Source organism: Pseudonocardia terrae, assembly GCF_021343995.1.
Taxonomy (GTDB): domain Bacteria; phylum Actinomycetota; class Actinomycetes; order Mycobacteriales; family Pseudonocardiaceae; genus Pseudonocardia; species Pseudonocardia terrae.
In genome coordinates this window covers 56,781-112,894 of record NZ_JAJTTE010000004.1, presented here as the reverse complement: position 1 = coordinate 112,894, position 56,114 = coordinate 56,781, and the positions used below count along the sequence as shown (strand labels likewise).

Below are 56,114 nucleotides of genomic sequence, written 5' to 3'. Positions count from 1 at the left end.
ACCGCCCGCTCCCGCACGCGCTCACCGATCCGCCGGTAGAAGCGGAGCTGGCTGCGCCGGCCGAACACTCCCCAGCCGAGCCCGAACACCGGACCGAGCCGCGGATCGGGCCTCCAGCGCACGCTCGCCCGGAACTCCACCCGGCCCGACGCCCGGTGCTTCGCCACCCGGTACAGCACCCGCCCGCGCTGCAGGTGGCCGTCGAGCGTGCTGTACGCCCAGCCCCAGATCCGCCAGCCGTCCTCGTCGGCGTGGTCGACGACCTCGGTGATCCGCACGCCCATCAGGAAGCGCAGCGGGCCGAAGCGCCCGTCGAGCAGGATGTCCCGGCCGAGCAGCGCCGAGTCGCGCAGGTAGGCCGCGCGCAGCAGCTCCGGCGGGGTGAAGTCGTAGTCCCGCACGAGCGCCGTCGCCCGCTCCCAGATCCCGTTCGGCAGGGGCCCCCCCGGCAGCTCGGTGCCCAGCTCGTGCACGTGCTCGTCGACGGTCCAGCCCGCCTCCACCTCCGGCTCGTCGGTGACCGCGCGCTCGCGCAGCCCCTCGACGACGGCGCGCAGCCCGCTCATCCGACCGCGAGCGCGGGGCTCGGCGTGGTCGCGTCGTCGACCACGCCCTCGAGCAGGATCCGCAGCGCCTCGGCGGTGCCGGTCTTCGGCGCCCAGCCCAGCTCCAGCCTGGCCCGTCCGGTGTCCATGACCGGCGTGCGCACCGCGACGTCGAACCACCCGGCCGACATCGCCAGCGCGTGCAGCCGGAACAGCAGCTCGACGACGGCCCGCGCCAGGTCGTGCGGCACCGGGACCGGCCGCGCGCCGATCAGCGCCGTGAGCTGGTGCGCGTCGAGGGCGTCGGCCGCGATGTTGAACGCGCCCCGGGACCGCCGCTCGAGGATCGCGGCGAACGCCCGGCCGAGGTCGTCGGCGTGCACGAACTGCAGGACCGTCCCGGTCGGCATCGGGAACAGCGGTATCCGGCCGTCGCGCAGCCGGGCGAGCAGCGGACGCGGCACGGCCGGGCCGAGGAAGAGCCGGGCCATCTCGCGCGCGGCCTCGCGCTGCACGACCAGCGTCGGCCGGACCCGTGCGACGGCGACGCCCGGGTTGTCCCGCTCGAACGCGTCGAGCATCCGCTCCGCGATGATCTTGTCCCGGCTGTAGGCCGAGCGCGGCTGTCCCGTGACCGGCCAGCTCTCGTCGACGGGCCGGGCCGGGTCCCGCGGTGCCGAGGCGTAGGCCCCGAGCGACGAGGCGAAGACGAGGTGGCCGACGCCGGACCGGCGGACCGCCCGCAGCAGCGCCGCGGTGCCGTCGACGTTCGTGCGCCGCATAGCCGCCTCGTCGCGCACCGGCTGGATGGCCCACGCGAGGTCGACCACGGCGTCCGCCCCGGTGAACACCTCCACGAGCCGCCGCTCGGCGTCGGCCCTGGTGAGGTCGATCGCGTGCCACTCGGCGGCGTCGTAGGGCGGCACGGGCGGCGGCGGACGCCGGCACACGGCGTGCACCCGCATGTCGGGCACCTCCCTCAGCACCCGCAACAGCCCGGTCCCGACGTTCCCCGAGGCGCCGACCACCACCACCGTGCGCCCGGGGGTGCCTCGCAGCTCCGGCATCCTGCTCCCTCCGTCGTCCGGAAAGGGCATTACCGGTACGGGGCGACTCAACCCCCCACACGCGGAAGGGCCTCCGACACGCGGTCGGAGGCCCTTCCCCGTGCTGTTCCCGACGGTCCTTCCTCAGCTCGCCGCGGCGACCTTCTTCCGGGTCCGCCGCTTCGGCTTCGGCTCCGATTCCGCCTGCGGTTCCGCAGCGGCTTCCGAGGAGACATCCGGGGTGGGTTCCGGCGCCGCTTCCCGGGGGGCATCCGGCGCGGCTTCCGGCTCCCGTGTCGAGGCGCCGCGATTCGCGTACGCCTCGAGCACGTTCGACGGGATCCGCCCCCGTTCGGAGACCTGGAACCCGGCCGAGAGCGCCCACTCACGAATGGCGGCATTCTCCTCCCGCGTCTTGCCCGCGGAGGAGGCGACCCGCGCGTAGTTCCTGCGCCCCGATCCGGAAGGAGCGCGGCGGGCGGCGCCGACGAACGGCGCGAACACCTCCCGCAGTTCCGACGCGTGCTGCGCGCTGAGGTCGATCTCGAATTCCTTGCCGTCCACAGTGAACGTGACCGTTTCGTCCGCCCGTCCGCCGTCGAGGTCGTCCACCAGCGTGATATTCGTAATCTTCGCCATCATCCACGTCCGATCGCCGTACTCGCGGGTTGCCCCGATTCTCCACGAATTCCGCAGAAAGTCGAGGATGGTCACGCGAGAGTGGTGATTCGAGCACCGGGAGTGCCATTCGGCGCCCGTTCTCCGGGGGGCGACCCATGAGTGGGAGGAGTCAGGCGGCGCGGAACTCCGTCGGCCGCTCCGGGGTGGCCTCGGCGAGGGCCTTCAGGGTGCGCTCGACGTCGTAATCCTTGCCGTACACCGGGGTGCCGGGCTGCTGACGCCAGGACTCCTCCAGCGGGCCGGCGTCGACCGGGTCGAAGCCCAGCTCGTCGACCAGGGCGGAGACGGTGTCCCGGCCCGGGCCGTCGGCGCCCGCGATCGGCAGCGCGATCCGGCCCTCGGCGCCGCGCGGCTTCCCGCGCTCCAGCAGGTGCTTCCAGTAGATCCCGTTGAAGACCTTGTAGACCGGCGTGCCGAGGAGCCCGGCCACCCACACGCTCTCCGGGGTGCCGTTCTCGAGCGCCTCGATCCGGCCGTCGCGCTGCTGCGGGTAGTAGTTGTTCGTCTCGATCACCGGAGCTCCCGGCTTCGCCGCCGACACGATGCCGGGTTCGAGGTCCGGGGTGTTCTTCTGCGGGATGCTCACGATCACGACGTCCGCGTCGACCGCCGCCTCGCGGGCCCACACCGGGGTCGCGCCGGTCTCCGCGGCCAGCTCCGCCAGCGTCTCCGGGGCCCGGGAGTTCGCCACCCGGACCTCGTGACCCAGGGCGGCGAGCCGCCGGGTCAGCGTGCCGCCGATGTATCCCGCACCGATGATTCCGATCCTCATGTCCGCGGCAACCGGCGTCGCCCTGACGAGCATTCCCGAGACGTGGGCTACAGCACTCCGGGGTACGCGCCGCCGTCGATCAGCAGGCTCTGGCCCGTGATGAAGCCCGCCTGCGCGGAGCAGAGGAAGGCACAGGCGGCGCCGAACTCGGCGGGCTCGCCGAACCGCCGCGCCGGGATCGTGGCCCGCCCGTTCGCCGCGACCTCATCCACGCTCACGCCCTGCCGCTCCGCGGTCCGGCGCTGGAGCGAGGCGAGCCGGTCCGTCGCGAAGGACCCCGGGAGCAGGAAGTTGATCGTGACGTTGGCGTGGGCCACCGACCGCGCGACGCCGGCGAGGAACCCGGTCAGCCCGGCGCGGGCGCCGCTGGACAGGTCGAGCCCGGACAGGGGCATCTTCACCGAGCCCGAGGTGATGTTGACGATCCGACCGAACCGGCGCTCCACCATCCCGTCGACGACCGCCTGGACGAGCCGGATCGGGGTGGCCATGTTGGACCGCACGCCCGCCAGGAGGGCCTCCTCGTCGACCTGCCGGAAGTCGCGGGCGGGCGGGCCGGCGTTGTTGTTCACCAGCACGTCCACGTGCGGCACCGCGGCCAGCAGCCGCTCGGGGCCGCCCGGGGTGTTCAGGTCCACCCCGACCGGGACCACCTCGGCCCCGGTCGCCGCGGCGATCTCTGCGGCCGCCTCCTCGGCGGCCGCCTGCTCCCGCCCGTTGACGACGACGGTGCAGCCCGCGCGGGCCAGCTCCTCGGCGCACGCCCGCCCGAGCCCCCGGGTGGAGGCGCAGACGACCGCGGTGCGGCCGGCGATCCCCAGGTCCATCAGACGGGCCGCCGCGTCGGGGTGGAGCGGGCGACGAGCGCGGGGTCGCGGGTGACGGCCTCGCCGAGCACGTCGTCGATCGCCGCCATCGCGTCGGCCGGGATGCGCACGCCCGCGGCCTTCACGTTCTCCTCCACCTGCTCGGGCCGGGAGGCGCCGACCAGGGCGGCGCAGACGTTGCGGTTCTGCAGCACCCACGCCACGGCGAGCTGGGCCATCGTCAGCCCGAGGTCGCCGGCGATCGGGCGCAGCTTCTGCACGCGGGCCAGGGTGTCGTCGGTGAGGAACCGCTTGATCGCGTCGCCGCCGCCCTTCTCGTCCGTCGCGCGCGACCCCTCGGGCCAGGCCTCGCCGGGCTGGTACTTGCCGGTGAGCACGCCCTGCGCGATCGGCGACCAGACGATCTGGCCGATCCCCAGCTCCTCGGAGGTGGGCACCACCTCGTCCTCGACGATCCGCCAGAGCATCGAGTACTGCGGCTGGCTGGAGACCAGCGGGACCCCGAGGTCGACGGCCAGGGCGTGGGCCCGGCGGATCTGGTCGGCCGTCCACTCGCTCACTCCGATGTAGAGCGCCTTGCCCGCCCGCACCACGTCGGCGAACGCCTGCATCGTCTCCTCGAGCGGGGTGAACCGGTCGTAGCGGTGCGCCTGGTAGAGGTCGACGTAGTCGGTCCCGAGCCGGCGCAGGCTCCCGTCGATGCCCTCCAGGATGTGCTTGCGCGACAGGCCCTGGTCGTTCTTCCCGCGCGGCCCCACCGGCCAGTAGACCTTCGTGAGGATCTCCAGCGACTCGCGCCGCTCCCCCTTGAGCGCGGCGCCGAGCACCTCCTCGGCGCGCCCGTTGGCGTAGACGTCGGCGGTGTCGAAGCTGGTGATCCCGTGCTCCAGGGCGGCGTGCACGCACTGCGTCGCGACGTCGTTCTCCACCTGCGACCCGTGCGTCAGCCAGTTGCCGTAGGTGATCTCGGAGATCTGCATGCCGGAGCGGCCGAGGTAGCGGAAGTCCATGACCCCCATCGTGCACCCGTCGAGGTTCGCCCCCGGCGGGTGAGGCCCGTCGCCGCGGGGGCCACGACAGTCGCCCTTCCGACACATCTCGAGGAGAGGCGGATCCATGACGACGCTGACCGTCTGGAAGTTCGACGAGCCGGGCGGCGCCCGCAGCGCGCTGGACCTGGTGGAACGACTGCAGAAGCAGGAGTTGCTGACGCTCGAGGACGCGGCCGTGGTGACGTGGCCCGAGAACCGCAAGAAGCCGAAGACCGAGCAGTTGCACAGCATGTCCGGGGCCGGGGCGCTCGGCGGCAGCTTCTGGGGTCTGTTGTTCGGGCTGCTGTTCTTCGTCCCGCTGCTGGGCATGGCGGTCGGGGCGGCGATGGGCGCGCTGGCGGGCTCCATGTCGGACGTCGGCATCGACGACCGCTTCATCAAGGAGGTCCGCGAGAAGGTCACGCCCGGCACGTCGGCGCTGTTCCTCATGACCTCGCGCGTCGTGCAGGACAAGGTGCTCGACGAGTTCCGCGGCACCAACGCCGAGCTCATCTCGACGAACCTCTCCAACGAGCAGGAGCAGAAGCTGCGGGAGGTCTTCGTCGAGGAGCACGAGACCGCCTGAGGCGAGGTGCTCGGCGTGGCCTCCCCACCACGGGCCCGGGCGTGGGCGTTCGAGGCCGTCCTGGCCGTGCTGTCGGACGACGTCAACGCCGAGCAGGGCACCGAACGGGCCCGCGCCGTCGCCGCGGCGGTGCTGGCCGAGGCCGGCGAACCCGGTCTCACGGAGACGGTGGTGGTCCTCTCCTCGACGCTCGCCGAGGCGCTGGAGCGGATCGCCGCCGAGCGCGGCCTGGTCGCGGCCGACCTGGCCGAGATCTGGTTCGTGGACTGACGGGAGGCCGGCCATGGTCGGGACGGCGGAGGGCGTGCGACCGGGCGTGCGACCGGGCATGGGGCGACGGGTCGCGGCGGCGGCCGCGCTGCTGGCCGCAATCGGCGCGATCGCCCTGGTGGTCGTGGCGCTGCTGCAGGAGCCGCTCCGGCTCGTCGCGGCCCCGGTGCTGGTCGGCGTTGCGGTCGCCGCCGGGTGGACCGCGCTCGTCCGGCGGGGGATCTGGCGGATCGCGGCCTGCGCGATCGCGCTGCTGGCGCTCGTCGGCGTGATCATGCTCGTGGTGACGGCCTCGGTGCTGCGTACCGCGGGCGTGGTCGTGCTCGTCCTGGTCGCGGCGAGCCTCGCCCGGGCCGCCCTCGGCCGCGATCTCGTGCCGGCGCCGTCGGGACTGAAGTCCGTCCCGGCGGCCGGGCACGGGGTGCTGCTGATGAACCCGCGCTCGGGCGGCGGGAAGGTCGGGAGGTTCGCGCTCGAGGAGGAGGCGCTGCGCCGCGGCGTCACCCCCGTCGTGCTGGAGCCGGGCGACGATCTGCGGGCGCTCGCCGAGGCGGCCGTCGCCGAGGGCGCCGACGTCCTCGGGATGGCCGGCGGCGACGGTTCCCAGGCCCTGGTCGCCGACGTCGCCCGGCACCACGATGTGCCGCTCGTCGTGGTGCCGGCCGGCACCCGCAACCACTTCGCGCTCGACCTCGGCCTGGACCGCGACGACGTCGTCGCCGCGCTCGACGCGTTCGGCCCGGCCCTGGAGCGGCGCATCGATCTGGCCGTGCTGGGCGACCGGGTGTTCGTCAACAACGCCTCGCTCGGCGTGTACGCCGGCGTCGTCCAGTCCGAGGGCTACCGCGACGCGAAGCTCGCGACCACCGCCCGGATGGCCCCCGACCTGCTCGGCCCCGGAGCGGAGGGCTCCCACCTGCGCTTCCGTGGTCCGGACGGCGACGACGGCGGCCCGACCGCCATGGTGCTGGTGTCCAACGGCGACTACCGGTTGGACCGGCTCGACGGCTTCGGCACCCGCGCGCGGCTCGACGGCGGGGTGCTCGGCGTCGTCACCGTGCGGGTGGAGAAGGGGCGTGACGTCACCGAGATGCTGGCGGCCCAGGCGACCGGCCGGCTGCGGTCCTTCCACGGCTACCGGCAGTGGAACGCGCCCGAGTTCGAGGTCGACTCCGACAAGCCCCTGGTCGAGGTGGGGGTCGACGGCGAGGCGCTGCGCCTGCCGCCCCCTCTGCGGTTCCGGGTGCTCCCCGGGGCGCTGCGGGTCCGGGTGCCCGTCGCGTCGCCGGGAGCCGCGCCGGCGGCGGTCGCGTCGGCCGGGCCAGGCGAGGCGATCGCGGGCCTGGTCCGGGTGCTGTGCGGGCAGCCGGCAGTGCGTCGGCAGGCATGAGCGAGCTAACCGGACGAAGCGCGCGGAACTGCGCCGTTCGGACCTGTTCTGCTCCTCCGCCGCAGGTCCCGACGGGGGACCTTCGGCCCGCCCGGCCAGGCCACACGCTCGACGCCGCGGCGGATGGGCTCGTCCAGCATGGACCGTTGTTGCCGGTCCAGCAGAGTGCCGGCGTGCGGGGGTGACTTCATGCAGCCTGTGCCCAGGTCGAAGATCCGTGTTCCCGTCCGTCCGGTGCAGCTGGTGCCACGGGTTGCCGTGTGCGCGGCGCTCGACCGGATCGTCGACGTGGGCCTGGTCCGCGGCCCGGCGGGTTTCGGCAAGACCTCGGCCGTGGCGGAGTGGGTGCGCACGAGCCCCGGCCCCGGGACGGCGTGGGTCCGGGTCGACGCCGAGGACGAGGACCCCGGCCGGCTCTGGTCGGCCGTCCTGGCCGCCCTGGCCCGGTGCCCCACGATCCCGCCGTCGAGCCGGCTCCGGGACCGGCACGGCTGGCCCGCGGCCGGTGGGCCGGAGTTCCTGGCCGCGCTGGCGGCCGCGCTCGACGTCCTGCCGCGGCCACCCCGCCTGGTGCTCGACGACGTCGGCGAGCTGACCGGCGCCGCGAGCCTGCACGGGCTGCGCACCTTCCTCCGGGACCGCCGGCCCGACCTGGTCGTGGTGCTGTGCGGCCGGGGTGAGCCCCCGCTCGGCCTCGCCCGGCTGCGGGTGGCCCGCCGGGTGCGCGAGATCGGCCCGGACCTGCTGCGCTTCACCCCGGGTGAGGCCGAGGAGCTGCTGCGTGCCGCCGCGCCCTCGCTCGGTCCGGCCGAGGTCACCGTGCTGCACGCCCGCACGGCGGGCTGGCCGGCCGCCCTCGGGTTGGCCGCCGCGGCGTGCTCCGACCTGGCGGACCCCCGCGCCGCGCTGGGCTTCTCCGGCGAGCACCCGCTGGTCGCCGACTACCTGGAGGGGGAGGCGCTCGCCGAGCTCGACGAGGCCGAGCTCGACGTGCTTCGCCGGGTCGGCGTGGTCAACCCGGTGCCGACCGCGCTCGCCGCCGTGCTCTCCGGGCGGGCCGACGCCGGCGGCGTGCTCGACGCCGTCGAGCAGCGGACGGGCCTGGTCCGCGCGGAGGGTCTGGGCCGGGAGGTCCACCAGGTGGAGCCGCTGCTGCGCGACCACCTGTTCGGGGAGCTGCGCCGGCAAGCGGCGGGAGCACCGGCGCGGCTCGAGGCGGCGACGGCGCGCTGGTACGCGGCCGCCGGGCGGCCCGACGTCGCGGCCGAGCACGCCGCCCGCAGCGGGGACGCGCTCGTCGCCGCGGAGATCCTGCGCGACGCCGGCCCCGCGCTGCTGCTCTCGGGGCGGCACCGCCCGCTGCGCCGGGCCCTGGACACCGTCGGCGAGGTCGCGCTCGCCCGCGAACCGGGGCTCGCCGCGCTCGCCGCGCTCGCCCGCACGGCCGCGGGAGGGCCGCCCGCCACGCACCCGCCCCGGTGGCCCGAGGACCCCCCTCCCGAGCTGGCGGTGCTGCGCGCCGCCGCGGAGGAGTTCGGCGCGGTGCCCACCGGTCCGCACCGGCGCGACCCGGAGGACCTGCCGCACCAGCCGGGGCCGCGGGCGCTGGGCCTGCTCGCCCGGGCCCTCGGAGCGGTCCGGGTGGGCGCCCCGGGCGCTGCGCGGCCGCTGCTGGTCGAGGCGCTCGAGCTCGCCGACCGGCACGCGTTCGTGCACCTCGCGGTGCAGACCCTGGCCCTACGGGCGGTCGCGGCCGCCCTCGAGGGCGACGCGGCCGAGGTGCGGCACACGGGGGAGGCTGCGCTGGCCCGTGCGGAGCGCACGGGGCTGCGGCACTCGGCCTGGGCGGCCGCCGCCGCGGCCGTCCTCGCCCACGCGGCGCTGTTGCGCGTCGAGCCCGGCGACGCCGTGCGGTTGGCCGAGGCCGGGCTGGGCGGTCTCGACCAGCAGGGCCACGCCCCCGCCGAACTGCGGTTCGGCCTGGCCGTGATCCGCGCGGCGGCCGACGTCGACGGCGCGGGCGAGGCCCGCGGGGACCGCGCCCGCGGCCTGGACCGGCTGCAGCACGCCCGCGCGGAGCTGGGCGACGTGCCGGTGGATCCGCACGTCGTGGCCGTCGCGGCGGTGCTGGAGCACCGGGCGGCCCTCGACCTCGGGCACCCGACGGCGGCACGCAGTGTGCACGGCTGGCTGGTCCAGCGCGTCGGGGAGACCGCGGAGAGTGCCCTGCTGCGGGCGTGGACCGACCTCGCCGCGGGCCGCGACGACCGCGCCCGAGCCGCTGTGCACCGGGCGCTCGTGGAGTGCGGCACGCCGCTGCTCGGGGTGACCGAGGTGGAGGCGTGGCTGGTCGAGGCGACCCTCGCGGCCCAGGCGGGGCAACGGGCCGCGGCCCGCGAGGCGCTGGAACATGCCCTGGCGCTGGCCGAGCCACTCGGGGCGCTGCGCCCGTTCGCGGGTGCGGGGGCCGAGGTGCGGCGGCTGCTGGTGCAGCTGCACGGCGGCCCCGGCGCGGCCGGCTCGTTCGCCGGCGCCGCGCTGGCGGTCTCCGCGACCACCGGGTCCCCGGCGGCGGCGCTCAGCGAGCGGGAGCGGGCGGTCCTGGCGCTGCTGCCCTCCCTGTTGTCGCTGGAGGAGATCGGCGCGGACCTGTCGGTCTCGGTGAACACCGTCAAGACCCACGTCCGCTCCATCTACGGGAAGCTCGGCGTGAGCAGCCGCCGGACCGCGGTGCTCGCCGGCTACGAGCGCGGGCTGATCGCGTCGGGCGCCGCGCTCGCCCCCCGGAACTGAGGCCCGCGCGGGACCACGAAGTCACACGCGGCGGGCGAGGTGCACCGTGTGCGTGGACCCGATCGTGGTCGGACACAGCGCTCGAGGGAGGAGCAACACCATGAGCGACACGACCCATCCGCCCACGACGGGAACCACCAGGAGCACCGCCGCGGCCTGGTCGACCGGATTCGCGATGTTCGCGGGTGCGGTACTGATCGTGGTCGGCATCTGCCAGGCGTTGAGCGGTATCTCGGCGCTGTTCCGCGACCAGGTCTACGTGGCCACGCCGAACTACATCTACTCGTTCGACGTCACGACCTGGGGCTGGGTCCACCTCATCCTCGGTGTCGCGCTGGCGCTCACGGGTCTCGGCGTGATCCAGGGACAGACCTGGGCCCGCGTCGTCGGCATCGTGCTGGCCGCGCTGAGCATCATCGCCAACTTCATGTTCATCCCGCACTACCCGATCTGGTCGATCGTCATCATCGCCCTCGACGTCGCCGTGATCTGGGCCCTGGTCCGGGAGCAGCGCGAGCTGGCCTGACCGGGATGACGACGCAGCGGCCCACGGGCCGCGGCCGCCGCCGGATCACCGCACGAGCGGTCGTCGCCCTGGTGGTGGCGGTCCTCGCCCTGGTGTTCGTGCTGCAGAACCGCGATCCGGTGGGCGTGTACCTGCTCACCCTGACCCTCAGCGCACCGTTGTGGTTGCTGTTGGTCGTCATGATCGCGGTCGGGTTGCTCATCGGCGTCGTCCTGACCCGTCGGAAGTGAGGGGGAGATGACCACGACCGCGGCGCCGGCGACCCCGCGTCCGCCCGTGCTCGACCCGGCCGAGAGCACCGAGCTCGGCCGGGCGGCGCGGACGACCGCGCCCCGCGCGTCCCATGCGGAGCTGCCGGCGCGCAGCGGCCCGGGGGCGCTGAAGATCCTGGCCGCCCAGGACGTCGGCCGGGTGCAGGACCTGTTGCCGATCCGGTACGCCCGGATGGCCCTGTCGCCCTTCACGTTCCTGCGCGGCTCGGCGGCGGTGATGACCGCCGACCTCGCCGGCGGTCCGGTCAGCGGCATCGACGTGCAGCTCTGCGGCGACGCCCACCTGGCCAACTTCGGATTCTTCGCCTCGCCGGAGCGCCGGCTGATCTTCGACGTCAACGACTTCGACGAGACCCTGCCGGGCCCGTGGGAGTGGGACGTCAAGCGGCTGGCGGCCAGCGTCGAGGTCGCCGGGCGGGACCGCGGCTTCCGCCCCCGCGAGCGGCGGGCGCCGTGGAGGCGGGCGTGCGCGCCTACCGGCAGGAGATGCGCCGCTACGCCGCGATGACGCACCTGGAGGTCTGGTACTCGCTCCTCGAGACGGAAGATCTGTGGCAGCAGTACGAGCACCGCGTCGCCCCACGTCGCCGGGCACGCATGGAACGGGACCTCGCCAAGGCGCGCTCCCGGGACAACCTGGGCGCGCTGACCCGGTTCACGACCATGGTCGACGGGAGGCCGCAGATCGTCCCGGCGCCCCCGATCGTGACGCCGGTCCGCGATCTCTACCCGGAGGAGGTGGAGCGCCGGGGCATCGAGGACGGCATCAGCGAGATCCTCGCCGGCTACCGGGAGACCCTCCCGCCGGACCGGAGGGTGCTGTTCGACCGGTACCGGCCCGTCGACATCGCCCAGAAGGTGGTCGGTGTCGGGAGCGTCGGCACCCGCTGCTGGATGATCCTCTTCCTCGGCCGCGACGACCGTGATCCCCTGTTCCTGCAGGCCAAGGAGGCCGGGCCGTCGGCACTGGAGTCGGTGCTGCGGCCGGCGACGCAGGCGACCGCGGGCCAGCGGGTCGTCGAGGGGCAGCGGTTGATGCAGGCCGCCGGCGACATCTTCCTCGGCTGGCAGCGCACGACCGGGCTCGACGGCCAGGTGCGGGACTTCTACCTGCGCCAGCTGCGCGACTGGAAGGGGTCGGTCGAGGTCGACGAGCTGCGCCCGGAGGGCATGGCGCTCTACTCCGAGATCTGCGGACGCACCCTCGCCCGCGCCCACGCCCGCAGCGGCGACCGGATCGCGATCGCCGCCTACCTCGGCTCGTCGGCCGCCTTCGACCGTGCGGTCGGGGACTTCGCCCGTGCCTACGCCGACCGCAGCGAGTCCGACCACGCGGCGCTGCAGGAGGCGATCGACGCGGGCCGGGTGGTCGCCGACGACCCGAGCGCGGAGGGCGGGTGAGCACGACTGGGCCGAGCACGCCCGGCCGTCACGGCAGGAGCAGGCAGGAGTCGCCGAACTCGTGCCAGCGGTAGCCCTCGTCGAGCGCGGCCGCGTAGGCCCGCTCGACGAGCCGCCGCCCGGCCACCGCGCGGAGCAGGAGCAGGTGCGAGGCCTCCGGCTCGTGCCAGCCGGTGACCAGCCCGTCGACGACGCGGGCCGGTCGGTCCGGGCCGAGGACCAGCTCGGTCGTGCCCTCGCCGGCCCGGACGGTGCCGTCGGGCGCCGCCACCGTCTCGAGCGCCCGGGTGACCGTGGTCCCCACCGCGACGACCCGGTGCCCGGCCGCGCGGGTCGCCGTCACGGCCTCCGCCGTGGCGGGCGGGACGCGGTAGCGCTCGGGCAGCGGGGTCTCGCCGGCCTCGAGCGACGACACCCCGGTGTGCAGCACCAGCTCGGCGACGCCGACCCCGCGCGTCCGCAGCCCGTCGAGCACCGCGGGGGTGAACGGGCGGCCCGCGCTCGGCATCTCGGCGCTGCCGAACCGCCCGTCCGGGCGGGCGAAGACGGTGCGGTACTCGGCGAGGGAGGGCCGTCCGTGCAGGTAGGAGTAGGTGATCGGGCGCCCGGCGGCGGCGAGGTACCGGCGCAGCCCGCCCTCCACCGCGATCCGTACCCGCCAGATGCGCGGGCCGCCGGAGATCAGCGTCGCGCCGACCCCGCACGGCAGCCGGACGGTCTCGCCGGCCCGGCCGTCGATGATCCGGTGCCCGTCCGGCGTCCGCAGCTCGACCACCCAGGTGTCGGCCGCGGCCGGCCCGGACACGTGCAGGACGACCGGCCGGCCGGCGTGGGTGCCGTCGAGGGCCGCCGGTTCGGTGTCGGAGGTGTTCACGACGAGCAGGTCCCCGGGCTCCAGCGCCGAAGGCAGGTCGGTGAACCGGCGGTGCCGCAGCGGCCGCCGCGCGCGGGCCACCATGAGCCGCACCCCGTCGCGGACCGGCGGGGGCGCGGTGGCCACCAGCCCCGGTGGCACCGGCCTCACGGGGTGACCGCCAGGCCGGCCGCGGTGTAGCGGCCCGAGGCCGGCCGGTCGGCGAGCAGCCGCAGCAGCGCCGGCACGACGGTCCCCGGCTCGGGCCGGTCCGAGATGTCCTCGCCGGGGAAGGCCCGCTGGTGCATCGCGGTGCGCATGTCCCCGGGATCGAAGGCGTACACGCGCAGGCCCGGCTCCTCCACCCCGAGCACCGCGGCCAGGTGGTCGAGCGCGGCCTTCGCCGCCCCGTAGCCGCCCCAGCCCTCGTAGGCCTCGACGGCGGCGTCGGAGCTGAGCGTGACGACGGTGCCGGCCGCCGCGCGCAGTGCCGGCAGGGTCTCCCGGGTGAGGCCCAGCGGCGCCAGGACGGTGGTCTCCAGGACGCCGCGCAGGGCGTCGAGCGGGTAGTCGGCCAGCCGGGGCAGGGGTGAGGGCCCGAGCTCGCCGGCGTTGTGCACCAGCAGGTCCAGCCGGTCCCCGGCCGCCGCCGCGAGCTCGGCGCGGAAGGCGGGGTCGGTGACGTCGCCGGGAAGCGCGACGACGCCGGGCACCCCGGCGAGCGCGCTCCGCAGGCGTCCGGCATCCCGGCCGCAGGCCACCACGGTGGTCCCGCGCCGGGCGAGGGCGACGGTGAGGGCGAGCCCGAAGCCCTGCCCCGCACCGGTGACGATCGCGGTCGATGTCATGCCGACCACCGTGCGACCTGAAGCTCGGTTCAGGTCAAGAACTCGTCGTCGGCCCAGTTCCGCCAGGTGTCCCGGGCCTCGACGATGTCGGCACGCCGGCGCGACACGAGGTAGTCCGGCGAACCGAGCTTCGGCCCCGCCCCGGGACGCGGTTCGAGCCCGAGTGCGCGGAGGTAGACCCGGCCCCGCTGCGAGAAGCTGCCGCCCGGGGCGCCGAAGTGCGCGGCCAGGTCCTTGACCATCAGCACGCCGCGGCCGCCGACGAGGTCGTTGGCCCGGCCCACGAGCCAACAGACGGTCCCGGCCGAGATGTCCGACCGGGACGTCCGGCGGAACACCACGGGATCGGCAGCCGCGATCCTGCTGAGCAGTCGCCGGCACGCCGTCCGCATCTCGACGGCGTCGGCGCCGTCGAACAGGACCTGGCAGCCGGAGTCGACCAGCGCGAGCACCTCGCCCACCCGCGGCCGGACGTCCTCGGGGACCCCGGTCCAGTCGAACGGCTCGTCGGGCAACGGATCGCTGGAGAGGGCGTCCAGCACGTCACGCCCGCCGACGGCACGCGCGAGGTCGTCCAGCCCCCACTCCGGGTCCGGCGGGTCGAGCAGCCCGACCGCCTCCAGCAGTGCCTCCGGTCCCTGCCTGCGCTCGGAGCGGATCAGCCGCCGGTACTCGGGCTCGAGGTCGTCGACCACCTCCAGGGTGTCCGTCGTGTGCACGGACCTGATCCCGCGCTCCGCGTGGCAGTAGCGGACGAAGGCGCGCAGCAGGTCGGGCAGCAGGTCGAGGAACGGCACGTCGGCGACGATCTTCCGGGGCACCCAGTCGAGCAGCAGGATCTCGACGTTGACGGGGCTCCACCGCAGCGGGTCGGCCGTGCCGTAGCCGGACCCGAACCACAGCAGCGACTCCAGGAGGTCCCGGTGCTCGGGATCGTCGAACCCCGTGCCGTGTGGTGACCGCAAGAAGCGTTCGGTCAGGTCCGCGAGCTCGGCCTCGGTCCACTCGGGGAACTCGTGGGCGCGCCCGCCCGACGGCAGCATCCCGGTGACCCAGCTGACCAGTGCGCGACAGGCCGGCCAGGTCTCGCTCTCGAACGGCGGATAGGTGATCGCGGCGTGCTCCGCCGCCTCGGTGATCCGGGCGCGCGCGTCGGCGGGGTCGAGGTCGCGCACCTCGGTGTCGGGGTCGTCGGCGATCGCGCTCAGCGTCCCGAGGACCTCGTCGGCCGGGGCCGGCAGCACGAAGGCGTCCTTGACCAGCGTGCCGACGTTGTGGTCGACGTAGACCACGGTGGTGAACGCGGTGCCGTCGGGGAGCAGCACGCCCAGCACGATGTTCTCGCCGTCGCCGAGCACGTGGGCCACCTCGTGGACCGAGGTCACGGCGGTCCGGCCGAGGTCGGCCAGCCAGTTCGGCAGCGCGTCGGCCCGCGTCCCGATCACGTGGTGGGCCCGGCGCCGGAACAGCTCGTCGTCGGAGAAGGCGGCGAGCACGGCGAGCAGGGCCGACGTCTCCCGCAGGTCGGCGGCGAGGAAGGACTCGACGAGGTCGTCGAGCCCGACGAGGTCGGCCGGCGGCTCGGGCCCGAAGGGGTGGCGGGGCGGCTCGAGCACCGCCAGCATCCCGCTGACCAGCTCGAGCAGCGAGAGCGGGTGCTCCCCGAGCGCCGTGGCCACGCGGTCGACGAGGTCGGGTTCGCGGGCCCGCTCCCGGCGCCGTTCCCGGCGACGGGTCCGGGTGTGCCCGGCCTTCTTCGGGGGCCTGCGTCCGCGGGGGCGCTTGGACATGCCCCGCAGCGTAGGGGTCAGTCCACGCGGCGCACCCCCGCCGCGCGGAGCCGGGCGAGGTCGGGATAGCCGTCGACGGCCATCAGCAGGTCCGCCTCGGCGAGGAAGGAGCGCAGGTGGTGAACCACGCCCTCCTCGCCGCCGACCGCCAGGGCGTAGACGTGCGGGCGGCCGGTGCCGACGGCCGCCGCCCCCATCGCGAGCGCCGTGACCATGTCGGAGCCGCTGCGCACCCCGGAGTCGAAGAGGACCGGGGTGTCCCCGGCCGCCTCGACGACCTCGGGCAGGCTCTGCAAAGCGGGCAGGCCGCCGTTGGCCTGCCGGCCGCCGTGGTTCGAGCAGTAGATGCCGTCGACGCCGTGGTCCTTGGCCTTGCGCACGTCCTCGGGGTGGCAGATGCCCTTGAGGACGATCGGCAGCGACGTCGCCTCCCGCATCCAGGCCAGGTCCTCCCAGCGCATCGAGAAGCCGAACGTTTGCGCGAACAGCCCGACGACCTCGGCAGGGTCGGAGCTCGTGAGGCGCTTCCGGAAGTGCTCGTCGGAGGTGTAGTTGGCCAGGCAGTAGCCCCGCAGCTGCGGGAAGTTCGCGGTGTTGAGATCCCGCGGGCGCCAGCCCGTGACCCAGGTGTCGAGGGTGACGACGAGGGCCGTGAACCCGGCCCGCTCGGCCCGCTGGATGAAGCTCACGGCCAGGTCGCGGTCGTTGGGCGGGTAGAGCTGGAAGAAGCCCGGGGTGTCGCCGAGCGCCGCCGCGACCTCCTCCATCGGGTCCTGCGAGAGCGTCGAGGCGATCATCGGGACGCCCGTGCGTGCGGCGGCGCGGGCCGTCGCCAGGTCGCCGTGCAGGTCCTGCGCACAGAGGCCGAGCACGCCGATCGGGCAGAGGAAGAGCGGGTGCGGCAGGTCGATGCCGAACAAGCGGGTGGAGAGGTCGCGCTCGTGTGCGCCCTCCATCATCCGCGGCACCAGGCCCCACTTCTCGAAGGCGCCGACGTTGGCCCGCTGCGTCCGTTCGTCGCCTGCCCCGCCCGCGACGTAGGAGAGCACCCACGGCGGCAGCGCCTCGGCGGCCCGCCGCTCCATCCCCGCGAAGTCGACCGGGAAGCGGGGCAGCAGCCCCTTCGTGCCGGCCAGGTAGATCTCCAGCTGGTAGTCGCCGTAGCGCGGTGACATCCGTGTCCCTCCTGATCACGCGGGGTCCCGTCGGGACACTAGCCCCGGCCGGCGCCCAAACGATCGGTCGAACATTGCCAACCGAACGATTGACCAGGAGCGGATCCCCAGCTAGCGTCGTCGTTCGTCGGACCGCCGAGTCGCAGGAGACGCTGGTGCCGGAGAGTGGGATCGCGCGGTCCGTGCCGCCGCACCGTCGGGCGGTGGCGCCCAAGGCGCGCGAGCGCGACCTCGGCCCGTCGCGCTACGAGCAGATCGTCGACGCCGCGGCGGAGCTGTTCCGGCGCAAGGGCTACGCGGGCACCAGCATCAGCGAGATCGCCGAGGCCGCCGGCATGCTCAAGGGCAGCCTCTACCACTACATCCACACCAAGGAGGACCTCCTCCACGCGATCGTCGAGGAGGCACACCTCAACACCGCCGCGCTCGGCGAGGAGCTGCTCGCCTCGGGCGAACCGGCCGTCGACAAGCTGCGGCTGGCGATCGAGCGGCACCTGCGCGGCACCGAGAAGAACCTGATCAAGATCAGGGTGTTCAACGCCGAGTTCTCCGGGCTGCCCGCCGAGCGGTTCGCCGAGATCATCGCGCGCCGGGACACCTACGAGCGCTCGATCCGCGAGATCGTGCGGCAGGGGCAGCGGGAGGGCGCCTTCGCCGCGCACCTCGACCCGCGCCTCACCGCGGCGTCGATCCTCGCGACCCTCAACTCCGTCCAGGCGTGGTTCCGCCCCGACGGCGACCTGTCCATGACCGAGATCATCGACGGCTTCACCGACCTGCTGCTGCGCAGCGTCGGTGTGGAGACGCACCCCGAGAGGACCGCGCATGAAGACCGGTGAGCAGTACCTGGCCTCCCTCGACGACGGCCGCAAGGTCTGGTTCGAGGGCGAGCTGGTCGAGAGCATCGCCGACCACCCGATCCTCGGGCAGAGCGTGAAGCTCATCGCCGAGGGCTACGACAAGGTCTACGACCCGACCGGCGACCACAGCCCGTTCTCCGACGTCCCGACGGACGCGCAGGGCCTGCGCGAGCACATCGACTTCGTGCACGACATGGGCATGCTCGCGCACGTCACCTACACCTCGATCATGACGCTGCTGACCGCCGCGGGCCGGATCATGGACTCCTGCCCGGAGGAGGTCGAGCGGATCAACGCGTTCGTCGAGCGCGCCCGGGCCGAGGACATCCGGATCACGCAGTGCATCACGGACGCGAAGGGGCACCGCAAGGTCCGCCCGGGTCAGCAGGAGGACCCCGACTCGTACGTGCACGTGGTCGAGCGCCGGGACGACGGCGTGGTCGTCCGCGGGGCCAAGCTGCACATCACCGCCGCCTCGCTCGGCCACGAGCTCATGGTCATCCCGACCAAGGGCATGAAGCCGGGGGAGGAGGACTACGCGATCGCCTGCATGATCCCGGTCAACGCGCCGGGCGTGAAGATCGTCGACGTCAGCTACGCCCCGCGGCACGCCGACAGCGGCACCTTCCCGGTCTCGGGCCCGGTGTCCTACCCCGAGTCGTTCGTGATCCTGGACGACGTGTTCGTCCCCACCGAGCGCATCTTCCTCGACGGACAGACCAAGTACGCCACCGTGTTCGCGCACTCGCTCGGCCTGTGGGAGCGGCTGGGCGGACTGTCCTCGATGGCGGACGGCGCGGACGTGCTGGTCGGGCTGGCCCAGCTGATCGCGCAGGCGAACGGCACCGAGTCGGTGGCGCACGTCCGGGACAAGATCGACGACATGATCATCCAGGCGACGCTGATCCGGGCCTCGCTCGAGGCGGCGATCACCCACTGCCACGTGGGCGACAACGGCGCGGCGTTCCCCGACGAGCTGTACACCAACGCGGGCAAGTACTACGCGGCGTCGCACTACGACCGGCTCGTGCAGAGCCTGCACGACATCGCCGGCGGCTCGATCGTCACCGCGCCCTCGCTCGCGGACCTGCAGAACCCCGAGATCGGGCCCGCGGTGCGCAAGTACATGCAGGGCAACCCGGAGTTCGACGGCGAGACGCGGCTGCGGCTGTTCCACGTGATCCGCGACCTCACCGCCGACACCTACGGCGGCTGGCGGCTGGTCACCAACATCCAGGCCGGCGGGGGGCTCTACGCGCAGAAGATCGTGACGCGGAAGTGGTACCCGATGGAGTCCGCCGTCGCGAAGGCGAAGGAGCTGGTCGGGGTGCCGTTCGCGCCCTGACCGCGACCGGTCGGCCCTACCGCGGCGACGGGGGGGCGCCCTAACCTGCGCGGATGCTGGCAGACGCCGATGCTCGGCCGTGGGCGCCTGGACCACGTCGGGCTGCAGGCGGCGTCGCTCGAGGCGTTCGAGGAGATCCGGCGCCGCCTGCTCGCCCGCGGGGCCTGCGCGAGTTCGTCACCGACTTCGGCCCCGTGCTCAGCCTGTTCTTCCGGGACCCGGACGGGCTGGAGGCCGAGGTCCTGGTGCCGAACCCCGGCGCGGAGCAGGGCCGGCACAACCCGCCCGGCACCCCGGCCGCCCGTTACGTGCGCCGACGTCCGTGCCCGTGCGCGGCACAGGGTGCTCGGAGCACCACGTGCCGCGCACGAGCGGCGCAGTCAGAGCTGGTAGGTGGAGTTGATGATCGCGCCCTTGCGGGCGTAGTGGATCAGCGCGTCCTGCACGTCGAGCGGGTGCGTCGGGATCACGCCCTCGATCAGGTCCTCCTCGCGGGCGCCGTGCAGCGAGAGCCCGAACCGGCAGCAGTAGACCTTGCCGCCCTCCTGGATGAAGGTCCGGAGCGAGTTGTTGATGTTGTGCTCGCCCGGGAACGCCGAGTTGCCGGTGGTCGGGAACCCGCGCGTGGCCAGGCAGTTCAGTGAGCCGGGCCCGTAGAAGTAGATCGCGGACTCGAAGCCCTTCCGCAGCGCCCGGGTGGCCTGCAGGATCGCCACGAAGCTCACCGAGGACTCGTGCGCGATGCCGTGGACCAGGGTGAAGTAGGTCTCGCCGTTCTCCGCCTGGTAGTCGGGGAAGACCTTGGTGCCGCCGTAGATCGACGACCCCTCCGGCATCGACGGGTGCGGGATCTCCTCGAGGCTCTGCTTCTCGAGGTCGGTCAGGTCGGCCATGTCATCTCTACTGTGGACGAGTGCTGTGGGCGGGTGGGGAGTGGTGGTGCTCAGACCGGCTGCAGCGCCGGCCTCGTCAGGGCCCCGTAGAGGTCGGGGCGGCGGTCGCGCAGGTTGTTCATGCCGGCGCGGTGGGCGTCGAGGTCGGCCTCGAGGTCGAAGTCCGCGGCCACCATCGCCGCGGACTGCCCGGTGGCGGCCACGACCTCGCCGCCGGGGTCGACGATCTTGGCGTTCGCGGCGAAGCGCAGCGAGCCGAACGTGCCGAACTGGTTCGACGCCACCCACACGACCTGGTTCTCCAGCGCGCGGGCGCGGTCGAACAGGTCGAAGCGCCGGGTCCAACGGTCCCGGGCGGGGTCGGGGTGCGGGTTCGTCGCGCTGACCGGCCAGGCGGACATCGAGACGATCACCCGGGCGCCGTCGAGCGCCAGGGCCCGGGCCGCCTCGGGGAAGCCCTTGTCCCAGCAGATCTGCATGCCGATCCGGCCGATCGGGGTGTCGAAGGCCTCGAGTCCGTCGCCGGCCGTGTAGGTCGCGTCTTCGCGCAGCGGCTGGTGGACCTTCCGGTAGGTGCCGAGCACCCCGTCGCCGGTCACGCAGACCGCCGCGTTGTACCGGCGGCCGTCCGCCGCCTCGCAGTAGCCGGCGGTGACGACGAGGTCCCCGGCCAGTGCGGCCAGGCGGGCGATCTCCGGGCCGTCGGCCGCGAAGGCCGGCGGCGGGGATGCCGATCCGCCCAGGTCGGACACGTAGCCGCCGAGCGCTGCCTCGGGCAGGGCGAGCAGCTGGGCACCCCGCTGCGTCGCCTCGTCGATCAGGCGGGCGATGCGGGCGAACCCGGCCTCGAGGTCCCGGTCGAAGGGGGCCGCTACGGTCGCGACGCGGGTCGTGGGCATGGCGGGGCTCCTCAGCTGGCCGACCGGGGGGCGACCCGGTCGGGATCGTCGGCGGGGTCGGACGGGAACGTGCTGGTGGGAGTGCCGGCGAGCCAGTGCAGGCCGTCGGCGGCGCGGCCGGCGCGACGGGTCTCGAGGATCCGGCCGACGACGTGCTCGGCGTCGTCGGCGACGCCCGAGAAGCGGCCCGATCCCCAGGTGTACTGCCAGGGCAGACCGATGAAGTAGAGGCCGGGCCGGCTGGTCACCCCGCGCCGATGCGTGGGGTGGCCGCGGCCGTCGAAGACCGGCAGCTCGATCCAGCGGTCGTCGCGACCGTAGCCGGTCGACCAGATGACGGTCGTGATGCCGGCGGCGGCGAGCGCGACCTCCTGTGGCTCGTCGGACTCCGGCGCCCACACCGGGGCCCTCCGTTCCTCGACCGGCGCGTCGATGCCGTGGGCGGCGATGTAGGCGTCGATCGAGTCCTTGATCCCTTCGGCGACGGCGTCCGCCCCGTCGAGGTTGGAGCGCAGGTCGCCGGCGAAGCGCAGCCGCCCGTCGGTGATCCCGGTCAGCCGCCCGTGCAGGTGCATGCCCTCGAGGGCGAACCGGCGCAGGTCGATGTCGCGTCCGCCGTCGCGGCCGGTGACGTAGTGGTTGGTCTTGTGCCGCACGGCCTCTGCGTCGGGGAACCGGTCGATGCCCTTGGTGTAGGTGCCCATCTCGGACAGCCAGGCGACGCAGTCGCGGCCGCGGTAGAAGCGGGCGACCCGCGGGGCCGTGCCGGTGGCGAGGTGGACGGTGCGGCCGGCCAGGTGCAGGTCCTCGGCGATCTGGCAGCCGGACTGCCCCGTGCCGACGACCAGGACCGCGCCCGCGGGCAGCTGCTCGGGGTTGCGGTACTGCGAGGAGTGCAGCCGGGTGACCTCGTCGGGGAGGCGCTCGGCCATCCGCGGCGTGCGCGGGACCTGGTAGGGGCCCGTCGCGACCACGACCTGGTCGGCCGTCACGGTGCCCCGGTCGGTGCCGACCCGGAAGGTGCCCCGGTCGGCCCGCAGCGACGTGGCGCGGACGCCCTCGACCAGCGGCGGATCGAAGGAGGCGACGAACTTCTCCAGGTACCCGGTGATCTCGTCGCGGACCATGAAGCCGTCGGGGTCCGGGCCGTTGTACGGGAACCCGGGGAGCCGGCACTGCCAGTTCGGCGTGACCAGGCAGAACGAGTCCCACCGCCGGTCCTCCCACTCGTGGCCCGCGGTCCGCGCCTCCAGCACGAGATGGTCGACGTCGTGGTGGACGAGCCAGCGGCTCACCGAGAGCCCGGCCTGTCCGCCGCCGACGACCACCACGGAGCGGTGCGTGCCGTCGAGGTCGGTCGTGCCCGGTGCGGGATCGGGGACGGCGCGCAGGTGGGCGGCCGGCTGCGACGGGGACATGGGGTGATCAGCTCCTGGGAAGCTCCGACGGCGGTGGGGTCCGAGCCGGACCGTGACCGGCTCGGGGACCAGTTCACGGCGGAGCCGTTGCCGGGAGGTGTCATCCGGAACGCAGCTGCGTTTCCGGATCTTGCTCGTGTTTCGGGCCGGTGAGATCGGAGCGGTGCTCTCGACCTTTTCGGGTGCCTTCGCTGCCTCTTTTGCGGCCCAATGACGGAATAGCTTCCGCCCGCTTCCGGGCGGCGACAGGAGTGCCGCAGGTCTCACTGTGGTCTGCGCAATGTCGGAACCGATGGGCGCGGCGGGGCAGGGCGGGGCGAAATGGGGCCGCTGGGCAATGAGGCGGTGGGCCGAACAGAGCAGCGGGAGGGTGCTCGGAAAGGACGGGCCGCGCGACGAACTCGCGACCGGTGCTGGAACCCGGTCGGAGGATCGGCGGCGGCCCACCGTGCGCGCCGCCGTCGCGCGCCGTCGGGCGCATCGCCGGTCGTCGCGAATCGTCGAGCGTCGGGAGGTGCGGGTCGCGTACGCGGGCCGGCTGTGTCCTCAGGGCGGGGTGGACCGCCCGGTCGTGCGCGGCGCCGGCGCCGCAGCCGCCGTCGCGGAGATCCACCGCCCCTCCGCGTGGCCCGTGCTCCAGTGCGACCGGTCGGACCAACCCGGTCCCGTCGCCTCGCACCGCGGCCCGGCTCCCCCTATCGTGCGCACGGAATGCCGGGCGTGGCGAGGGTCATGCTCCGTGACGGGTCGTGGCGGACCGCGACGGCGCGTAGGGCCGGCCCCGCGACGGGCGCCCGCGGAGCCCGGCGCGAAATCCGCGATGCACCTGCGGAAACGGCGACGACCATTCGGCGTCCGAGGCGGTGCCCACATTTTCGAGGCGATAAACGATGTTGTGAGGACGATCACGAAACCTCACGATCGAATGTTGTCGACAACCGTCGACGGGTGCATGTCTGCAATACCCCTGTTACGTTCGTTGGCCATGACGGCAGCCACCACCGACACCTCGGATCCGCCCGGCGACGAACCCGAACTGACGGTGGGGCCACCGACGATCGACGACGGCGTCGACCTCTGGCGAATGGCGGCGGAGTCCCGCGTGCTGGACGTCAACTCTCGGTACGCGTACCTCCTCTGGTGTCGCGACTTCGCCCCGACCTCGGTGATCGCCAAGCTCGACGGCTCGCCCGTGGGCTTCGTCACGGGATACCGCCGACCGGACGCCCCTGAAACATTGCTCGTCTGGCAGGTCGCCGTCGGCGCCGCCGCCCGCGGCCGCGGAGTGGCGGGCCGGATGCTGGACACGCTTTTCGCGCAGGTTCCCGGCGTCTGTTTCATGGAGACGACGGTGACGCCGGACAACGACGCGTCGAACGCCATGTTCGCCGCATTCGCGCGCCGCAACGAGGCGGAGGTGTCGAGAACGGAATTGTTCCCCGGATCCCTTCTCGGCGACGGACACGAAGCAGAGATCCTCTACCGAATCGGCCCGATCCCGACCGAAGGATGATGAGAAGGAAATGACCATCTTCGAGGACGTCGAGTCCGAGGTCCGCTCGTACTGCCGCAACTGGCCCGTCGTGTTCGACACGGCGAAGGGCGCTCGCCTGTGGGACGTGGACGGCAACTCGTACCTCGACTTCTTCGCGGGTGCGGGCGCGCTGAACTACGGCCACAACCCCGAGCCCCTCAAGAAGAAGCTCCTCGAGTACCTGTCCCGCGACGGGATCACCCACGGCCTGGACATGTACACCACGGCCAAGGGCGAGTTCCTGAACACCTTCCGGGAGAAGATCCTCGGCCCGCGCAACCTGGACTACAAGATCCAGTTCCCCGGCCCGACCGGCGCCAACGCCGTCGAGTCCGCGCTGAAGCTCGCGCGCAAGATCACCGGCAAGGAGGCGATGGTCAACTTCACCAACGCCTTCCACGGCATGACCCTGGGCGCGCTGTCGGTGACCGGCAACTCGATGAAGCGCGGCGGCGCCGGCATCCCGCTCGTGCACTCCACGCCGATGCCGTTCGACAACTACTTCGACGGCAAGGTGCCGGACTTCCTGTGGTTCGAGAAGGTGCTCACCGACAGCGGCTCGAGCCTGAACGAGCCCGCCGCCGTGATCGTCGAGACGGTGCAGGGCGAGGGCGGCATCAACCCGGCCCGCATCGAGTGGCTGCAGGGCCTGGCCGACCTGTGCAAGCGCCACGGCATCCTGCTGATCGTCGACGACGTCCAGATGGGCGTCGGGCGCACCGGCCCGTTCTTCTCGTTCGAGGCCGCCGGCATCGAGCCGGACATCGTGACGATCTCGAAGTCGATCTCGGGCTACGGGCTGCCGATGGCGCTCGTGCTGATCAAGCCCGAGCACGACGTCTGGGGCCCGGGTGAGCACAACGGGACCTTCCGCGGGCACAACCCCGCGTTCGTCACCGGCGCGGAGGCGCTCCGCCGGTACTGGAGCGACGACACCCTCGAGCGGGAGACGATCCGCAAGGGCGAGAAGGTCGAGGAGGCCTTCAACCGCATCGTCGCCGACACCAAGTCGACCGAGCTCACCGCGAAGGGCCGGGGCCTGGCCCGCGGCCTGCAGTTCACGCAGGAGGAGCAGGCGGCCAAGGTGTGTGCCGCCGCGTTCGAGCGGGGTCTCCTGATGGAGACCTCGGGACCCCAGAGCGAGGTCATGAAGATCCTCGCGCCCCTCACCATCACCGACGACGAGCTCGACGAGGGTCTCGCCGTCGTCGCCGAGTCCGTCAAGGCCGTCACCTCCGGAGGCTGAGCACTACATGATCGTCCGCAAGATCGATGACGTCACCGACACGAAGAACCACGTCGATACGCCCGGCTGGTACTCGCGCCGCATCGTCACCGCGCACGACCGGGTCGGGTTCTCCGTCGGCGAGACGGTGCTGCGCGCCGGCTCGACGAACGACTTCTGGTACGCCAACCACGTCGAGGCCGTCTACATCGTCTCCGGTGAGGGCGAGCTCTACGACAAGGACAACGACACGACCCACCAGCTCGCCCCGGGCACGATGTACCTGCTGAACGGGAACGAGAAGCACCAGGTCCGGCCGAAGACCGACATCACCTGCGTGTGCGTGTTCAACCCGCCGATCGTCGGCACCGAGGTGCACGACGAGAACGGGGTGTACCCGCTGCTCGAGCTGCCGCCGGAGCCGGCCGGCCAGGCCTGACACCGACGAGCGCGCCGCCGGGTCCCAGCGGGGCCCGGCGGTCGCGCCGTGTAGCACCACCGGACCACCTGACGAGCACCGAACGACCGCCGAACCCACCGCAGAGGAAGGGCGAGTCCACTCCCACGGGGACCGACGAGGAAGGAAGGGACGTATGTCTGCCCCGAGCAGCAGCCAGACCCGGACCACCCAGGACCGCTACTACACGCGCGTGTCGAACGAGCCCGCGCTGATCGAGCGTGCCGAGCCGACCGTCTGGGGGAGCGAGTCCAGCGCCGGCATGTACGGCGCCCAGGAGCTGCACGGCCACGCCGAGAAGGGCTTCAGCCAGGTCCCGCAGCTGCTCACCCCCGACGAGGTCGCCGGGTACGCCGCGGAGCTCGACCGGCTGGCCACCGACCCCCTGGTGCGCGCGGACGACCGCTGCATCGTGGAGAAGAAGTCCGACGAGGTGCGCTCGATCTTCGAGGTGCACAGGATCAGCGACGCGATCGCCCGGTTGGTGGCCGACGAGCGGGTGGTCGGCCGGGCCCGGCAGATCCTCGGCAGCGACGTCTACGTCCACCAGAGCCGGATCAACTACAAGCCCGGCTTCGGCGGCGGCGGCTTCTACTGGCACTCGGACTTCGAGACCTGGCACGCCGAGGACGGCATGCCCACCCCGCGCGCGGTGAGCTGCTCGATCTCGCTGACCGAGAACTACCCGTACAACGGCTGCCTGATGATCATGCCGGGCTCGCACCGGACGTTCGTGAGCTGCGTCGGCGAGACCCCGGAGGACAACTACCGGTCCTCGCTCAAGGAGCAGGAGATCGGCACGCCGGACCCGGACAGCCTCACGGCGCTGGCGAACCGGCACGGGATCGCGATGCTCACCGGCAAGGCTGGCTCGGCGACCTTCTTCGACTCGAACTGCATGCACGGTTCCGGGGACAACATCACCCCGTACCCGCGCTCGAACATCTTCATCGTGTTCAACAGCGTGGAGAACGCCTGCGTGGAGCCGTACTACGCGCCCAAGCGGCGCCCGGAGTACATCGGCGCGCGGGACTTCACGCCGGTGTGCTGACCGAGCACTTATGGAGCCATGACGCACGTCCGACCCGCCGCAGAGTGCGTCATGGCTCCATGGCGCGTGTGGGGGCCCGGGCTGGAGTGCGTCATGGCTCCATAACGCCGTCAGACGGCGGGTGAGCGGCGGTCGAAGACCGTGGCGGCCGTGCGGTCGAGCCGCTCCAAGGGCGTGAGCTCGGGACGCTTGGGCAGGTAGCCGTCGCCCGTGTGGCCGCCGCGCAGCCGCTTGCCCACGTAGGGCATGACATGGTCGCGCACCCAGGCGAGGTCCTCGGCCTGCCGCGTGCGCCAGCTGGCGCGCTCGGCCACGGGCCACGGGGTGCGCCAGTCCGAGGGCACGGGCTCGCCCAGTACCTCCAGCGCCCGCAGCGAGACGCGCTCGTGCGCCTCGGGGGTGAGGTGCAGCCGGTCGCTGGCCCACGCCCGGGGGTCGGCCAGGACGTTCATGCCCCACAGGTCCACCACGCGGCAGCCGTGCCGGTCGGCACTCGCGCGCAGGTTCTCGTTGAACGTGGCCACGCGGCCGCGCAGCCGGCGCAGCAGCACGTGCATCCGGCGGAGGTCGAAGCCGGTGAAGATCAGGACGTCGGCCCCCGTCGCCACCAGCCTGGCGAGGGCGGCGTCGAAGCGCACCGCCAGGTCGTCGGGGTCGCACTGCAGACCGATGATGTCGTTGCCACCGGCGCAGAAGGTGATCAGGTCGGGGCGCATCACCTCCGCGACCGGGACCTGGTCGGCGACGATCTGGTCGAGCAGTTTCCCGCGCACGGCCAGGTTGGCGTAGGTGAACCCGGGGCGACCCGCGGCGAGCCGCTCGGCCAGCCGGTCGGCCCATCCGCGCGGCGACCCGTCGTCCCGGAGATCGTCCAGGCCCTCCGTGAAGCTGTCGCCGATGGCGACGAAGCTGTTCCACCGGTTCACGGCACCCAGCTCCCTTCGCGTCCGTTCGTCTCGTGTCCATGGAGAGGACACCTCGTGCTCGAACAGGATCACCCATCCGTCACACAATTCGCCAGCACGGGGTGATCTCGATACGGGGATAGGGCACCCTTGCCTCTCGTGAGCACACCCGAGGGGCCCGCGGGCCGTTCCGACGGCGGCCCGGGCAGCGACACCGGGCGCGGCACCGGGCGCCACACCGGGAGCGACACCGGGCGCGGGGACCTGCGCCAGGAGGGCGCGGAGTCGCTCCGCGCGATCCTCGGCGGCCGCGGTGGGGCGGTCGACGCCTCCGTGCCGGTCGTCGCGTTCGTTCTCGTCTGGCTGCTGGCCGGGGCGCTGGGCTGGTGGTCGCCGGTCGGCATCGCGGCGGGGGCGGCGATCCTGGCCGGGATCGTGGTCGCGGTCGTCCGTCTGGTCCGGGGCACCCGGCCACGGGCGGTGCTGTTCGGGCTGCTGGGGGTGGCCGTCGCGGCGATCGTGGCGCTGTACACCGGGCGCGCCGAGGACTTCTTCCTGGTCCAGATCCTCAGCAACGTCGCCAGCGCGCTCGCCTGGGCGGTCTCGATCGTGGTGCGCTGGCCGCTGCTGGGCCTCGTGGTGGGCACCGCGCTCGGCCAGCGGACCCGGTGGCGGCGCGATCCCGATCTGCTGCGCGGCTACCAGCGGGCCAGCTGGGTGTGGGTGGCCCAGTACGTGGTGCGCGTGGCCGTGTTCCTTCCGCTGTACCAGGCGGAGTGGGTGTTCGCGCTCGGCGCAGCCCGGGTGGCGGTCAGCCCGGCGCTCGTCGCGCTGAGTGTCGTGCTGTCCTGGCCGGCGTTGCGCTCGGCGCTCCCGGCGGACCATCCGGGGATCCGACACCCCCGGGTAGTGGGCGAGGCTCCGGGAGGCCCTACGGTGGACGGTCCGCCCACCGACGGGTGACAACTCTCACTCATCGTGATCGTCAGGTGCGTTTCCTTGATCGCCCACGTTCATATCGGGTGAGGAAACCGGCAGCCCTCGCGTGATGTGAAACGGAGTCATGGCCCAGCAGCATCCCCGCCCGCAGTCATCCCGGTACCCGGAGGCCGGGGCCGGCCCGATCGGCCGACCCGTCCCACCGCAGTCCGGCCCGCCCGACCTCCCGCGCACCGGGGCCGCCCAGCGGCCCGGCGCCGGACGTCCCGACGACCGCCGGCCCGGCCACCCCGGGCCGCAGCGCCGGTCCGGATCGGGAGGTGTGACGGGCTCCCGGGGCACCGGTGGCACGGGCACCCCCTCCGGTGCGGGCACGACGCGCCGCGTCGGCCCCCCGTCCGGGGGTGTGCCCACCCAGGTCACCACCACGACCGGGCCGCAGCCGCGGACCCCCTCCGACGGTGTCCGGACCACCGCCACGTCGATGGCGGGGGCCTCCACGGCGGCCACGTCGGCGACGGTCGAGCCGAAGAAGCCGGACCTCACGGTCAACAAGATCATCGCGGGCGCGGGCGCGGCCGCCACCACGGCCGTGTTCGGCTCGTTCTTCGGTGCCACCGGCACGGTGGCCGGCGCGGCCCTCGGCTCGGTCGTGACGACGCTGGGCACGACGTTCTACCAGCGCTCGCTGGACCACACCAAGCAGACCGTGCTGGCGCGGGTGAAGATCCCCGGCCGCAAGGACGCCGTGGTGGTCGCCGAGCCGATCGACCCGCTGGCCACGATCCCGCTGCAACGCCGCGCGGACGAGGGTGCGGGGCCGACGATGCTCCAGCCGGCGCTCGACGACGGTCTCGCGCGTGGCGCGGAGGAGCAGACCCGGCCCTGGTACACGCGCAAGCGGCTGCTGCTGGCCGCGGGGTCGACGGTCGTCGCGTTCGTGGTGGGCATGCTCGTGATCACCGGCGTCGAGTTCATCAAGGGCTCGCCGATCTCCGGCGGCACGTCCGGCACCTCGGTCAGCCGGGTGGTCTCCGGGACCCCGCTCACCTCGAACGAGAACACCGACAAGGGCGGCAGCACCGACACCACGGAGACCACCACCCCGACGACCACGCCCGAGCCGACGGACCAGCGCAGCGGCTCCACCGAGCAGACCGGCAGCGAGCAGCCGTCCGGCAGCGCCGCCACCACGACGCCGCGGAGCGGGAGCCCGACCCGGACCACGGCGCCGAACCCGGGCGACACCGGCTCGGGATCGCAGCGCGGCGGCGTCGACGGCCTGCTCAACGGCGGCAGCGACAACGGCGGCAGCGGCGGCAGCGGCAGCGGGGGCAGCGGCAGCGGCGGTGCGAACACCGCGGGCTGACGCGTCGACCGGCCCGGGTCGTCCGCTCAGGGCAGCCGCGCGCGGAGGGCCCGGGCCGCGGCCTCCGGGTCCTCCGCCTCCGTGATCGCCCGGACCACCACGATCCGGGTGGCGCCGGCGGCGAGGACCTCGTCGAGGTTCCCGCCGTCGATCCCGCCGATCGCGAACCAGGGGCGGGCCGGCGCGCGGCCGGCCACGGTGCGGACCAGGTCCAGGCCGGGTGCCGGGCGGCCGGGCTTGGTCGGGGTGGGCCAGCAGGGGCCCACGCAGAAGTAGTCGACGCCGGGCTCGTCGGCCGCGCGGAGGGTCTCCTCCGCGCTGTGCGACGAGCGCCCGACGACGATCTCCACGCCCGCCACCCGGCGGGCCCACTCCACGGGCAGGTCGTCCTGCCCGAGGTGCAGCACATCGGCGCCGGCGGCCAGGGCGACGTCCGCCCGGTCGTTCACGGCCAGCAGCCGGTCGTGCTTCGCGCAGGCCTCGGCCAGCACCTCGAGGGCCTGCAGCTCCTGCTTGGCCTCGAGGGGTTCGCTGCCCTTGTCGCGGAGCTGGATGACGTCGACGCCCCCGGCGAGGGCGGCGTCGGCGAACTCGGCCAGGTCCCCGCGGTCCCGGCGCGCGCCGGTGCAGAGATAGAGCCGGGCGTCGGCGAGCCGGGTCAGCAGCGTCTCACGGTCGAGTCGGGGCACGGTCCGGGAGCGTAGGCTGGGCGACCGGAAACGAGAGCTGTGGGTGCAGGGCACGGGAGTCCGCGGGCGAGCGGGCTGAGAGGGGACTGGCCGGTCCCGACCGTCGAACCTGATCCGGGTCATGCCGGCGCAGGGAGGAAGCAAGGTGGAGGATCTCGTCGTCGTCGGGGGCGGCGTCATCGGGCTGAGCTGCGCGTGGCGCGCGGCGCAGGCCGGACGGCACGTCACCCTCCGGGATCCCGCTCCGGCGAGCGGGTCGTCGTGGGTGGCGGGCGGGATGCTCGCGCCGGTCACCGAGGCGTGGCCGGGCGAGGAGGGCCTGCTCGAGCTGGGCCTGGAGTCGCTGGAGCTGTGGCCCGCGTTCGCCGAGGAGCTCTCCGCGGCCGCCGGGCAGCCGGCCGGGCTGCACCCGGAGGGCACCGTGGTCGCCGCGACCGGCTCCGGCGACCGCGCCGAGCTCGACGCGCTCGCGGGACACCTGGCCCGCCTGGGCCGGCCCGTCGAGCGGCTGAGCGGCCGGGAGCTGCGCCGCCTGGAGCCCGGGCTGGGCCCGGACGTCCGCGGCGGCCTGTCGGTGCCCGGCGACCTGTCCGTGGACAACCGGGCGCTGCTGGCGGCCCTGCGCGCCGCGGCGGAGAAGGCCGGCGTGGTGATGGAGGAGCGGGCCTGGGAACCGGGCGAGACCGCCCCCGGCACCGTCCTGATCTGCGCGGGCGCCCACAGCGCGGCGCTGCACCCGGGGCTCGCCGGGCTGGTCCGGCCCGTCAAGGGCGAGATCCTGCGGCTGACCCACCGGCACGGGGCCTTCCCGGTACCCACGAGGACGGTCCGCGCGCTGGTCGACGGCCGCCCGGTCTACCTCGTGCCGCGGCCCGGCGGGCTGGTCGTCGGGGCCACCCAGAGCGAGCACGGCTTCGACACCGAGCCGACCGTCGGCGGGGTCCGCGACCTGCTGCGGGACGCCGAGCGGATCCTGCCGGGCATCGCCGAGTACGCGCTGGCCGAGGCCGCGGCGGGGCTGCGCCCGGGCAGCCCGGACAACGTGCCGGTCGTCGGCCGGCTCGACGGGCGCACGCTCGTGGCCACCGGGCACAGCCGCAACGGGATCCTGCTGGCGCCGCTCACCGCCCGGCTCGTCGTCGGGCTGCTGGGGGGCGGGGCGGTGCCGGCGGCGGTCGACCCCGCGCGCTTCGGGAGGACGGGAACGTGAAGGTGGAGATCAACGGGGCCGCACACGACCTCGCCGACGAGGCGACGGTGGCCGACGCGCTGGCCGCGATCGCGGCGCCGGAGAAGGGCGTCGCGGTGGCCGTCGACGGGCTGGTCGTGCGGCGGGCGGACTGGCCGTCGACCCGGCTGGCGGCGGGCGCCGCGGTCGAGGTGCTGACGGCGGTGCAGGGAGGATGACGGTGGACGAGACACTCGTGGTGGGCGGCCGCAAGATCGGTTCGCGGCTCATCACCGGCACCGGCGGGGCCGCCAACCTGGAGGTCCTGGAGCGGGCGCTGATCGCGTCGGGGACCACGCTGACCACGGTCGCGATGCGCCGGATCGACGCGCAGACCGGCACCGGCGTGCTGGACCTGCTGCGCCGGCTCGGCATCGAGGTCCTGCCGAACACCGCGGGCTGCCGCACCGCCGCCGAGGCCGTGCTCACCGCCCGGCTCGCCCGGGAGGCGCTGGAGACCGACCTGGTCAAGCTCGAGGTCGTCGCCGACGAGCGGACCCTGCTGCCGGACCCGATCGAGCTGCTCGACGCCGCCGAGCAACTCGTCGACGACGGCTTCACCGTGCTGCCCTACACCAACGACGATCCGGTGCTGGCCCGCAAGCTCGAGCAGGTCGGCTGCGCGGCCGTCATGCCGCTGGGCTCGCCCATCGGGACCGGGCTCGGCATCCGCAACCCGCACAACATCGAGATGATCGTGGCGGAGGCGGGGGTGCCGGTCGTGCTCGACGCCGGAATCGGCACGGCCTCCGAGGCCGCGCAGGCCATGGAGCTCGGCTGCGACGCCGTCCTGCTGGCCACCGCGGTGACCCGGGCGGCCGACCCGGAGCGGATGGCGCAGGCGATGCGGCTGGCCGTGGAGGCCGGCTACGCCGCCCGGCACGCCGGCCGGATCCCGCGGCGGTACTGGGCGCAGGCGTCGTCGCCGGAGATCGACTGACCGAGGCTCGCCGGACGAACGGGGACACCGAGCCGGGAGGCGCAGATCTCTGCGGATCTCGGCGGATCTTCACGGCCCCCGTGGCAGGGTGAGGGGCGTGCCGCTGTTCTCCTTCGAGGGCCTCGCCCCGACCGTCCACCCGACCGCCTTCGTCGCCCCCACCGCCACGCTCGTCGGTGACGTGCGCGTCGAGGAGGGCGCCTCGGTCTGGTACAACGCCGTGCTCCGGGCCGACTTCGGCCCGATCGTGGTGCGGGCCGGGGCCAACGTGCAGGACGGCTGCGTGCTGCACGGCGGCGACGACCCCGTCACCGAGATCGGCGAGGGCGCGACGATCGGGCACCTGTGCGTGGTGCACGGGAGCGTGATCGGCGCGGAGTGCGTGATCGGCAACGGCGCCACGATCCAGGACGGGGCGCGGATCGGCGCGCGGTCGCTGATCGGGGCCGGCTCCACGGTGCCCCCGAACAAGGTGATCCCGGAGGGCACGCTGGTCCTCGGCCCGGCCGCCACCACCAAGGGCGGCCTGACGCCCGAGGCCGAGCGCTGGGTGCGGACGAACCCGGACATCTACCGGGAGCTCGCGCAGCGGCACGCCAAGACGGTCACCCCGGTCGTCCCCTAGTACCGCTGGTGACGCCGGTGCCGTCGGTGCTGCCGGTGCCCCGGAGGCCGAGCGCGCGCAGCTCGGCCTCGGCCAGCGCCGCGACGGCCGCCGGGTCGCCCGAGCGCCACGCACCGGCGGGGTCCGGCGTGATGCGCAGCAGCGAGCGCAGCGGGCGGTGCGTGAGCGCCCGCAGGGCCAGGACGTCCGGGCCGGCCGCGCGCGCGTCGGCCGCCGCGGTGGCCCGGCGGGCGTAGCGGACCCGCAGCGGCAGCCACAACGCCAGCACGGGCAGCAGCCCCAGCACGGCGACGAGCACTCCCGCGCCGGTCGCCACCGCACCGACGGTGTCGATCTGCTGCTGGCCCGCCGCCACCAGCGAGGACCCGGCGTCGGCGCCGGGCGCGAAGGCCCCGGACAGCCGGTCGCCGACGAACGGGACCTCCCCGGCGCCGCGGGCCGCGCCGTCGAACGCGCCGCGGATCGCCTCGCCCGCCTGGACCAGCGTCCGGCCGGGCCCCTGCAGGCGCAGCAGGAGATCGTGCGTGGCCACGCCCAGCCAGATCCAGAGCGCCGCCCACGCCACCGCCACGACGTCGGCCACCACCTGACCGGCGGCCCGCTCCGGCCGCTCCGCATACACACGCACGCCCGCGGTCCTACCGTGCCGGGCACGCGGGCGCGAGCTAGAGCAGACCCAGCTTGGTGGCCGCGTACACCGCCTCGGCGCGGCGGGACACCATCAGCTTCCGCATGAGGTTGCCGACGTGGAACTTCACCGTGGTCTCGGAGATGAACAGCTCCGCCCCGATGGCGCGGTTCGACAGGCCGCGCGCGAGCAGCCGCAGCACGTCGAGCTCGCGCTCGGTGAGCCGTTCCCGGTCCGGGACGCCGCCGGACAGCGAGCGCACCATGGCCGAGGCGCTGCGGGCGTCGAAGGCGCTCTCCCCGCGCGAGACGGCGCGGATGGCACGGACCAGCTCGGTCGTGTCGACGTCCTTCACGACGTACCCGCGGGCGCCCGCCTGCACGGACTCGACGACGAGCCGGTCCTCGGCGAACGTGGTCAGCACCAGCACGCCGATGCCCGGGTGGGCGGCGCAGAGCTTGCGGCACACCTCGAGCCCGTCCGTCTGCGGGCCGGAGGTGAGCTTGAGGTCGAGCAGCACGACGTGCGGGCGGGTGGCGGCCACGGCGGCGATCGCGTCGGCCGGGGTGCCGGCCTCGCCCACCACCCGCAGGTCCTCCTCGCGCTCCAGCACGGCGCGCAGGCCCTGGCGCATGATCGAGTGGTCGTCGACCAGCACGATCCGCACGGGCATCGGGCGCGCCCGGTGCATCGGGCGCGGGGGCTGGCCCCCGGGCGCTGCGGTGCGAACGGCGTTCATGACGCCACCCCTCTCTCGTCGGTACGGGCGCCGTCCCGGGCACCACCCTGCGCGCCGTTCCCCGCGCCACTCCCGGCGTCGCCCCGGCCACTGCCGCCCCCGCCGACCGGGACGTCGACCTGGACCTGCAACCCACCCATGCGGGCCCGGCGGAACGTCACCGTCCCGCCCATCTCCACGGCCCTGGTCTGCATGTTGACCAGGCCGCGGTGCTCCCCGGACGGGGACAGCGCCGAGGCCCGCAGGCTGCGCCGGACCTCCTCGGGGCGACCCTTGCCGTCGTCGGACACGGTCAGCCGCACCGCACCCGGCCGGTAGGCCAGCCGGATGGAGGCGCGGGAGGCGTCGGCGTGCATGGCGGTGTTGAACAGCGCCTCGCCGGCGATGCGGAACAGCGACTGCTCCTGCTCGGCGGACAGCCGCACGGGCTCGCCACCGATCCGGACGTCGATGCGCAGCTCGTCGGGCATGTGCACGGTGGTGAGCTGGCGCAGCATCGCCGGCAGGTCCTGGTCGGCGCTCTCGTGGTGGCTGAGCGCGTAGATGGCCGACCGCAGCTGCTCGACGGCCCGCTTGGTGAGGTCCTTCGCGGTGTCGAGGTGCTCGAGGAGCCGCGGCTCGTCGAGCTCGCCGCGGACCAGCTCGATGTGCATGCCCGCGGAGAGCGCGTACTGGGTGACGCTGTCGTGCAGCTCCCGGGCGATCCGGTGCCGTTCGTTGTCCAGCACCTCGCGCTGCCGGGCGGCGCCCAGCTGCTCCTGGGTGCGCTGCAGCTCGGCGTTGCGGGCCCGCAGGTCCTCCGCCTGCCGGGCGGTGCGGGCGTAGAGCTTCTCGGAACGCTCCAGCAGCGCGCAGTTCTGCAGGGCGGAGGCCGTCTGCCCGGCCAGGATGCGCAGGACCGAGTGGTCGGTGTCGTCGACCTCGCGGTCCCGTGGGGTCCACGCCACGAACCCGCCGACGGTGCGCCCGTCGAGCCGGACGGGGACGTGCAGGTGCGTGCGGGCGGTGTCCCGGTCGTGGTCATGGTCGTGGTCCCGGCCGTGCTCGCCGGTGTCGTCGCCCCGCCGGACCTTCTCGACGTGTGTCCGGACGGTCGCCGGGACCAGGTCCAGGTTCGTCCACTCGACCCCGTCCGGCCCCAGCACGAGGTGCCGCGGGCTGGCGTCCTTGAGCCGGCCGTCGACCAGGGCGAAGGCGACCCAGTCCGCGGAGAGGTGGTCGGCGGCGGCGTCGACCACGGCCCGGACCAGTGCCTCGGAACCCTCCATCGTGCGGACCAGGGCGGCGGAGATCCGCTCCAGCGCGAGGATCACCCGGCGCAGCCGCACCGCCGACACCCGGTACTCCGGGTAGAACGACGGCTTGCCCGACCGCAGCCCGGTCAGCGCGTCGAGGTCGGGGCCGGGCCACGAGCGGCCCGCGGAGTGCGGCGGGTCGTCCCGCCGCGGCGGCCCGGGGCCGGAGGAGGGCATGCTCGTCACCGCGGCTCCCTCACAGGGCGGCCCGGAACAGCGTCTCGACCTCGTCGACGGAGGCGGGGCGGGGGTTGGTGGTCAGGCAGGCGTCGCCGAGCGTCAGCACCGCGAGCCGCGGGACGTCCGCCTCGGTCACACCGAGCGCGGCGAGCCCGCTCGGCACACCGACCTCGTCGCCCAGCTTGCGGATCTCCGCGGCGACCATGTCGACGGCCTCGTCGCCGGGCACCCCGGGCCCGGCCAGGCCCATCGCCTGCGCGATCGGCACGAACCGCTCGGGGCCGGCGGCGCCGTTGAACCGCACGACGTGGGGCAGCAGCACCCCGTTGACCACCCCGTGCGGCAGGTCGAGCATCCCGCCGACCTGGTGGCTCATGGCGTGCGTGGCCCCCAGGATCGCGTTGGTGAAGGCCAGCCCGGCCTCGAGGGCGGCCTGGGCCATCGCCTGCCGGGCCCGCTGGTCGTCCGGCCGCATCATCGTGTGGGCGAGGTTGGCGTTGACCAGCGAGACGGCCTGCAGCGCGTGGTGGTCGGTGAGCGGGCCGTGCGCCAGTGAGACGAACGCCTCGATGCCGTGGGTCAGCGCGTCGAGACCGGTCGCGGCGTTGAGCCACTCCGGCATGGTGACGAGCAGGCGCGGGTCGATCACCGACACGTCCGGCACGAGGGCGCGGCCCATGATCGTGATCTTGGTGTGCCGCTCGGTGTCGGTGACGATGCAGAACTGCGAGACGTCCGCGCCGGTCCCCGAGGTCGACGGCATCATGATCAGCGGCGGGATCGGGTTGGCGATCCGGTCGATGCCCTCGTAGTCCAGGATCCGCCCGCCGTTCGACGCCAGCAGGGCCACGCCCTTGGCCGCGTCGATCACCGAGCCGCCGCCCAGGCCCATCACGACGTCGCAGCCGGAGGCCACGTAGTCGTGGTAGCCCTGCTCGATCTCGTGGTCCTTGGGGTTCGGCGTGACGTCGGTCCACAGCCGCGGGGCGAGCCCGGTCCCGCGCAGGTGTGCGAGCAGCTCGCTGGGCCAGCCGGCCTCGAACACGCCGGGGTCGGTCACCACGAACGGCCGCCGCGCGCCGAGCCGGACCGCGGCGTACGCGGCCTCGCGCAGCGAGTCGGGCCCGAACACGATCTCGGGGGCGTGGAACTTCGACAGCCTCGGGTTCGTGGCTCCGGCCGCCGGGGCGCCGCACCCGCCGCCCCGGTGGACGGTCAGGTCGGGCTCGCGGTCGGCGTCGTCGAGATCGTCGTCGAGAGCGGTGTCGAGCACGTCGTCGGGCACGTCGTCGACCAGCACGGTCTCGCCCGCCCGACGGCACGCGCCGACGGTCCCGGCCGCGGGGGCCCTGCCGCCGGGACCCACCCTGCTGTCGAGAGCCACGGTGCCCTCCCACGCCTCGTCCGACCGCACACGACGACGTCCGGATGCCCGGGGCATCCGGATCGTGTGAGGCACGCTACTCCGCACGGAGCGGACGCGGTGCTCCGTTGCGGGGCCGGCCGGGGCCGGGGAGGCGGTGCGGGGCACCGGCATCAGCGGCGCCGGGAACGGGGGCGGAACATGCGGGACCTCCTCGTCTGCACCACCGCACGGTAGTCGGCGGGGCGACGAGCAGGACCGGTCCGACGGAGGGGACCGGACCTCTCCCGACGGTCAGGTGTGGCTGTGGATGGGTCCCTCGCGCTCGGCGAGCCGGGTACCGGCCCCGCCCCAGTGCTGCGCGATCATCTCCGCGGCGATGGAGACGGCGGTCTCCTCCGGCGTGCGGGCGCCGAGGTCCAGGCCGATCGGGCTGGACATCTTCGCGATCTCGGCGTCGGTGAGGCCGCGCTCCTTGAGCCGCTCGATGCGGTCCTCGTGGGTGCGCCGCGAGCCCATCGCGCCGATGTAGGCGACCTGCGGCAGCCGCAGCGCCACCTCGAGCAGCGGGACGTCGAACTTGGGGTCGTGGGTGAGGACGGTGAGCACCGTCCGCCCGTCGATCCGGCCCTCCTCCGCCTCCTTGGCCAGGTACCGGTGCGGCCACTCGACCACGACCTCGTTGGCACCGGGGAAGCGGCTGGCGGTGGCGAAGACCGGGCGGGCGTCGCACACCGTGACCCGGTACCCCAGGAAGTTGCCCATCTTGGCGACGGCGGCGGCGAAGTCGATCGCGCCGAACACGATCATGCGGGGCGGCGGGGCGAACGACTCGACGAAGACCATCAGGCCCTCGCCGCGGCGCTGGCCGTCGACGCCGTAGGTGATCGTGGCGTTGCGCCCGGACGCGAGCAGGCCGCGGGCGTCGTCGGTGACGGCGCCGTCCAGCCGGTCGGAGCCGGTGCCGCCGTCGACCCGGTCCTCCCACACGATCAGCCGCTTCCCGAGCCGCTCCGCGGGACCCGAGACGACGGTGGCGACGGCGACCGGGGTCTCGTCCCGGATGGCCTCGGCGACCCGGCCGAACTCGGGGTAGGCCTCGGGGGAGACCTCCTCGACGTAGACGTCGAGGATCCCCCCGCAGGTCAGGCCGACGGCGAACGCGTCGTCGTCGGAGACGCCGTAGCGCTGCAGCACCGGGCGCTGGTCGCCGAGGACCTCCTGGCCGAGCTCGTACACCGCGCCCTCGACGCATCCGCCGGACACGCTGCCGACGGCCTCGCCGCCCGGCCCCACCAGCATCGACGCACCCGGCTGGCGCGGGGCGGAGCGGAAGGTCGCGACCACCGTGGCGAGCGCCGCGCGCTCCCCGTTCTTCCACCAGCCCTCGAGCTGGTCGACCACGTCACGCATGTGGCACCTCCAGGCCCGGACGCGCGGACCCGGCGGCCGCGTCGCCCCTCTCAAGCATCCCTCATCACCTCGAGCAGGCGCTCCAGGGTCTCCAGGCTGTGCCCGGCGAGCAGTTGGTCCAAGTGCGGCAGCACGGCGACTATTCCGCCCTGCACCGGGGCGTAGCCCTCCTTGCCGGCGTGCGGGTTGACCCACACCACCTTGTGCGCGAGCCGGGAGAGCCGTTGCACCTGCCGGCCCAGCAGGTCCGGCTCGCCGCGCTCCCAGCCGTCGGAGAAGACCACGACGACGGCGCGGCGCGCGGCCCCGCGCTGTCCCCACCGGTCGACGAAGGCCTGGACGGCCTCGCCGAGGCGGGTGCCGCCGGACCAGTCCGGGATGGCCCGTGAGGCGTCGCGGAGCGCGCGTTCGGGGTCGCGCTGGCGCAGCTCCCGGGTGACCCGGGTGAGGCGGGTGCCGAGGGTGAAGACCTCCGTGCTGCGCGGCGAACGGCGCACGACGACGTGGGCGAACCGGAGCAGGGCGTCGGCGTAGGGCTCCATCGACCCCGAGACGTCGATCAGCAGCACGACCTTGCGCGGACGCCGGGTGGGCGCGCGCCGGTACAGCGTGCCGATCTCGCCCTCGTTGCGCAGGGCCGCGCGCAGCGTCCGGCGCGGGTCCGGGCTGCCGTGCCGGGCGGGGCCGCGCCGGCGGGAGGGCCGGGTCGGCGGGTCCGGCCGCAGCAGGGCCAGCAGCCGGCGCAGGTGCTCGCGCTCCAGCGGGCTCAGCTCACCGAGGTCGCGGGTCCGCAGCACCTCGGTGCCGGTGGCCGTGGCCCGGACGACGGGGGAGTCGTCGTCCTCCTCGTCCTCGCCGGTCTCCTCGCCGCGGTCCCGCGCGGGCATGAGCGAGCGCAGCGTGGGCGGGGGCGGCGGCCGGTCGCCGGGTGACGGCGGCCGCGGCCCCTGGGCCGGGTCGAACCACGCGGCGAAGGCCGCGTCGAAGCGGCGGATGTCGTCCGGGTCGGAGCAGAGCGTGAGCCGGCCGGCCCAGTAGGTCTGCGTCCGGTCGGTGACGTCGAGGGCGTCGAGCGCCTCGACGAAGGCGGCCACCCGGTCGGTCGTCATGGGCACGCCGGCGGCGCGCAGGGCGGCCGTGAAACCGACCAGCCCCGGGAACGCGTCGGCGCCCGCGGCCGGGCCGGTCTCGGGGACCGCGCTCGGGTACTGCACGTCGGGTCCGTCCGTCAGGAGGCGAGCAGGGAGTCAAGCCGGTTGCGCACCCGGTCGGCGTCCTCGCGGTACTTCAGCACGGCGCCGAGTGTGCGGGCGGCGCTGTCGACGTCGAGGCTGCGGGCGCCGACCAGCTGCAGCGCGCGGGCCCAGTCCAGCGACTCGGCGACGCCGGGCGGCTTGATCAGGTCCGTGGTGCGCAGCTTGTGCGCGGCGGTGGCCACCTGCTGGGCGAGCCGCTCGGGCACCCCGGGCAGCCGGCTGCGCAGGATCTCGATCTCGCGGGCGACGTCGGGGTGGTCCAGCCAGAGGTAGAGGCAGCGCCGCTTGAGCGCGTCGTGCACCTCGCGGGTGCGGTTGGAGGTGAGCACCACCACCGGCGGCACGACGGCGCGGACCTCGCCGACCTCGGGGATCGTCACCGCGTGCTCGGAGAGCACCTCGAGGAGGAAGGCCTCGAACTCGTCGTCGGCGCGGTCGATCTCGTCGACCAGCAGCACGGACGGGGTGGTCCGCAGCGCGCGCAGGATCGGGCGGGCCAGCAGGAAGCGGTCGTCGTAGAGGGAGGCCTCCACGGTGTCGGCGTCGAGCGTGGACCCGTCGACGGTCGCCGCGGCCTCCAGGGCGCGCAGGTGCAGCAGCTGGCGCGGGAAGTCCCAGTCGTAGAGGGCCTGCGCGGCGTCGATGCCGTCGTGGCACTGCAGTCGGATGAGCTCGGCGCCGAGGACCTGGGCGAGGGCCTGCGCGAGGGCGGTCTTGCCGGTGCCGGGCTCACCCTCGCAGAAGAGCGGGCGCTGCATCTCGAGCGCCAGGTACGCGGCCGTCGCGAGACCGTCGTCGGCGAGGTAGCCGGTCGCCCGGAGGGCGTCGGCGAGGGCGGCGGGCGAGTCGGGCCGGCCGTCCCGGTGGGCGTTTGTCACCCCACCAGAATGGACCACGTCGGGCCGGGCAGCACTGTGAGGCTCCTCGAACAGTGACTCTGCGTCGATGTGACGCTCACCGTTCGTCACCAAATGCTTGTGAGCGAAACGACAACATTTCCGGATCGGTTGGATTCTCAGGACCGTGATACAACCGTGATGTTGATCCGCTGACCAGGGGTTACACGGTTATCGATCTCATCACGGTTACGTTACCGTGATCGAGGTCACCATTGATCGGTTTGACGGAAACCGCTGTTCGAAACGTAGCGTTCTCGCTCGGCTGCCCCGCCTGGGGCAGTTCGAAATGCCATCCGGAACCGTCGCGCCAGGCCCCTGTCCCGCGGTTTCAGGTCCGTCGAGAGAAAGGAAGGGGACAGGGCGGGAAAGTATTTCCGGAACGAAAAGGTTCGCGTCCGTGAATGACACGGATGTAGCCCGCGATACTCCCCAGGTCGCACGTTCGCGGAGCCCCGGAGGCCGGAGACCCCACTCCGACCCGGCGCGATACGGAGCTACACGATGAAGCTGACCGGTCGATCCCTCCTGCGCCTCGCCGTTGCCGGTGCCGTTGCCGTCGCTGCCCCGGTGGCCGTGGCGGGCACCGCCAACGCCGCCGACAACTCCACCTGGGACGCCGTCGCCCAGTGCGAGAGCGGTGGTAACTGGAGCACGAACACGGGCAACGGGTTCTACGGTGGCCTCCAGTTCACCCAGTCCACCTGGAACGCCTTCGGTGGCTCGGGCAGCGCGGCCAACGCGAGCAAGTCCCAGCAGATCGCCGTCGCCGAGAAGGTCCTCGCGGCCCAGGGCTGGAACGCCTGGCCCGTCTGCTCGAAGAAGGCCGGCGCCACCGGCCAGCCCGCCACCCCCAACAAGGTGGTCCGCGCCTCGGCGCCCGCCGCCTCGGCCCCGGCCGCCCCGGCCAAGTCGGCGCCGGTCAAGTCGGCGCCCGCCAAGTCGGCTTCGGCCGCTCCCTCCGGCGGGAAGTACGTCGTCAAGGCCGGCGACACCCTGAGCGCGATCGCCGCCACGAAGGGCGCGGACTGGCACGACCTGGCGAAGTCCAACGGTCTGGCCAACCCGGACTTCCTGCAGATCGGTCAGCAGCTGACGGTCTGAGCCGGCCTCGGGCCGAGTGGGTCGCTCAGGTCGAGTTGACCCACTCGTCCGTGCCGTCGGCGAAGGCCTGGTGCTTCCACACCGGGAGCAGCCGCTTGACCTCCTCGACCAGTTCCGAGCAGGTCGCGAAGGCCTCCTGCCGATGGTCCGCCGAGACCGCGCAGGCCAGGGCGACGTCGCCGATCGCGAGCCGCCCGACGCGGTGGCTGACGGCGATCGCGCGCACGCCACGTGCCCGGCCTGCGACGTCCCGCGCCACCTGCTCCACGACGGTCGCGGCGGTCGGATGGGCGCTGTACTCCAGCCCGCTCACCGACCGCCCGCCGTCGTGGTCGCGCACCACGCCGGAGAAGGTCACCACGGCGCCGGCCGCGGCGTCGTCGACGAGACGGGCGTGCTCGTCGACGTCGAGCGCCTCCTCGGTCACGGTGGCGCGCAACACCTTCACGTCCGAACCCGTGGGTTCGGTGATCCGCTCCATCAGTGGTCACCTCCGCGGAGTTGGTCGATCGCATGGTCGAGGACGCCGTCCAGCACGGCCAGTCCGTCCCGGACCCCGCCCGTCGAGCCCGGCAGGTTGACGACCAGGGTCCGCCCGGCCACCCCGGTGAGCCCGCGGGACAGCACCGCGGTCGGCACCTTCGGGGCGCCGTACGCGCGGATCGCGTCCGCGAGGCCCGGCACCTCGTAGTCCAGCACGGCGCGGGTCACCTCCGGAGTCGCGTCCGTGGGGGAGATCCCGGTACCGCCGGTCGTGATCACCACGTCCGTGCCGGCGGCCACGGCCTCGCGCAGTGCGGCCCCGACGGGCTCCCCGTCCGGCACCACGGTCGGGTCGTCCGTCTCGAAACCCTTGCCGCGCAGCCACTCCGCGATGATCGGTCCGCCCTTGTCGGCGTAGACGCCCTGGGCGGCGCGGTTCGACGCGGTGATCACGCGGGCGCGGCGCACGGCGGCCACGTCCGTGCCCGGCGACTCGAGCTCGCTCACGAGCGGTCCTCGGGCCGCGTCCAGGACCCGGTCTTGCCGCCCTCCTTGCTCTCGACGCGCACGGCGTCGAGCACGGCGGCGGGATCCACCGCCTTCACCATGTCGTGCAGGGTCAGCCCCGCCACCGCGACGGCGGTCAGGGCCTCCATCTCCACGCCCGTGCGGTCGGTGGTGCGCACCGTCGCCCGGATCCGCACCTCGGCCTCGCCGGGCTCGAGGTCCAGCGTGACGCCGCTCAGCGCGATCGGGTGGCAGAGCGGCACCAGGTCCGGGGTGCGCTTGGCGCCCATGATCCCGGCGATCCGTGCGGTGGCGAGCGCGTCGCCCTTCGGCAGCCCGTCGCGGCGCAGCAGGTCGACCACCTCCGCGGTGGTCCGCAGTACCCCCGTCGCGACCGCGGTGCGGGCGCTCGGCTGCTTCTCCGAGACGTCCACCATCCGGGCGGCGCCGGCGGCGTCGACATGGGTCAGCTCCACGGGGGAGACCCTACGTGCGACGTGACGACGGTCGCCGCCGGGGCCCGATCGAACTGTGATCTCAATCACAGCGACACAACCAAGTCGTTCCGAATCCGAACCGTTTTCTGGCCGTTATACGTATCTCTGACCAGGCGAAACGGCGACTACCACAGATTCCCGCGGAGCGGGGGCCCATGCGGCGGCGCGGAGCCGCTCCTGCTTTCGTCATCCGCCCGTCACACGTACGGTCCACCCCGGCTCAGGCGGACTCCCCCAATTGCCGCCCGGCCCCGGAACCGCAGCGCTCCCCTGTCCGGCGGTGACGGCCCCCGAAGCACCAAGCGGGACAGGGACGGAACACCCGGCGGCCACCCACCGCCGTCGCCGACCCCACGGCGACATTCCGCCGGCGCCGCGACGGAGACGTGTCATGGCCCGTTACCGCGGCAAGCACCGCAAGCCGTCCACCGCCGGTCGCACGATCGCCCGCACCGCCCTCGCCGGTGCCGTCGCCGGTGCCCCCCTGGTCGTTCTCGCGCCGTCGGCGAACGCGGCCAGCGCGTCGACCTGGGACCGCGTGGCCCAGTGCGAGAGCGGCGGCAACTGGAGCATCAACACCGGTAACGGCTTCTCCGGCGGCCTCCAGTTCACCGCGCAGACCTGGAGGGGCTTCGGCGGCACGGCGTACGCCCCGGCCGCCCACCAGGCCACCCGCGCCCAGCAGATCGCCGTCGCGGAGAACGTGCTGGCGAAGCAGGGCTGGGGCGCCTGGCCGGTCTGCTCGCGCAAGGCGGGCGCGACCGGCGAGTCGGCCAGCCCGGGTGCCGCGCCGGCACCGGCCGCGCCGGTGCAGGTCCGGCTCAGCGCCCCGGCGGCGCCGTCGACGGGCACCTACACCGTCAAGGCGGGCGACACCCTCGGCAAGATCGCGCAGGCGCACGGGATGGCGAACTGGAAGGACCTGCTCGCCAAGAACCCGGCGCTGACCTCGAACCCCAACCTGATCCTGCCGGGCAACGTGCTCCAGGTCTGATTCCTTCTCTCGCAGGCCTGGGACACACGCCCGGACCCCGGCCCACCCCGTCACCGAACCGGTGGCGGGGTGGTCGCCTTCTCAGGAGGTTCCGCGGGCGCGGGCGAGCTGCTCGGGGGTGTCCACGTCGTCCGGACGGGCGACGTCGCCACACTCCACCAGGACGAGGTCCGGATGGTCCTTCAGATAGCCGCGGGCCCCGGCGTCGCCACGGGCACCGGATGCCACCACGGCCCAGTGCTCCTGCCCCAGAAGGACGGGGTGGGCGGGGTGGCCGGCGTAGGCCGCCCGGGCGAGCGCGGCGGGGGCGGCCAGGGCAGCCAGGCGGGCGACCGCCGCGGGCGTGACGCCCGGCAGGTCGACGAGGTGCACGACGACCGCCTCCGGGGCCGGGTCGCGGGCCGCCAGTGCGGCCAGGCCGGCACGCAGCGAGGCACCCATTCCCTCCGCCCAGTCGGGCGCGAGGACGATCTCGGTGCCGCTCGGGACCAGCGGGCGGACGCGCTCCGCCTCGGCCCCGAGGACCACCGTCGACGGGGCGCAGCCGCCCTCCTCCAGGACCCGCAGGGCCCGGCGGACGAGTGGCTCGCCCCCCAGCTCGACGAGGGCCTTCGGCCCGCCCATCCGCCGGCCGGCGCCGGCGGCGAGCAGCAGGCCCCCGGCGGGCACTACTTGTTGATCTCGGTGACGGGGTGCTCGTACGGGACCTCGTCGAGCGGGAACTCGACGTCGCCGAAGGGGGACATGTTCCCCTGCACCGGTCCGAGGAGCTCGGTCAGCGGGTGCTCACCGTCGGGCAGGTCCGGCCAGTTCGGGTCGATACGTCCGGCCTTCAGCGGCTTCGCCACGGCTCTCCTCCACGGTGTCTCGTGCGCGGGCACCCCCAGTATCCCCGATCGGGCGCGCGGGCGGTGCACCCGTCCCGACGACTACCGTGGAGGGCGATGACCGCCCCCCTGGTCGACTGGCTGCGTGCCCAGGACGACGTGACCCTGGCCGCGCTGCTGCGGCTCCGGCCCGACCTGTCCGTGCCGCCGCCCGCCGACATCACCGTGCTTGCCACGCGCGCGGGGATCCGGGCCTCGGTGCACCGCGCGAGCGACGACCTCGACACCGTGGCCCTCGCCGTGCTCGAGGCGCTCGTCGTGGCCGATGCCGACCACGTCGCCGCCGACCGGGCGGAGGTCGCCCGGCTGCTCGGTCCGGACGTCACGGTCGAGGCCCTCGACACTGCTCTGGACGCCCTGCGCGCCCGTGCGCTGGCGTGGGGCGACAACGACGGCCTGCGGGTGGTCCCGGCCGCACGGGACGTCGTGCCCGCCTACCCGGGCAACCTGGGCCGCCGCGCCGGCGGGCCCGCCGCGTCGAGCGAGCTGCCCGTCCTGCTCGCCGGGCTGCCGCCCGAGGAGCGCCGGGTGCTCGACGCCCTGGTCGCCGGGCCGCCCATCGGCCGCAGCCGGTCGTCCGCGGAACCGGACAGCCCGGTCGGGCGGCTGCTCACCAAGGGGCTGCTGCTCCGGCTCGACACCGAGACCGTGGAGCTGCCGCAGCAGGTCGGGATCGCGCTGCGCGGCGATCGGCCGATGGGGCGGATCGAGGCCACGCCGCCGGCGCTGTCGACCCGCGAGTGGCCCGTCCCCCAGGTCGGCGGGACGGCCGGCGGCGCCGCCATGGAGCTCCTGCGACGCGTGGAGCGGCTGATCGAGCTGTGGGGTGCCACCCCGCCCACCGTGCTCCGTTCGGGCGGGCTGGGCGTGCGGGACCTGCGCCGGACCGCCCGCGAGCTGGAGACGGACGAGGCGGGCGCGGCGTTGATCGTCGAGGTCGCGCTGGCGGCCGACCTGATCGGGCAGAACGACTCGCCCAACCCGGACTGGCTGCCCACCACCGCCGCCGACGCCTGGGTGGGCTCCGGGATCGAGCAGCGCTGGGTCGCGCTGGCCCGGGCCTGGCTCGAGCTGCCGCGGCTGCCCGGGCTCGTCGGGCGGCGGGACGACGCCGACCGCCCCATCAACGCCCTCTCCGAGACGCTGCGCCGTCCCGTCGCGCCCCGCGATCGGCGACGCGTGCTCGATGCGCTGGCCGCCCTGCCGCCGGGCACCGCCGTCACCACGCCCGATGCGCTGGGGGACCTGCTCGCGTGGCGCGCACCGCGGCGGGGCGGGCGGCTGCGGGACGAGATCGTCCGGTGGACGCTGGAGGAGGGCACGCTGATCGGCGTCGTGGCCCTCGACGCGCTCGCCGAGCCGGGCCGGGCGCTGCTCGCCGCGCCGCCCGGGGAGAACGGGCCCGTGGTCGCCGCGCTGCGGGCCGTGCTGCCCGAGCCCGTCGACACCGTGCTCCTGCAGGCCGACCTCACGGCCGTCGCGCCCGGGCCGCTCGTCACCGCGCTGGCGCGGGAGCTGCAGCTGATGGCGGACGTCGAGTCCGCGGGCGGCGCCACCGTGTACCGCTTCTCCGAGGCCAGTGTGCGGCGCGCCCTCGACGCGGGCCGGTCGGTGACGGACCTGAAGGAGCTGCTCGAGGAGAAGTCGTCGACGCCGGTGCCGCAGGCGCTGAGCTACCTGGTCGAGGACGTCGGACGCCGGCACGGGCGGCTGCGCGGCGGTGCCGCCTCGGCCTTCCTGCGGTCCGACGACGAGGTCCTGCTCTCCGAGGTCCTCGCGCATCCCGAGACGGCAGCGCTGGAGCTGCGGCGGATCGCGCCGACGGTCGCGGTGAGTCCCGCCCCGCTCGCGGAGCTGCTCGACGGGCTGCGCGCCGCCGGGTTCAGCCCGGCCGCCGAGGACGCCAGCGGCGGGGTGCTGGACCTCGGGCCGCGCGGAGCCCGCACGGATCCGCGGCGGCCGCGGAGCCGGGCGGTGCTCGCCGACCCGTCCGAAGAACGGATCGACGCGGTGGTGGCCAAGATGCGGGCGGGCGATGCCCTGGCCGCGGCCCGGCGCGGCGCGGGGAACGCGTCGCCCGCCAACGGGTCCAGCCACACCCTGGCCACGCTGCAGGAGGCGGCGCGGGCGCGGCGCCAGGTGTGGATCGGGTACGTCGACGGCCACGGCGTGCAGGGCGAGCGGGTGCTCGCCCCGCTCACCGTCGGCGGCGGGATCGTCGAGGGGCGCGACGCCGTCGACGGCGAGGTCTACCGGCTGCCGCTGCACCGCATCACGCGGATCGCCCTCATCGAGGGCTGAGCACGGCGCCGATGCCCGAGCCGGCCGGGCCGGCTCGGGTCCGTGCGCGGTCAGCGGCGGGTCAGCGGCGGACGCCGGCCGCCATGCGGGCGGCCATGGCGTGCTGGACCAGCGCGATCAGCGTCTGCTTCGTGGACTCCCGGTTGCGGGCGTCGCACATGACGATCGGGATCGACGGGTCGATCGACATGGCCTCGCGGACGTCCTCGATCCGGTGCGGCTGCTGGCCGTCGAAGGCGTTGAGGCCGACGACGTAGGGCAGGCCCCGGTCCTCGAAGAAGTCGATCGCGGAGAAGCAGTCCGCCAGGCGTCGGGTGTCGACCAGCACGACGGCGCCGATCGCGCCGCGCACCAGGTCGTCCCACATGAACCAGAACCGGTGCTGCCCGGGTGTGCCGAACAGGTAGAGGATCAGGTCCGAGTCGAGCGAGACGCGGCCGAAGTCCATGGCGACCGTGGTCGTCTGCTTGTTCGGGGTGGCGCTCAGGTCGTCGTGCCCGGCGCTGGCCTCGGTCATCACGGCCTCGGTCGTCAGCGGGTCGATCTCCGACACCGAGCCGACGAACGTGGTCTTGCCGACGCCGAAGCCGCCCGCGACCACGATCTTCGCGGAGATCGTGGTGGGCCTCGGGCCCGGCCGGGGCGCCGGGGACGGGCGGGACATCGCCGGGGTGACCGGCGGCCCGCCGACGGGGTAACTAGAGCCGACGGAGTCCACTCAACACCCTTTCCATCAGTGCGAGGTCCGGCTCGTTGCCGGTACTGCTCGCGGTCTGGTGCACGGTCACCACGCCGAGCCCGGCCATGTCGCCGAGCAGCACGCGGGCGACGCCGAGCGGGATCGACAGCAGCGCGGCGACCTCGGCGACCGAGCGCGGCTGGTCGCACAGGTCCGCGACGGAGCGGTGCTCCATCTGCAGCATGGCGAGCTGCTCACGGCCCTGCGGGCTGGTCGAGACCAGGGTCTCGATCGCGAGGTCGAAGCCGGACTTGGTCCGGCCCCGGGTCCAGGCGTAGGGCCGCACCGCCGACGCCCCCGTGGGGACGGCGGGCGGGAGCGGCTCGTCCCGGATCGGTTCGATGGGCCCGGTCTGGTACCCGCCGTAGCCCGAACCCGCGAACGCGGCGTCCCCCTGGGAGTCCTGGTAGCCCTGGGAGTAGGCCACTTCGTTGGGGACCGGGCCGGGGGGCGGCGTGGGCGGGTACGCCGCCGGCGGCGGGGCCTGCGCGGCCTCCTGCCGTCCGGCCTCCTCGCCCCTCCGGCGCCCCCACCGGCGGCGCTTGCGCGGGCGCCCCGAGTCGAGACTGAACCCGTTCATCACGTCGGCGAACGTCGGCTCCTGCTGACGCGGTGCGTCATCGGGACCGCTGGTCATGAAAGCTCACCTGCCTCGTGCCGGTCGTTCGTGGACGGATGGACATGGGGTCGACGCGCGGGGATCCGGAGCCGGGCCCTCAGGGCCCGAAGGAGCCCTGCAGCTCGGCGCGCAGCTCCGGGGTGAGCAGCTGCCCGACGCGGTCGACCAGCAGCGTCATCTCGTAGCCGATCAGGCCGATGTCGCAGCTCGGCGACGCGAGCACGGCCAGGCACGAGCCGTCGCTGATGGACATGAGCAGGACGATCCCGCGGTCCATCTCCACGACGGTCTGCACCACGCCGCCCGCGTCGAAGCAGCGCGCCGCGCCCTGGGTCAGGCTGACCAGGCCGGACGCCACCGCGGCCAGCTGGTCGGCGCGGTCGCGGGGGAGCCGGTCCGACGCCGTGAGCAGCAGCCCGTCGGCGGAGACCACGATCGCGTGCGCGACCCCGGGGACCTTCTCCGCGAAGTTGGTGACCAGCCATCCGAACCGGCTGGGCTGGGTCTGTGGTGCGGTCACGCCGCGGCCTCCTCGACGTCGGTCGGGCCGGTGCCGATGGCCGCCCGTGCGGCCTCCTGCCCGATCATCACTTCTCCTCGTCCTGCTCGGTCGTGCTCCGGGTCTGCCCGGTGCCCGTGCCGCCCACCGCCGACTGACGGCGCAGCCGGCTCTCCCGGCCCTGCCGGACGCCCTGCTGGTAACTCGCCAGACGGCCACGGATGGCCTCGGCGTTGCGCGCCGGCCCCGACGGTGGAGCCAGTACCGCGGATCCTGCCGCGCTGCCCGGGACGAGCCGCGCGCGGGGCCTGCGTTTCGGCAGCCCGGCCTCCGTGGTCTCGCTCGCGCCGCGCTCGGACTCGGCCGCCGTGGCCGCCGCGGTCGCGTCGGCGACCCGCCAGCCCTCGTCCGCCGCCGTGGCGAACCCGCTGTTGCCGCCGGCCGGGCGCTCCGTGGACCGGAGGGGGTCGCCGGCGGACCCGCCGGACGTCCCCCGCGCGTCCGCGGCACCCTCGCCGTCCGTCCAGCGGACCGGGACGTCGCGGTTCGAGCGGAACCAGGCCGACGCGATCTCCTCGAAGATCGGTGTGGTCTGGCCGAGGTCGAAGCGGGACGGGCCCTCGGCCGACTCGTCCGGGCCGCCGGCAGGGGCGGTCGGGTCGGCCGGCGCGGCGCCGAGGGGGGCGGCGGGGCCCTGGGCGGCCGGGGTGCCCGGGCCGGTGCCGGTCGGGTTGGAGCCGTTCCCGTTCCCGGCCGGGCCGGTGCCGCCCGTGCCGTTCTGACCCGTGCCGTTCGTGCTCGTGCGGTCCGTACCGGTGCCGTTCGCGCCGCCGACGTTCGGGCCGGGGCTCGGGCGGCGGATCGGCAGGCCCGAGGCCGAGTCGGGGGGCACGCCCGGTGCGCCGGGGGTGCCGGTGCCGTAGGCGATGGCGCCGCCGTTGCGGTACGGGCCGGCGGGGTACGGGGCCGCGGGGCTCGCCGGGCCCTGGGGCGTTGGGCCCTGAGCCGTCGTGCCGGTCGGGCTCTGGGTCGCCCGGCCCTGGGCCGGGTCCTGCACCGCCGGGCCCTGGCCGGTGGTCCCCGCCGCCGGCGCGGCAGGGGTGCCGCCGGTCTGCTCCACGCCGGGGGTGACGGCGCCACTCGCGGTGTCCGCGTCGGTCGGCGCCGTCTCGTTGCGGCCGGGGGTGCGGTTGCTCTTCGGGACGCCGTTGATGCCGGACTGGCGGGTCAATGGCGTCCGCGACTCGAAGCCGCCGGGGCGGCGCAGCTGGCCGGTGCTGCTCGAGTCGGCGGGCGTGGAAGCCGAGAAGAGGGCCTCCGTGCCCTCGGAGGACGCCGACGTCGGGCGGGCGGGCCGACGCTGGGGCAGGCCCCCCGGGCCCGTCGGGTAGCTCGTGGGCCGGCCGGGCGCGGTGCCCGGGGTGCGCCGGGGGAGCCCCTGCGAGCCCTCGACGCCGGTAGCCGGAGCCTGACCGGGCCGGTCACCGTTGGAGGTCGGGCCGGGAGTGCCCGGGGTGCGCCGGGGCAGCCCCTGCGAGCCCTCGACGCCCGCGGCCGGAGCCTGACCGGGTCGGTCGCCGTTGGAGGTGGGGCCGGGAGTGCCCGGGGTGCGCCGGGGCAGCCCCTGCGACCCGTCGAGGCCGGCAGCCGGGGGCTGACCGGGGCGCTCGCCGTTCGGCGTGCGACGCGGCAGCTCGGAGCCCTCGGTGGCGCCCCGGGAGGCCGCCGCGGCCCGATGCCCCGGCCGGGCCTCGGGCTCCTCGTCGCGCCGCGGCAGCGCCGACGGCGGCCGGGTGGGCCGCTGCTCGCCGCTCACGCCGGGCGTGCGCCGCGGCAGGCCCGCCGCGGTCGGCGGGATGGCCCCGCCCGTCGGACGGCCGCTCGCGGCGGAGGTGCCGGAGTCGGAGTCCGCGCCGCTCGCGTCGGTGGCCGGCTCGGCAGCGGCGGTCTCGGTGGCGCTGTCGGTGCGCTCGTCCGCGCTGGTGTCCGCGCTGCTCGCGGCGCCGGTGTCGGGAGTGCCCGTGGCCGTCTCCGCGTCGGCGGCCGGCTCGTCGGACGCGCCCTCGGGCCGCGTGCCCTTTCCAGGCTCGTCGGTCCGCCCGGAGCGGATGCCGCCGATGCCGGCGAAGGCCGCCGAACCCGCGGCGAAGGCGGCACCGGTGCGGGCCGCGCCGTCGCTCGTGGAGCTCTCGCCGGTACCGGTCTCCTGGGTGCCGGACTCCTCCGTGCCCTTCGCGGTGTCGGTGCCCGACGCCGAGGGCGCGGGACCGCGGGACTCGACGGAGTCGTCGGTACCGGTGGCCGTGAGGCCCGTACGTGTCGCCTCCGGACCGGAAGTGGCACTGGCGGCGGCGTCCTCGGACCGGCCGTCCGCCTTCGTGTCGGACGTGGCGGCCTCGGCGCCGGCGCGCGCGCTGCCCGTGGCCGCGGAGCCCTGGCCGTGTGCACCAGCGCTTGCCGCGGTCCCCCCGCGGGGCGCGTCCGTACCGGTGGTGCGGGTCGCCTCGGGCGCACCGGCGGACGGCACTGTGGTGGCCGCATCGGCGGTCGGCGAGAAGGCGCCCGGCCGCGGACCGTCGGTCCCGACGACCGGGAACCGGCTGGTGGCGGGCGCGTCCGCGTCGCCGTCACCGTCGGTGTCGGTCTCGGTCACCGCCGGCGCGTCGGCCTTCGCGATGGCCGCGTCGGGTCGCGGCGCGTCGTCGTCCGCGTCGTCCGCGTCGCGAGCCCCGGCTGCGGCCGAGGTGCCCGTGGCGGGGGTGGTGTCGTCCGTGGAGGCCGAGCCCGCGGGCGGGGTGCGGTCGTCCGAGTCGCTGCCCGCGCGGTGGTCCTCGGAGTCCTTGTCGGACTTGCGCAGGCCCGCGGCACCGGCGAGGCCCGCAGCCGCACCGGCGAGCGCGGCCCCGGCCGCGGCCACGCCCCGGCCGAGCTTCTCGCCGGGCCGCTCGGAGCCCGTCGACGGCGCGTCGTCCTGCCCCTCGCGCCGGGCCTCGCCACGCGACGGCTCCTCGCCGGCCGGCAGGTCCGCCGGGCGCTCCTGCTGGCGGGTGCGGTCGGTCGCCTCGCCAGACGTGCCGCCCCGCGGCGTCCGCTTGGGCGGCGCGGTCGGGTCGCCGGGGCCGGAGGCGGCCGGGCGCTCACCGTGGAGGGCGTGCCCGTTGGTCGGACGGGTCGGCACGGCGGAGCCGTTCGGCGGGCGCCGCAGGCTCTCCACCGGCCACGGCCCGCGCTCCGGGCCGGCGGACCGGGCACCCAGAGCCTGCCGACCGGCAGGCCCTTCCGGGTTGCGGCCATCGGTCGGCGCGCTGCCGTCCTGACCGGTCTCGCGGGTGGGCGCGTCCGAGGGCGCCGTGGTCTCGCTCGTGCTCTCGGGCGTCTCCGCCTCGTCGCGGCGCCCGGCCGGAGGCGTCGCCCCGGTTCCGAAGGCGTCGAACCCGTCGTCCGGGCCGGAGCCGTCCCGCGGGGGCACGCCGCCGGGCCGGCGCTGCGGCAGGCCCTTCCCGTTGAGCGGGGGCGACGGCGGTCGCCCGCTGCCGAGTGCCGGGGCCGGGTTCATCGGTCCGTCGTCGCCGGCGACCAGGGAGGACAGCGACCGGGGCTGGCCCGAGCCGTTGCTGCCCGGGCGCGGCGCCGGGACGGTGCCGGGGGCCGGGGCGGCCGGGCTGCCGCCGAACGCGGACGCGCCCTGCCCGGCGGGAACCGCGGGAGCGACGCCCGCGCGGGCCGGCTGCTGCCGGTCGATCGGCTCGGCCGTCGGGACCAGCGTGGCGGGCACGGTGACCGACGCGGTGAGGCCGCCGGAGCCGCCCGTCATTCCACCGCCGAGCCGGATGCCCAGCCCGTGCCGGTTGGCCAGGCGGCCGACCACGAACAGACCCATCCGGCGCGATGCCGACACGTCGACCGCGGTCGGGGAGGAGAGGCGCTGGTTGGCCTCGGCGAGCTCGTGCTCCGCCATGCCGACACCGCGGTCGGCGATCTCCACGAGCAGCGAGCCGTCGCCCGCCCGGGTCGTGCTCATGACGACCTGCGAGTCCGGCGGGGAGAAGTTGGTGGCGTTGTCGAGCAGCTCGGCCAGCAGGTGGACGAGGTCGCTCGCGGCGCGCCCGGCGACCGTCGCCACGGGCGGCGGCTGCACGACGACACGCTGGTACTGCTCGATCTCGGACACCGCGGCACGGAGGACGTCGACCACCGGGACCGGGGCGACGTTGCGCTTCGCGAGGTCGGTGCCCGCGAGGACCAGCAGGTTCTCGCTGTTGCGCCGCATACGGGTGGCGAGGTGGTCCAGCTGGAAGAGGTTGGACAGCTGGTCCGGGTCCTGCTCGTTGCTCTCGAGCTGCTCGATCAGCTGCAGCTGGCGCTCGACCAGCGCCTGCGACCGGCGGGAGAGGTTGACGAACATGTTCGACACGTTCGACTGCAGCGCGGCCTGGTCGGCGGCGAGGCGGATGGCCTGCCCGTGCACGGCGTCGAACGCGCGGGCCACCTGGCCGACCTCGTCCCGGCCCGCGAGCGGCACCGGCTCGACCAGCGCGTTGAGCGGCTGCCCGGAGCGCATGCTCTCGACGGCCTGCGGGAGCCGGCGCTCGGCGACCTCGAGGGCGGAGCGGCGCAGCACGCGCAGCGAGCGGATCAGGCTGCGGGCGAGCAGCACGATGATCGCGATGCCGAGCAGCACGCCCAGCATGAGCAGCACGGAGTTGACGCCGGCCTTGTTGCTCGCGTCCGCCTGCGCCTGCGAGGAGGTGGCGGACAGCTCGTCGGCGACGCCGGAACCGGCACGGTCGACGACCTGGGCGGCCTGCTGGTAGGCGGCGTCCCAGGCCGCCGGGTCCGCCTGGAGGGGACGGTCGGTCGGCGTGGCCATGATCTGGGTCCGCAGCCGCTCGAGCTCGACGTTGGCCCCGTCGGTGGCGAAGTTGCCGTAGCGCGCGAACTCCTCCGGCGTGAGGCCCACCTGGTAGTCCGCGAAGGCCGCGGCGAACGCCGCGGACGCGCCCGTGACGGCGCTCTTGTCCTGCTCGCTCAGCCGGCCCGCGGAGATCGCGCCCGCCAGCACCGTGTGCTGCAGGGCCAGCGCCTCGCGGGCCTGCCCGGTCGCGACCAGCGCGTCGCCCAGGCCGCCGGCGTAGGTGGTCTCGCCCTGGCGGACCAGCGCCCGCTCCAGCACGTTCGTCCGCTGGACGATGGTCGTGTAGCGGGTGGTGACGTCGTCGACCCCGGCCGGCGATCCCGCCACGTCCGTGCGCAGCACGGGGAGCTGGGTGAACCCGCCCTCGGCCTGCTGCAGCGCGGTGGTGCCGCTCGCGTCGAGCAGGGAGGGGTCGGCCAGCGCCGACCGCACCTCGCCGAGCTTCGCGTCGGTGGCGGCCGCGGCCGCCGCGAGCGCGCCGCGGTCGCCCTTGCGTCCGCCGGCGACGAACAGCACGGCGCCGTTGCGCTCGGCCTGCAGCGCCTGCGCCGTGGCCGCGACGTCCTGCCGGATCTCGAGCAGGTGGTTGTCCCGGCCCAGCTGCTCGGCCACTCCCGCCTGGCCGGAGATGCGCAGCACGCCCAGCACCAGGGCCAGCAGGGTGGGCACGAGGCCCACGGCCACCAGCTTGGCGGCCAGGCTCCAGTTGCGGGGGTTCAGCCGCTCCGACCACGCGGGGTCGCGTTCGGTGCTGGTCACGTCAACGTCTCCCTGATGTGGCTCGCGACGACCTGACCGACCTTGACACGGGATCCCGACGATTCGCGCCCCACGGGCACCTGGCGGAGCCGAGGTGCCCGTTGGTAGCGGCCAGTGGCCGAGCGGCTCGCACGCGTGTTCGGCGAGGCCGGGGGCGGTGCGGGGGAGCCGGCGGGGAGCGGGGCGGTGATCGTCTGGGCCTTCCGGTCGGGGACCGGCCGCACGGCCCGACCCGGCCGAGGCCGGGCCCGGGACGCCGCCGGTCCGCTTCTCGTGCAGCGGTTTCCGCGACACGCGGCCGCTGGGGAGGCCGCCCGCCCGGAACCGGGGATAGGATCGTCGTGGCACACGTACGTACCGCGGACAGTGCACGGCAAGCATAGCCGGAGGTGGCGCGACGCCCGCCCTGGACGAAGAACTCGTCCATCACCCCGATCGGGTGGCGCCGTCGCCGACCGCTCACCGTCCGTGGAAGACCGCCCGGCTCACGATGAGTGGCGGGACGTGCACCGATCGACACCCCCGAAGGGATCCGCGCGTGACCGACGGACCACTCATCGTCCAGTCCGACAAGACCCTCCTGCTCGAGGTCGACCACCCCGCCGCGAACGACGCGCGGATGGCGATCGCCCCCTTCGCCGAGCTGGAGCGCGCGCCGGAGCACGTGCACACCTATCGGGTCACACCGCTCGCGCTGTGGAACGCGCGGGCCGCGGGGCACGACGCCGAGCAGGTCGTCGACGCCCTCGTCCGCTTCTCCCGCTACGCCGTGCCGCAGCCGCTGCTGGTCGACGTCGTCGACACCATGGGCCGGTACGGCCGCCTGCAGCTGTCGAACCACCCCGCGCACGGCCTGG

The 56,114-nt window shown here is 74.5% G+C and carries 53 protein-coding genes and 1 pseudogene (2 of these 54 cut by a window edge); 23 read left to right on the top strand and 31 right to left on the bottom strand.

Going from position 1 to position 56,114, the window contains the following annotated elements:
• The 6 genes from LWC33_RS04010 to LWC33_RS03985 all read right to left on the bottom strand — a co-directional run.
• A protein-coding gene (locus LWC33_RS04010; RefSeq protein ID WP_233302827.1) for a DUF1990 family protein crosses the window boundary here: on the bottom strand, positions 1-566 show its 5' portion. 154 nt of this gene lie to the left of the window's left edge; the window shows 566 of its 720 coding nt (coding positions 1-566); it begins with the start codon at positions 564-566; its stop codon lies off the left edge, out of view.
• Positions 563-1,612, bottom strand: a complete 1,050-nt coding sequence (locus LWC33_RS04005; protein ID WP_233302826.1) for an NAD-dependent epimerase/dehydratase family protein — start codon at positions 1,610-1,612, stop codon at positions 563-565. Before LWC33_RS04005 ends, LWC33_RS04010 begins: the two co-directional genes overlap by 4 nt.
• Before the next feature lie 123 nt (positions 1,613-1,735).
• Positions 1,736-2,305, bottom strand: a complete 570-nt coding sequence (locus tag LWC33_RS35770; RefSeq protein WP_308190901.1) for an Lsr2 dimerization domain-containing protein — start codon at positions 2,303-2,305, stop codon at positions 1,736-1,738.
• 76 nt (positions 2,306-2,381) lie between these two features.
• Positions 2,382-3,044, bottom strand: coding sequence for an NADPH-dependent F420 reductase (locus LWC33_RS03995; RefSeq protein ID WP_233302825.1), 663 nt, complete (start codon positions 3,042-3,044; stop codon positions 2,382-2,384).
• A gap of 47 nt (positions 3,045-3,091) precedes the next feature.
• On the bottom strand, positions 3,092-3,871 hold the full coding sequence (locus LWC33_RS03990; protein WP_233302824.1) for an SDR family oxidoreductase: 780 nt from the start codon (positions 3,869-3,871) through the stop codon (positions 3,092-3,094).
• On the bottom strand, positions 3,871-4,881 hold the full coding sequence (locus LWC33_RS03985) for an aldo/keto reductase family protein (protein WP_233302823.1): 1,011 nt from the start codon (positions 4,879-4,881) through the stop codon (positions 3,871-3,873). Before LWC33_RS03985 ends, LWC33_RS03990 begins: the two co-directional genes overlap by 1 nt.
• A 106-nt stretch (positions 4,882-4,987) precedes the next feature.
• Between LWC33_RS03985 and LWC33_RS03980 the strand changes: the two genes are divergently transcribed.
• The 7 genes and pseudogenes from LWC33_RS03980 to LWC33_RS03945 all read left to right on the top strand — a co-directional run bounded on the left by LWC33_RS03980 (position 4,988) and on the right by LWC33_RS03945 (position 12,140).
• On the top strand, positions 4,988-5,488 hold the full coding sequence (locus LWC33_RS03980; RefSeq protein WP_233302822.1) for a DUF1269 domain-containing protein: 501 nt from the start codon (positions 4,988-4,990) through the stop codon (positions 5,486-5,488).
• Positions 5,489-5,503: 15 nt separating this feature from the next.
• A complete protein-coding gene (locus LWC33_RS03975) occupies positions 5,504-5,758 on the top strand; it encodes a hypothetical protein (RefSeq protein WP_156067560.1) in 255 nt (84 codons plus the stop codon).
• A gap of 13 nt (positions 5,759-5,771) precedes the next feature.
• Positions 5,772-7,148, top strand: a complete 1,377-nt coding sequence (locus LWC33_RS03970; RefSeq protein WP_233302821.1) for a diacylglycerol/lipid kinase family protein — start codon at positions 5,772-5,774, stop codon at positions 7,146-7,148.
• A 243-nt stretch (positions 7,149-7,391) separates the two neighbouring features.
• Positions 7,392-9,941 (top strand): LuxR C-terminal-related transcriptional regulator, encoded by a 2,550-nt coding sequence (locus tag LWC33_RS03965; protein WP_233302820.1) that lies wholly within the window; start codon positions 7,392-7,394, stop codon positions 9,939-9,941.
• A gap of 100 nt (positions 9,942-10,041) precedes the next feature.
• Positions 10,042-10,467, top strand: a complete 426-nt coding sequence (locus LWC33_RS03960) for a DUF7144 family membrane protein (protein ID WP_233302819.1) — start codon at positions 10,042-10,044, stop codon at positions 10,465-10,467.
• A 5-nt stretch (positions 10,468-10,472) separates the two neighbouring features.
• Positions 10,473-10,697, top strand: coding sequence for a LapA family protein (locus tag LWC33_RS03955; RefSeq protein ID WP_233302818.1), 225 nt, complete (start codon positions 10,473-10,475; stop codon positions 10,695-10,697).
• Positions 10,698-10,704: 7 nt separating this feature from the next.
• A pseudogene (locus LWC33_RS03945) lies at positions 10,705-12,140 on the top strand (DUF2252 domain-containing protein).
• A gap of 28 nt (positions 12,141-12,168) precedes the next feature.
• On the opposite strand, the gene LWC33_RS03940 reads toward LWC33_RS03945, so the two are convergent.
• Genes LWC33_RS03940 through LWC33_RS03925 form a run of 4 tightly spaced genes read right to left on the bottom strand, consistent with a single transcriptional unit; the run spans position 12,169 to position 16,806 of the window.
• On the bottom strand, positions 12,169-13,164 hold the full coding sequence (locus LWC33_RS03940; protein ID WP_233302815.1) for an S-adenosylmethionine:tRNA ribosyltransferase-isomerase: 996 nt from the start codon (positions 13,162-13,164) through the stop codon (positions 12,169-12,171).
• A complete protein-coding gene (locus LWC33_RS03935; RefSeq protein WP_233302814.1) occupies positions 13,161-13,841 on the bottom strand; it encodes an SDR family NAD(P)-dependent oxidoreductase in 681 nt (226 codons plus the stop codon). Before LWC33_RS03935 ends, LWC33_RS03940 begins: the two co-directional genes overlap by 4 nt.
• A gap of 29 nt (positions 13,842-13,870) precedes the next feature.
• The gene (locus LWC33_RS03930; RefSeq protein ID WP_233302813.1) at positions 13,871-15,631 is read right to left on the bottom strand and encodes a hypothetical protein; all 1,761 of its coding nucleotides are present in this window, start codon (positions 15,629-15,631) and stop codon (positions 13,871-13,873) included.
• A gap of 17 nt (positions 15,632-15,648) precedes the next feature.
• On the bottom strand, positions 15,649-16,806 hold the full coding sequence (locus LWC33_RS03925; protein WP_233302812.1) for an alpha-hydroxy-acid oxidizing protein: 1,158 nt from the start codon (positions 16,804-16,806) through the stop codon (positions 15,649-15,651).
• A 155-nt stretch (positions 16,807-16,961) separates the two neighbouring features.
• On the opposite strand from LWC33_RS03925, the gene LWC33_RS03920 reads away from it, so the two are divergent.
• On the top strand, positions 16,962-17,645 hold the full coding sequence (locus LWC33_RS03920; protein WP_233302811.1) for a TetR/AcrR family transcriptional regulator: 684 nt from the start codon (positions 16,962-16,964) through the stop codon (positions 17,643-17,645).
• The gene (locus LWC33_RS03915) at positions 17,632-19,011 is read left to right on the top strand and encodes a 4-hydroxyphenylacetate 3-hydroxylase N-terminal domain-containing protein (RefSeq protein ID WP_233302810.1); all 1,380 of its coding nucleotides are present in this window, start codon (positions 17,632-17,634) and stop codon (positions 19,009-19,011) included. Before LWC33_RS03920 ends, LWC33_RS03915 begins: the two co-directional genes overlap by 14 nt.
• A gap of 380 nt (positions 19,012-19,391) precedes the next feature.
• Here LWC33_RS03915 and LWC33_RS03910 read toward each other — a convergent pair whose 3' ends face one another.
• The 3 genes from LWC33_RS03910 to LWC33_RS03900 are packed head-to-tail and all read right to left on the bottom strand — an operon-like array spanning position 19,392 to position 22,221.
• Positions 19,392-19,904: an MSMEG_0572/Sll0783 family nitrogen starvation response protein gene (locus tag LWC33_RS03910; RefSeq protein ID WP_233302809.1), complete on the bottom strand. Its 513-nt coding sequence runs from the start codon at positions 19,902-19,904 to the stop codon at positions 19,392-19,394.
• Between the two features lie 50 nt (positions 19,905-19,954).
• On the bottom strand, positions 19,955-20,803 hold the full coding sequence (locus tag LWC33_RS03905; protein WP_233302808.1) for a carbon-nitrogen hydrolase family protein: 849 nt from the start codon (positions 20,801-20,803) through the stop codon (positions 19,955-19,957).
• 11 nt (positions 20,804-20,814) lie between these two features.
• Positions 20,815-22,221 carry an MSMEG_0569 family flavin-dependent oxidoreductase gene (locus LWC33_RS03900; protein ID WP_233302807.1) on the bottom strand — a complete coding sequence of 469 codons (1,407 nt, stop codon included), beginning with the start codon at positions 22,219-22,221 and terminating at the stop codon, positions 20,815-20,817.
• Positions 22,222-23,206: 985 nt separating this feature from the next.
• Here LWC33_RS03900 and ectA point away from each other — a divergent pair.
• The 4 genes from ectA (at position 23,207) to thpD (ending at position 26,488) form a co-directional block, all read left to right on the top strand.
• Positions 23,207-23,734 (top strand): diaminobutyrate acetyltransferase, encoded by a 528-nt coding sequence (gene ectA, locus LWC33_RS03895; protein WP_233302806.1) that lies wholly within the window; start codon positions 23,207-23,209, stop codon positions 23,732-23,734.
• Between the two features lie 10 nt (positions 23,735-23,744).
• A complete protein-coding gene (gene ectB / locus LWC33_RS03890; RefSeq protein WP_233302805.1) occupies positions 23,745-25,001 on the top strand; it encodes a diaminobutyrate--2-oxoglutarate transaminase in 1,257 nt (418 codons plus the stop codon).
• 7 nt (positions 25,002-25,008) lie between these two features.
• Positions 25,009-25,419 (top strand): ectoine synthase, encoded by a 411-nt coding sequence (locus LWC33_RS03885; protein WP_233302804.1) that lies wholly within the window; start codon positions 25,009-25,011, stop codon positions 25,417-25,419.
• A gap of 154 nt (positions 25,420-25,573) precedes the next feature.
• Positions 25,574-26,488 carry an ectoine hydroxylase gene (gene thpD / locus LWC33_RS03880; RefSeq protein WP_233302803.1) on the top strand — a complete coding sequence of 305 codons (915 nt, stop codon included), beginning with the start codon at positions 25,574-25,576 and terminating at the stop codon, positions 26,486-26,488.
• 110 nt (positions 26,489-26,598) lie between these two features.
• On the opposite strand, the gene LWC33_RS03875 is transcribed toward thpD, so the two are convergent.
• Complete coding sequence (locus LWC33_RS03875; protein WP_233302802.1) at positions 26,599-27,414, bottom strand: SGNH/GDSL hydrolase family protein; 816 nt, start codon at positions 27,412-27,414, stop codon at positions 26,599-26,601.
• Between the two features lie 138 nt (positions 27,415-27,552).
• Here LWC33_RS03875 and LWC33_RS03870 point away from each other — a divergent pair, with 138 nt between their 5' ends.
• Both LWC33_RS03870 and LWC33_RS03865 read left to right on the top strand, forming a co-directional pair.
• Positions 27,553-28,356 carry a DUF3159 domain-containing protein gene (locus tag LWC33_RS03870; RefSeq protein WP_308190900.1) on the top strand — a complete coding sequence of 268 codons (804 nt, stop codon included), beginning with the start codon at positions 27,553-27,555 and terminating at the stop codon, positions 28,354-28,356.
• A 382-nt stretch (positions 28,357-28,738) separates the two neighbouring features.
• Complete coding sequence (locus LWC33_RS03865; protein WP_233302801.1) at positions 28,739-29,701, top strand: hypothetical protein; 963 nt, start codon at positions 28,739-28,741, stop codon at positions 29,699-29,701.
• Between the two features lie 26 nt (positions 29,702-29,727).
• Here LWC33_RS03865 and thiE read toward each other — a convergent pair whose 3' ends face one another.
• Positions 29,728-30,390 carry a thiamine phosphate synthase gene (gene thiE, locus LWC33_RS03860; protein WP_233302800.1) on the bottom strand — a complete coding sequence of 221 codons (663 nt, stop codon included), beginning with the start codon at positions 30,388-30,390 and terminating at the stop codon, positions 29,728-29,730.
• 121 nt (positions 30,391-30,511) lie between these two features.
• Between thiE and thiO the strand changes: the two genes are divergently transcribed.
• From thiO to LWC33_RS03840, 4 genes are all read left to right on the top strand, one after another.
• Positions 30,512-31,600: a glycine oxidase ThiO gene (gene thiO, locus LWC33_RS03855; protein WP_233302799.1), complete on the top strand. Its 1,089-nt coding sequence runs from the start codon at positions 30,512-30,514 to the stop codon at positions 31,598-31,600.
• Entirely contained in the window at positions 31,597-31,797 is a 201-nt protein-coding gene (gene thiS, locus LWC33_RS03850) for a sulfur carrier protein ThiS (RefSeq protein ID WP_233302798.1), read from the top strand. Before thiO ends, thiS begins: the two co-directional genes overlap by 4 nt.
• Complete coding sequence (locus tag LWC33_RS03845) at positions 31,794-32,558, top strand: thiazole synthase (RefSeq protein ID WP_233302797.1); 765 nt, start codon at positions 31,794-31,796, stop codon at positions 32,556-32,558. The genes thiS and LWC33_RS03845 overlap by 4 nt, the downstream gene beginning before the upstream one ends.
• 97 nt (positions 32,559-32,655) lie before the next feature.
• On the top strand, positions 32,656-33,183 hold the full coding sequence (locus tag LWC33_RS03840; protein WP_233302796.1) for a gamma carbonic anhydrase family protein: 528 nt from the start codon (positions 32,656-32,658) through the stop codon (positions 33,181-33,183).
• Here the strand turns inward: LWC33_RS03840 and LWC33_RS03835 are convergent.
• The 7 genes from LWC33_RS03835 to LWC33_RS03805 all read right to left on the bottom strand — a co-directional run bounded on the left by LWC33_RS03835 (position 33,164) and on the right by LWC33_RS03805 (position 40,935).
• Positions 33,164-33,811 (bottom strand): hypothetical protein, encoded by a 648-nt coding sequence (locus tag LWC33_RS03835; RefSeq protein ID WP_233302795.1) that lies wholly within the window; start codon positions 33,809-33,811, stop codon positions 33,164-33,166. The genes LWC33_RS03840 and LWC33_RS03835 overlap by 20 nt on opposite strands.
• A gap of 37 nt (positions 33,812-33,848) precedes the next feature.
• On the bottom strand, positions 33,849-34,550 hold the full coding sequence (locus LWC33_RS03830; RefSeq protein ID WP_372476546.1) for a MadR family response regulator transcription factor: 702 nt from the start codon (positions 34,548-34,550) through the stop codon (positions 33,849-33,851).
• Complete coding sequence (locus LWC33_RS03825) at positions 34,547-36,022, bottom strand: MadS family sensor histidine kinase (protein WP_255690850.1); 1,476 nt, start codon at positions 36,020-36,022, stop codon at positions 34,547-34,549. The genes LWC33_RS03830 and LWC33_RS03825 overlap by 4 nt, the downstream gene beginning before the upstream one ends.
• 19 nt (positions 36,023-36,041) lie before the next feature.
• On the bottom strand, positions 36,042-37,409 hold the full coding sequence (locus LWC33_RS03820) for an iron-containing alcohol dehydrogenase (RefSeq protein ID WP_372476545.1): 1,368 nt from the start codon (positions 37,407-37,409) through the stop codon (positions 36,042-36,044).
• Positions 37,410-37,682: 273 nt separating this feature from the next.
• The gene (locus LWC33_RS03815) at positions 37,683-38,801 is read right to left on the bottom strand and encodes an XdhC family protein (RefSeq protein WP_233302794.1); all 1,119 of its coding nucleotides are present in this window, start codon (positions 38,799-38,801) and stop codon (positions 37,683-37,685) included.
• Between the two features lie 50 nt (positions 38,802-38,851).
• Complete coding sequence (locus LWC33_RS03810) at positions 38,852-40,015, bottom strand: vWA domain-containing protein (RefSeq protein ID WP_233302793.1); 1,164 nt, start codon at positions 40,013-40,015, stop codon at positions 38,852-38,854.
• A 14-nt stretch (positions 40,016-40,029) separates the two neighbouring features.
• Positions 40,030-40,935: an AAA family ATPase gene (locus tag LWC33_RS03805; protein ID WP_233302792.1), complete on the bottom strand. Its 906-nt coding sequence runs from the start codon at positions 40,933-40,935 to the stop codon at positions 40,030-40,032.
• Between the two features lie 522 nt (positions 40,936-41,457).
• Between LWC33_RS03805 and LWC33_RS03800 the strand changes: the two genes are divergently transcribed.
• Complete coding sequence (locus tag LWC33_RS03800) at positions 41,458-42,057, top strand: LysM peptidoglycan-binding domain-containing protein (protein WP_233302791.1); 600 nt, start codon at positions 41,458-41,460, stop codon at positions 42,055-42,057.
• 25 nt (positions 42,058-42,082) lie between these two features.
• Here LWC33_RS03800 and LWC33_RS03795 read toward each other — a convergent pair whose 3' ends face one another.
• From LWC33_RS03795 to moaC, 3 genes are read right to left on the bottom strand one after another with little or no spacing between them, the layout of a single operon-like run.
• Positions 42,083-42,538, bottom strand: a complete 456-nt coding sequence (locus LWC33_RS03795) for a molybdenum cofactor biosynthesis protein MoaE (protein ID WP_233302790.1) — start codon at positions 42,536-42,538, stop codon at positions 42,083-42,085.
• Complete coding sequence (locus LWC33_RS03790) at positions 42,538-43,047, bottom strand: MogA/MoaB family molybdenum cofactor biosynthesis protein (protein WP_233302789.1); 510 nt, start codon at positions 43,045-43,047, stop codon at positions 42,538-42,540. The genes LWC33_RS03795 and LWC33_RS03790 overlap by 1 nt, the downstream gene beginning before the upstream one ends.
• Complete coding sequence (gene moaC, locus LWC33_RS03785) at positions 43,044-43,523, bottom strand: cyclic pyranopterin monophosphate synthase MoaC (RefSeq protein ID WP_308190899.1); 480 nt, start codon at positions 43,521-43,523, stop codon at positions 43,044-43,046. Before moaC ends, LWC33_RS03790 begins: the two co-directional genes overlap by 4 nt.
• A 412-nt stretch (positions 43,524-43,935) precedes the next feature.
• On the opposite strand from moaC, the gene LWC33_RS03780 reads away from it, so the two are divergent.
• A complete protein-coding gene (locus tag LWC33_RS03780; protein WP_233302788.1) occupies positions 43,936-44,538 on the top strand; it encodes a LysM peptidoglycan-binding domain-containing protein in 603 nt (200 codons plus the stop codon).
• A gap of 81 nt (positions 44,539-44,619) precedes the next feature.
• On the opposite strand, the gene LWC33_RS03775 is transcribed toward LWC33_RS03780, so the two are convergent.
• Positions 44,620-45,207: a nucleotidyltransferase family protein gene (locus tag LWC33_RS03775; RefSeq protein WP_233302787.1), complete on the bottom strand. Its 588-nt coding sequence runs from the start codon at positions 45,205-45,207 to the stop codon at positions 44,620-44,622.
• On the bottom strand, positions 45,207-45,386 hold the full coding sequence (locus LWC33_RS03770) for a hypothetical protein (protein WP_233302786.1): 180 nt from the start codon (positions 45,384-45,386) through the stop codon (positions 45,207-45,209). The genes LWC33_RS03775 and LWC33_RS03770 overlap by 1 nt, the downstream gene beginning before the upstream one ends.
• Positions 45,387-45,482: 96 nt before the next feature.
• Here LWC33_RS03770 and LWC33_RS03765 point away from each other — a divergent pair, with 96 nt between their 5' ends.
• Positions 45,483-47,726 carry a helicase-associated domain-containing protein gene (locus LWC33_RS03765; RefSeq protein WP_233302785.1) on the top strand — a complete coding sequence of 748 codons (2,244 nt, stop codon included), beginning with the start codon at positions 45,483-45,485 and terminating at the stop codon, positions 47,724-47,726.
• A 61-nt stretch (positions 47,727-47,787) separates the two neighbouring features.
• Here LWC33_RS03765 and LWC33_RS03760 read toward each other — a convergent pair whose 3' ends face one another.
• The 4 genes from LWC33_RS03760 to LWC33_RS03745 all read right to left on the bottom strand — a co-directional run bounded on the left by LWC33_RS03760 (position 47,788) and on the right by LWC33_RS03745 (position 55,257).
• Entirely contained in the window at positions 47,788-48,390 is a 603-nt protein-coding gene (locus LWC33_RS03760) for a GTP-binding protein (protein ID WP_233302784.1), read from the bottom strand.
• A 34-nt stretch (positions 48,391-48,424) separates the two neighbouring features.
• Entirely contained in the window at positions 48,425-49,102 is a 678-nt protein-coding gene (locus tag LWC33_RS03755; protein ID WP_233302783.1) for a DUF742 domain-containing protein, read from the bottom strand.
• Between the two features lie 79 nt (positions 49,103-49,181).
• Positions 49,182-49,604 (bottom strand): roadblock/LC7 domain-containing protein, encoded by a 423-nt coding sequence (locus LWC33_RS03750; RefSeq protein WP_037048693.1) that lies wholly within the window; start codon positions 49,602-49,604, stop codon positions 49,182-49,184.
• A 67-nt stretch (positions 49,605-49,671) separates the two neighbouring features.
• Positions 49,672-55,257, bottom strand: coding sequence for a nitrate- and nitrite sensing domain-containing protein (locus LWC33_RS03745; protein ID WP_233302782.1), 5,586 nt, complete (start codon positions 55,255-55,257; stop codon positions 49,672-49,674).
• Positions 55,258-55,795: 538 nt separating this feature from the next.
• On the opposite strand from LWC33_RS03745, the gene LWC33_RS03740 reads away from it, so the two are divergent.
• On the top strand, positions 55,796-56,114 hold the start of the coding sequence (locus LWC33_RS03740) for a DNA repair helicase XPB (RefSeq protein ID WP_233302781.1). The gene runs 1,343 nt beyond the window's last position; only the first 319 of its 1,662 coding nucleotides appear in the window; its start codon is at positions 55,796-55,798; the stop codon falls past the right edge of the window.

Coding starts and splice junctions, on each gene's coding strand:
- LWC33_RS04005 (WP_233302826.1), bottom strand. CDS start 1,612: ATGCCGGAGCTGCGAGGCACCCCCGGGCGCACGGTGGTGGTGGTCGGC.
- LWC33_RS03995 (WP_233302825.1), bottom strand. CDS start 3,044: ATGAGGATCGGAATCATCGGTGCGGGATACATCGGCGGCACGCTGACC.
- LWC33_RS03990 (WP_233302824.1), bottom strand. CDS start 3,871: ATGGACCTGGGGATCGCCGGCCGCACCGCGGTCGTCTGCGCCTCCACC.
- LWC33_RS03985 (WP_233302823.1), bottom strand. CDS start 4,881: ATGGACTTCCGCTACCTCGGCCGCTCCGGCATGCAGATCTCCGAGATC.
- LWC33_RS03980 (WP_233302822.1), top strand. CDS start 4,988: ATGACGACGCTGACCGTCTGGAAGTTCGACGAGCCGGGCGGCGCCCGC.
- LWC33_RS03970 (WP_233302821.1), top strand. CDS start 5,772: ATGGTCGGGACGGCGGAGGGCGTGCGACCGGGCGTGCGACCGGGCATG.
- LWC33_RS03960 (WP_233302819.1), top strand. CDS start 10,042: ATGAGCGACACGACCCATCCGCCCACGACGGGAACCACCAGGAGCACC.
- LWC33_RS03955 (WP_233302818.1), top strand. CDS start 10,473: ATGACGACGCAGCGGCCCACGGGCCGCGGCCGCCGCCGGATCACCGCA.
- LWC33_RS03935 (WP_233302814.1), bottom strand. CDS start 13,841: ATGACATCGACCGCGATCGTCACCGGTGCGGGGCAGGGCTTCGGGCTC.
- LWC33_RS03930 (WP_233302813.1), bottom strand. CDS start 15,631: ATGTCCAAGCGCCCCCGCGGACGCAGGCCCCCGAAGAAGGCCGGGCAC.
- LWC33_RS03925 (WP_233302812.1), bottom strand. CDS start 16,806: ATGTCACCGCGCTACGGCGACTACCAGCTGGAGATCTACCTGGCCGGC.
- LWC33_RS03915 (WP_233302810.1), top strand. CDS start 17,632: ATGAAGACCGGTGAGCAGTACCTGGCCTCCCTCGACGACGGCCGCAAG.
- LWC33_RS03910 (WP_233302809.1), bottom strand. CDS start 19,904: ATGGCCGACCTGACCGACCTCGAGAAGCAGAGCCTCGAGGAGATCCCG.
- LWC33_RS03905 (WP_233302808.1), bottom strand. CDS start 20,803: ATGCCCACGACCCGCGTCGCGACCGTAGCGGCCCCCTTCGACCGGGAC.
- LWC33_RS03900 (WP_233302807.1), bottom strand. CDS start 22,221: ATGTCCCCGTCGCAGCCGGCCGCCCACCTGCGCGCCGTCCCCGATCCC.
- ectA (WP_233302806.1), top strand. CDS start 23,207: ATGACGGCAGCCACCACCGACACCTCGGATCCGCCCGGCGACGAACCC.
- ectB (WP_233302805.1), top strand. CDS start 23,745: ATGACCATCTTCGAGGACGTCGAGTCCGAGGTCCGCTCGTACTGCCGC.
- LWC33_RS03885 (WP_233302804.1), top strand. CDS start 25,009: ATGATCGTCCGCAAGATCGATGACGTCACCGACACGAAGAACCACGTC.
- thpD (WP_233302803.1), top strand. CDS start 25,574: ATGTCTGCCCCGAGCAGCAGCCAGACCCGGACCACCCAGGACCGCTAC.
- thiO (WP_233302799.1), top strand. CDS start 30,512: ATGCCGGCGCAGGGAGGAAGCAAGGTGGAGGATCTCGTCGTCGTCGGG.
- LWC33_RS03845 (WP_233302797.1), top strand. CDS start 31,794: ATGACGGTGGACGAGACACTCGTGGTGGGCGGCCGCAAGATCGGTTCG.
- LWC33_RS03830 (WP_372476546.1), bottom strand. CDS start 34,550: ATGAACGCCGTTCGCACCGCAGCGCCCGGGGGCCAGCCCCCGCGCCCG.
- LWC33_RS03825 (WP_255690850.1), bottom strand. CDS start 36,022: ATGCCCTCCTCCGGCCCCGGGCCGCCGCGGCGGGACGACCCGCCGCAC.
- LWC33_RS03815 (WP_233302794.1), bottom strand. CDS start 38,801: ATGCGTGACGTGGTCGACCAGCTCGAGGGCTGGTGGAAGAACGGGGAG.
- LWC33_RS03800 (WP_233302791.1), top strand. CDS start 41,458: ATGAAGCTGACCGGTCGATCCCTCCTGCGCCTCGCCGTTGCCGGTGCC.
- LWC33_RS03795 (WP_233302790.1), bottom strand. CDS start 42,538: ATGGAGCGGATCACCGAACCCACGGGTTCGGACGTGAAGGTGTTGCGC.
- LWC33_RS03780 (WP_233302788.1), top strand. CDS start 43,936: ATGGCCCGTTACCGCGGCAAGCACCGCAAGCCGTCCACCGCCGGTCGC.
- LWC33_RS03765 (WP_233302785.1), top strand. CDS start 45,483: ATGACCGCCCCCCTGGTCGACTGGCTGCGTGCCCAGGACGACGTGACC.
- LWC33_RS03760 (WP_233302784.1), bottom strand. CDS start 48,390: ATGTCCCGCCCGTCCCCGGCGCCCCGGCCGGGCCCGAGGCCCACCACG.
- LWC33_RS03755 (WP_233302783.1), bottom strand. CDS start 49,102: ATGACCAGCGGTCCCGATGACGCACCGCGTCAGCAGGAGCCGACGTTC.